The sequence below is a fragment of the Variovorax sp. AB1(2024) genome (assembly GCF_037482385.2).
Lineage (GTDB): Bacteria > Pseudomonadota > Gammaproteobacteria > Burkholderiales > Burkholderiaceae_C > Variovorax.
The window spans coordinates 2,824,724-2,876,561 of record NZ_JBBHKP020000001.1 but is presented as its reverse complement, the minus strand read 5'-3'; the positions used below and the strand labels follow the sequence as shown (position 1 = coordinate 2,876,561).

Annotated in this window: 63 protein-coding genes (1 of these 63 only partly in view); 29 read left to right on the top strand and 34 right to left on the bottom strand. The window is 68.2% G+C overall.

Features of this window, described 5'->3' with window-relative positions:
- Positions 1-41 precede the first annotated feature (41 nt).
- Positions 42-1,856, top strand: coding sequence for a glutamine--tRNA ligase/YqeY domain fusion protein (locus tag WIX39_RS13400; protein ID WP_409195195.1), 1,815 nt, complete (start codon positions 42-44; stop codon positions 1,854-1,856).
- A gap of 63 nt (positions 1,857-1,919) precedes the next feature.
- Here WIX39_RS13400 and WIX39_RS13395 read toward each other — a convergent pair whose 3' ends face one another.
- Positions 1,920-2,228, bottom strand: coding sequence for a hypothetical protein (locus WIX39_RS13395; RefSeq protein ID WP_172839978.1), 309 nt, complete (start codon positions 2,226-2,228; stop codon positions 1,920-1,922).
- Positions 2,229-2,314: 86 nt separating this feature from the next.
- Here WIX39_RS13395 and WIX39_RS13390 point away from each other — a divergent pair, with 86 nt between their 5' ends.
- The 4 genes from WIX39_RS13390 to WIX39_RS13375 are packed head-to-tail and all read left to right on the top strand — an operon-like array spanning position 2,315 to position 4,365.
- The gene (locus WIX39_RS13390; protein ID WP_237679635.1) at positions 2,315-2,866 is read left to right on the top strand and encodes a pseudouridine synthase; all 552 of its coding nucleotides are present in this window, start codon (positions 2,315-2,317) and stop codon (positions 2,864-2,866) included.
- 39 nt (positions 2,867-2,905) lie between these two features.
- Complete coding sequence (locus tag WIX39_RS13385; RefSeq protein ID WP_199851939.1) at positions 2,906-3,817, top strand: M23 family metallopeptidase; 912 nt, start codon at positions 2,906-2,908, stop codon at positions 3,815-3,817.
- Positions 3,818-3,856: 39 nt separating this feature from the next.
- Positions 3,857-4,147, top strand: a complete 291-nt coding sequence (locus WIX39_RS13380; RefSeq protein WP_409195194.1) for a nucleotidyltransferase family protein — start codon at positions 3,857-3,859, stop codon at positions 4,145-4,147.
- Complete coding sequence (locus WIX39_RS13375) at positions 4,144-4,365, top strand: HepT-like ribonuclease domain-containing protein (RefSeq protein WP_106935066.1); 222 nt, start codon at positions 4,144-4,146, stop codon at positions 4,363-4,365. Before WIX39_RS13380 ends, WIX39_RS13375 begins: the two co-directional genes overlap by 4 nt.
- On the opposite strand, the gene WIX39_RS13370 is transcribed toward WIX39_RS13375, so the two are convergent.
- The 4 genes from WIX39_RS13370 to WIX39_RS13355 form a co-directional block, all read right to left on the bottom strand.
- Positions 4,362-4,739 carry a DoxX family protein gene (locus tag WIX39_RS13370; protein ID WP_409195193.1) on the bottom strand — a complete coding sequence of 126 codons (378 nt, stop codon included), beginning with the start codon at positions 4,737-4,739 and terminating at the stop codon, positions 4,362-4,364. The two genes, WIX39_RS13375 and WIX39_RS13370, sit on opposite strands and share 4 nt — an antisense overlap.
- A gap of 31 nt (positions 4,740-4,770) precedes the next feature.
- The gene (locus WIX39_RS13365; RefSeq protein WP_409195192.1) at positions 4,771-5,706 is read right to left on the bottom strand and encodes a succinylglutamate desuccinylase/aspartoacylase domain-containing protein; all 936 of its coding nucleotides are present in this window, start codon (positions 5,704-5,706) and stop codon (positions 4,771-4,773) included.
- 80 nt (positions 5,707-5,786) lie between these two features.
- Positions 5,787-6,989 carry an ammonium transporter gene (locus WIX39_RS13360; protein ID WP_409195191.1) on the bottom strand — a complete coding sequence of 401 codons (1,203 nt, stop codon included), beginning with the start codon at positions 6,987-6,989 and terminating at the stop codon, positions 5,787-5,789.
- A 152-nt stretch (positions 6,990-7,141) separates the two neighbouring features.
- Positions 7,142-8,044: a LytTR family DNA-binding domain-containing protein gene (locus WIX39_RS13355; protein WP_409195190.1), complete on the bottom strand. Its 903-nt coding sequence runs from the start codon at positions 8,042-8,044 to the stop codon at positions 7,142-7,144.
- A gap of 156 nt (positions 8,045-8,200) precedes the next feature.
- On the opposite strand from WIX39_RS13355, the gene WIX39_RS13350 reads away from it, so the two are divergent.
- On the top strand, positions 8,201-9,424 hold the full coding sequence (locus WIX39_RS13350; protein WP_409195189.1) for an acyltransferase family protein: 1,224 nt from the start codon (positions 8,201-8,203) through the stop codon (positions 9,422-9,424).
- On the opposite strand, the gene WIX39_RS13345 is transcribed toward WIX39_RS13350, so the two are convergent.
- A complete protein-coding gene (locus WIX39_RS13345) occupies positions 9,354-9,779 on the bottom strand; it encodes a PaaI family thioesterase (RefSeq protein ID WP_106937503.1) in 426 nt (141 codons plus the stop codon). The genes WIX39_RS13350 and WIX39_RS13345 overlap by 71 nt on opposite strands.
- A 199-nt stretch (positions 9,780-9,978) precedes the next feature.
- Between WIX39_RS13345 and WIX39_RS13340 the strand changes: the two genes are divergently transcribed.
- Both WIX39_RS13340 and WIX39_RS13335 read left to right on the top strand, forming a co-directional pair.
- Positions 9,979-11,622, top strand: coding sequence for a DUF4139 domain-containing protein (locus WIX39_RS13340; RefSeq protein WP_409195188.1), 1,644 nt, complete (start codon positions 9,979-9,981; stop codon positions 11,620-11,622).
- 120 nt (positions 11,623-11,742) lie between these two features.
- Entirely contained in the window at positions 11,743-12,582 is an 840-nt protein-coding gene (locus tag WIX39_RS13335) for a hypothetical protein (RefSeq protein ID WP_409195187.1), read from the top strand.
- Between the two features lie 6 nt (positions 12,583-12,588).
- On the opposite strand, the gene ylqF is transcribed toward WIX39_RS13335, so the two are convergent.
- Positions 12,589-13,551, bottom strand: a complete 963-nt coding sequence (ylqF, locus tag WIX39_RS13330; protein WP_409195186.1) for a ribosome biogenesis GTPase YlqF — start codon at positions 13,549-13,551, stop codon at positions 12,589-12,591.
- A gap of 330 nt (positions 13,552-13,881) precedes the next feature.
- Between ylqF and WIX39_RS13325 the strand changes: the two genes are divergently transcribed.
- Both WIX39_RS13325 and WIX39_RS13320 read left to right on the top strand, forming a co-directional pair.
- Positions 13,882-14,310: a CBS domain-containing protein gene (locus tag WIX39_RS13325; protein WP_081271529.1), complete on the top strand. Its 429-nt coding sequence runs from the start codon at positions 13,882-13,884 to the stop codon at positions 14,308-14,310.
- A gap of 116 nt (positions 14,311-14,426) precedes the next feature.
- On the top strand, positions 14,427-14,786 hold the full coding sequence (locus tag WIX39_RS13320; protein WP_081271528.1) for an HPF/RaiA family ribosome-associated protein: 360 nt from the start codon (positions 14,427-14,429) through the stop codon (positions 14,784-14,786).
- Here the strand turns inward: WIX39_RS13320 and WIX39_RS13315 are convergent.
- The 7 genes from WIX39_RS13315 to WIX39_RS13285 all read right to left on the bottom strand — a co-directional run bounded on the left by WIX39_RS13315 (position 14,773) and on the right by WIX39_RS13285 (position 20,185).
- On the bottom strand, positions 14,773-15,261 hold the full coding sequence (locus WIX39_RS13315; protein WP_409195185.1) for a MerR family transcriptional regulator: 489 nt from the start codon (positions 15,259-15,261) through the stop codon (positions 14,773-14,775). The two genes, WIX39_RS13320 and WIX39_RS13315, sit on opposite strands and share 14 nt — an antisense overlap.
- Positions 15,251-15,673, bottom strand: a complete 423-nt coding sequence (locus tag WIX39_RS13310) for a nuclear transport factor 2 family protein (protein WP_409195184.1) — start codon at positions 15,671-15,673, stop codon at positions 15,251-15,253. Before WIX39_RS13310 ends, WIX39_RS13315 begins: the two co-directional genes overlap by 11 nt.
- Before the next feature lie 127 nt (positions 15,674-15,800).
- Positions 15,801-16,730 (bottom strand): SDR family NAD(P)-dependent oxidoreductase, encoded by a 930-nt coding sequence (locus WIX39_RS13305; RefSeq protein WP_409195183.1) that lies wholly within the window; start codon positions 16,728-16,730, stop codon positions 15,801-15,803.
- A 142-nt stretch (positions 16,731-16,872) separates the two neighbouring features.
- The gene (locus tag WIX39_RS13300) at positions 16,873-17,253 is read right to left on the bottom strand and encodes a response regulator (protein ID WP_081271524.1); all 381 of its coding nucleotides are present in this window, start codon (positions 17,251-17,253) and stop codon (positions 16,873-16,875) included.
- Positions 17,254-17,450: 197 nt separating this feature from the next.
- A complete protein-coding gene (gshA, locus tag WIX39_RS13295; protein ID WP_106935075.1) occupies positions 17,451-19,016 on the bottom strand; it encodes a glutamate--cysteine ligase in 1,566 nt (521 codons plus the stop codon).
- Positions 19,017-19,191: 175 nt separating this feature from the next.
- Entirely contained in the window at positions 19,192-19,509 is a 318-nt protein-coding gene (locus WIX39_RS13290) for a putative quinol monooxygenase (protein ID WP_409195182.1), read from the bottom strand.
- A 13-nt stretch (positions 19,510-19,522) separates the two neighbouring features.
- On the bottom strand, positions 19,523-20,185 hold the full coding sequence (locus WIX39_RS13285; protein WP_081271521.1) for an alpha/beta hydrolase: 663 nt from the start codon (positions 20,183-20,185) through the stop codon (positions 19,523-19,525).
- 145 nt (positions 20,186-20,330) lie between these two features.
- On the opposite strand from WIX39_RS13285, the gene WIX39_RS13280 reads away from it, so the two are divergent.
- Positions 20,331-20,639: a hypothetical protein gene (locus WIX39_RS13280; protein WP_159053632.1), complete on the top strand. Its 309-nt coding sequence runs from the start codon at positions 20,331-20,333 to the stop codon at positions 20,637-20,639.
- Positions 20,640-20,651: 12 nt separating this feature from the next.
- Here the strand turns inward: WIX39_RS13280 and WIX39_RS13275 are convergent, their stop codons facing one another.
- Positions 20,652-21,641 (bottom strand): Bug family tripartite tricarboxylate transporter substrate binding protein, encoded by a 990-nt coding sequence (locus WIX39_RS13275; RefSeq protein WP_285413045.1) that lies wholly within the window; start codon positions 21,639-21,641, stop codon positions 20,652-20,654.
- Positions 21,642-21,809: 168 nt separating this feature from the next.
- On the opposite strand from WIX39_RS13275, the gene WIX39_RS13270 reads away from it, so the two are divergent.
- Positions 21,810-22,298: a Fur family transcriptional regulator gene (locus tag WIX39_RS13270; protein ID WP_409195181.1), complete on the top strand. Its 489-nt coding sequence runs from the start codon at positions 21,810-21,812 to the stop codon at positions 22,296-22,298.
- Positions 22,299-22,308: 10 nt separating this feature from the next.
- Here the strand turns inward: WIX39_RS13270 and zigA are convergent, their stop codons facing one another.
- The 4 genes from zigA to WIX39_RS13250 form a co-directional block, all read right to left on the bottom strand.
- Complete coding sequence (zigA, locus tag WIX39_RS13265) at positions 22,309-23,502, bottom strand: zinc metallochaperone GTPase ZigA (protein WP_081271517.1); 1,194 nt, start codon at positions 23,500-23,502, stop codon at positions 22,309-22,311.
- 69 nt (positions 23,503-23,571) lie between these two features.
- A complete protein-coding gene (locus WIX39_RS13260) occupies positions 23,572-24,285 on the bottom strand; it encodes a DUF899 family protein (RefSeq protein ID WP_409195180.1) in 714 nt (237 codons plus the stop codon).
- A gap of 128 nt (positions 24,286-24,413) precedes the next feature.
- Positions 24,414-25,313: an SDR family oxidoreductase gene (locus WIX39_RS13255; protein ID WP_409195179.1), complete on the bottom strand. Its 900-nt coding sequence runs from the start codon at positions 25,311-25,313 to the stop codon at positions 24,414-24,416.
- A 43-nt stretch (positions 25,314-25,356) separates the two neighbouring features.
- Complete coding sequence (locus WIX39_RS13250) at positions 25,357-26,226, bottom strand: helix-turn-helix domain-containing protein (RefSeq protein ID WP_409195178.1); 870 nt, start codon at positions 26,224-26,226, stop codon at positions 25,357-25,359.
- A gap of 80 nt (positions 26,227-26,306) precedes the next feature.
- On the opposite strand from WIX39_RS13250, the gene WIX39_RS13245 reads away from it, so the two are divergent.
- Positions 26,307-26,954 (top strand): glutathione S-transferase, encoded by a 648-nt coding sequence (locus WIX39_RS13245; protein WP_409195177.1) that lies wholly within the window; start codon positions 26,307-26,309, stop codon positions 26,952-26,954.
- On the opposite strand, the gene WIX39_RS13240 is transcribed toward WIX39_RS13245, so the two are convergent.
- The gene (locus WIX39_RS13240) at positions 26,951-27,853 is read right to left on the bottom strand and encodes a LysR family transcriptional regulator (RefSeq protein WP_081271512.1); all 903 of its coding nucleotides are present in this window, start codon (positions 27,851-27,853) and stop codon (positions 26,951-26,953) included. The genes WIX39_RS13245 and WIX39_RS13240 overlap by 4 nt on opposite strands.
- A gap of 134 nt (positions 27,854-27,987) precedes the next feature.
- Here WIX39_RS13240 and WIX39_RS13235 point away from each other — a divergent pair, with 134 nt between their 5' ends.
- On the top strand, positions 27,988-29,310 hold the full coding sequence (locus WIX39_RS13235; protein ID WP_409195176.1) for an MFS transporter: 1,323 nt from the start codon (positions 27,988-27,990) through the stop codon (positions 29,308-29,310).
- Between the two features lie 41 nt (positions 29,311-29,351).
- A complete protein-coding gene (locus WIX39_RS13230; protein WP_409195175.1) occupies positions 29,352-30,455 on the top strand; it encodes a M14 family metallopeptidase in 1,104 nt (367 codons plus the stop codon).
- Between the two features lie 4 nt (positions 30,456-30,459).
- On the opposite strand, the gene WIX39_RS13225 is transcribed toward WIX39_RS13230, so the two are convergent.
- From WIX39_RS13225 to WIX39_RS13215, 3 genes are all read right to left on the bottom strand, one after another.
- Positions 30,460-31,257: an enoyl-CoA hydratase/isomerase family protein gene (locus WIX39_RS13225; protein WP_409195174.1), complete on the bottom strand. Its 798-nt coding sequence runs from the start codon at positions 31,255-31,257 to the stop codon at positions 30,460-30,462.
- A gap of 16 nt (positions 31,258-31,273) precedes the next feature.
- Positions 31,274-31,654, bottom strand: a complete 381-nt coding sequence (locus WIX39_RS13220; RefSeq protein WP_409195173.1) for a hypothetical protein — start codon at positions 31,652-31,654, stop codon at positions 31,274-31,276.
- 111 nt (positions 31,655-31,765) lie between these two features.
- Positions 31,766-32,038: a DUF2164 domain-containing protein gene (locus WIX39_RS13215; protein ID WP_081271507.1), complete on the bottom strand. Its 273-nt coding sequence runs from the start codon at positions 32,036-32,038 to the stop codon at positions 31,766-31,768.
- A 107-nt stretch (positions 32,039-32,145) separates the two neighbouring features.
- On the opposite strand from WIX39_RS13215, the gene WIX39_RS13210 reads away from it, so the two are divergent.
- Positions 32,146-33,342 (top strand): beta-propeller fold lactonase family protein, encoded by a 1,197-nt coding sequence (locus WIX39_RS13210; protein WP_409195172.1) that lies wholly within the window; start codon positions 32,146-32,148, stop codon positions 33,340-33,342.
- A gap of 29 nt (positions 33,343-33,371) precedes the next feature.
- Complete coding sequence (locus tag WIX39_RS13205) at positions 33,372-33,584, top strand: hypothetical protein (RefSeq protein WP_409195171.1); 213 nt, start codon at positions 33,372-33,374, stop codon at positions 33,582-33,584.
- A gap of 23 nt (positions 33,585-33,607) precedes the next feature.
- Here the strand turns inward: WIX39_RS13205 and WIX39_RS13200 are convergent, their stop codons facing one another.
- The 3 genes from WIX39_RS13200 to WIX39_RS13190 form a co-directional block, all read right to left on the bottom strand.
- Positions 33,608-34,516: a DUF808 domain-containing protein gene (locus tag WIX39_RS13200; RefSeq protein WP_081271504.1), complete on the bottom strand. Its 909-nt coding sequence runs from the start codon at positions 34,514-34,516 to the stop codon at positions 33,608-33,610.
- Between the two features lie 80 nt (positions 34,517-34,596).
- Complete coding sequence (locus WIX39_RS13195) at positions 34,597-35,280, bottom strand: PepSY-associated TM helix domain-containing protein (protein ID WP_106935090.1); 684 nt, start codon at positions 35,278-35,280, stop codon at positions 34,597-34,599.
- An 11-nt stretch (positions 35,281-35,291) separates the two neighbouring features.
- Positions 35,292-35,810, bottom strand: a complete 519-nt coding sequence (locus WIX39_RS13190; RefSeq protein ID WP_081271502.1) for a GNAT family N-acetyltransferase — start codon at positions 35,808-35,810, stop codon at positions 35,292-35,294.
- Between the two features lie 87 nt (positions 35,811-35,897).
- Here WIX39_RS13190 and WIX39_RS13185 point away from each other — a divergent pair, with 87 nt between their 5' ends.
- Genes WIX39_RS13185 through WIX39_RS13175 form a run of 3 tightly spaced genes read left to right on the top strand, consistent with a single transcriptional unit; the run spans position 35,898 to position 36,641 of the window.
- On the top strand, positions 35,898-36,047 hold the full coding sequence (locus WIX39_RS13185) for a hypothetical protein (RefSeq protein ID WP_172839976.1): 150 nt from the start codon (positions 35,898-35,900) through the stop codon (positions 36,045-36,047).
- Complete coding sequence (locus WIX39_RS13180) at positions 36,044-36,343, top strand: VF530 family DNA-binding protein (protein WP_409195170.1); 300 nt, start codon at positions 36,044-36,046, stop codon at positions 36,341-36,343. The genes WIX39_RS13185 and WIX39_RS13180 overlap by 4 nt, the downstream gene beginning before the upstream one ends.
- Before the next feature lie 10 nt (positions 36,344-36,353).
- The gene (locus tag WIX39_RS13175) at positions 36,354-36,641 is read left to right on the top strand and encodes a 2Fe-2S iron-sulfur cluster-binding protein (protein WP_081271500.1); all 288 of its coding nucleotides are present in this window, start codon (positions 36,354-36,356) and stop codon (positions 36,639-36,641) included.
- A 14-nt stretch (positions 36,642-36,655) separates the two neighbouring features.
- Here the strand turns inward: WIX39_RS13175 and WIX39_RS13170 are convergent, their stop codons facing one another.
- Complete coding sequence (locus WIX39_RS13170) at positions 36,656-37,861, bottom strand: MFS transporter (protein WP_081271499.1); 1,206 nt, start codon at positions 37,859-37,861, stop codon at positions 36,656-36,658.
- A 206-nt stretch (positions 37,862-38,067) separates the two neighbouring features.
- On the opposite strand from WIX39_RS13170, the gene WIX39_RS13165 reads away from it, so the two are divergent.
- Positions 38,068-38,739 carry an RluA family pseudouridine synthase gene (locus tag WIX39_RS13165; RefSeq protein ID WP_106935092.1) on the top strand — a complete coding sequence of 224 codons (672 nt, stop codon included), beginning with the start codon at positions 38,068-38,070 and terminating at the stop codon, positions 38,737-38,739.
- Positions 38,740-38,747: 8 nt separating this feature from the next.
- On the opposite strand, the gene WIX39_RS13160 is transcribed toward WIX39_RS13165, so the two are convergent.
- The 5 genes from WIX39_RS13160 to egtB form a co-directional block, all read right to left on the bottom strand.
- Entirely contained in the window at positions 38,748-39,188 is a 441-nt protein-coding gene (locus WIX39_RS13160; protein ID WP_007833935.1) for a universal stress protein, read from the bottom strand.
- Positions 39,189-39,329: 141 nt separating this feature from the next.
- Positions 39,330-40,085, bottom strand: a complete 756-nt coding sequence (locus WIX39_RS13155) for a 2OG-Fe dioxygenase family protein (protein ID WP_106935093.1) — start codon at positions 40,083-40,085, stop codon at positions 39,330-39,332.
- Positions 40,082-40,366 carry a DUF427 domain-containing protein gene (locus tag WIX39_RS13150; protein ID WP_081271497.1) on the bottom strand — a complete coding sequence of 95 codons (285 nt, stop codon included), beginning with the start codon at positions 40,364-40,366 and terminating at the stop codon, positions 40,082-40,084. Before WIX39_RS13150 ends, WIX39_RS13155 begins: the two co-directional genes overlap by 4 nt.
- A gap of 667 nt (positions 40,367-41,033) precedes the next feature.
- Positions 41,034-42,038, bottom strand: a complete 1,005-nt coding sequence (egtD, locus tag WIX39_RS13145; RefSeq protein ID WP_081271496.1) for an L-histidine N(alpha)-methyltransferase — start codon at positions 42,036-42,038, stop codon at positions 41,034-41,036.
- A gap of 2 nt (positions 42,039-42,040) precedes the next feature.
- On the bottom strand, positions 42,041-43,300 hold the full coding sequence (gene egtB, locus WIX39_RS13140; RefSeq protein WP_106935095.1) for an ergothioneine biosynthesis protein EgtB: 1,260 nt from the start codon (positions 43,298-43,300) through the stop codon (positions 42,041-42,043).
- A 156-nt stretch (positions 43,301-43,456) separates the two neighbouring features.
- Between egtB and WIX39_RS13135 the strand changes: the two genes are divergently transcribed.
- Positions 43,457-44,812: an NAD(P)/FAD-dependent oxidoreductase gene (locus WIX39_RS13135; protein WP_106935096.1), complete on the top strand. Its 1,356-nt coding sequence runs from the start codon at positions 43,457-43,459 to the stop codon at positions 44,810-44,812.
- Positions 44,813-44,873: 61 nt separating this feature from the next.
- Here the strand turns inward: WIX39_RS13135 and WIX39_RS13130 are convergent, their stop codons facing one another.
- Entirely contained in the window at positions 44,874-45,398 is a 525-nt protein-coding gene (locus tag WIX39_RS13130) for a thermonuclease family protein (protein ID WP_106935097.1), read from the bottom strand.
- A 118-nt stretch (positions 45,399-45,516) separates the two neighbouring features.
- Between WIX39_RS13130 and WIX39_RS13125 the strand changes: the two genes are divergently transcribed.
- Positions 45,517-45,999, top strand: a complete 483-nt coding sequence (locus WIX39_RS13125; RefSeq protein WP_081271492.1) for a tetratricopeptide repeat protein — start codon at positions 45,517-45,519, stop codon at positions 45,997-45,999.
- A gap of 12 nt (positions 46,000-46,011) precedes the next feature.
- Here WIX39_RS13125 and WIX39_RS13120 read toward each other — a convergent pair whose 3' ends face one another.
- Positions 46,012-47,709 (bottom strand): long-chain fatty acid--CoA ligase, encoded by a 1,698-nt coding sequence (locus tag WIX39_RS13120; RefSeq protein ID WP_081271491.1) that lies wholly within the window; start codon positions 47,707-47,709, stop codon positions 46,012-46,014.
- 228 nt (positions 47,710-47,937) lie between these two features.
- On the opposite strand from WIX39_RS13120, the gene WIX39_RS13115 reads away from it, so the two are divergent.
- The 6 genes from WIX39_RS13115 to WIX39_RS13090 form a co-directional block, all read left to right on the top strand.
- Positions 47,938-48,378, top strand: a complete 441-nt coding sequence (locus WIX39_RS13115) for an OsmC family protein (protein WP_081271490.1) — start codon at positions 47,938-47,940, stop codon at positions 48,376-48,378.
- Positions 48,379-48,419: 41 nt separating this feature from the next.
- Positions 48,420-49,385: a Bug family tripartite tricarboxylate transporter substrate binding protein gene (locus tag WIX39_RS13110; protein ID WP_285411875.1), complete on the top strand. Its 966-nt coding sequence runs from the start codon at positions 48,420-48,422 to the stop codon at positions 49,383-49,385.
- Between the two features lie 96 nt (positions 49,386-49,481).
- Positions 49,482-50,273, top strand: coding sequence for a GntR family transcriptional regulator (locus tag WIX39_RS13105; protein ID WP_409195169.1), 792 nt, complete (start codon positions 49,482-49,484; stop codon positions 50,271-50,273).
- On the top strand, positions 50,270-51,073 hold the full coding sequence (locus tag WIX39_RS13100; RefSeq protein WP_409195168.1) for a transporter substrate-binding domain-containing protein: 804 nt from the start codon (positions 50,270-50,272) through the stop codon (positions 51,071-51,073). Before WIX39_RS13105 ends, WIX39_RS13100 begins: the two co-directional genes overlap by 4 nt.
- Before the next feature lie 15 nt (positions 51,074-51,088).
- A complete protein-coding gene (locus WIX39_RS13095; RefSeq protein ID WP_081271487.1) occupies positions 51,089-51,751 on the top strand; it encodes an amino acid ABC transporter permease in 663 nt (220 codons plus the stop codon).
- A gap of 21 nt (positions 51,752-51,772) precedes the next feature.
- Positions 51,773-51,838 carry the 5' portion of an amino acid ABC transporter permease gene (locus WIX39_RS13090; protein WP_409195167.1) on the top strand. It continues 588 nt past the right edge of the window, so 66 of the gene's 654 nt are visible here — the first part of the coding sequence; its start codon is at positions 51,773-51,775; its stop codon lies beyond the right edge, outside the window.

Below are 51,838 nucleotides of genomic sequence, written 5' to 3'. Positions count from 1 at the left end.
GCCAAAGGTAACGCCCAAAGGGCGCCCTCTAGAATGCCGCAATGACCTCCCCGACCGACAAAAACGGCGCCAAAACGACCGCTGCACCGAGCAATTTCCTGCGCCACGTGATCGAGAACGACCTCGCACAGGGCGCCTACGCAGGCCGCAAGTGGGGCGGATCGCCCGGCAGCGCCGCCCACCACGCCCAAGGCATGGCCGATCCGGCCAAGGTGCGCATGCGCTTCCCGCCCGAACCCAACGGCTACCTGCACATCGGCCACGCCAAGAGCATCTGGCTCAACTTCGAGCTGGCCAAGGAATACGGCGGCGTGTGCCACCTGCGCTTCGACGACACCAACCCCGAGAAGGAAGACCAGGAATACGTCGACTCCATCCGCGACGCGGTGAAATGGCTCGGCTACGAAACCTACCTGGCCGACCGCCCCAGCGCGCCCGGCACGCTGCAGGAGCACGAGTACTTCGCGAGCAACTACTTCGACTTCATGTACGAGGCCGCCGAATACCTCATCGGCGCCGGCCTCGCCTACGTGGACGAGCAGACCGCCGACGAAGTGCGCGCGAACCGCGGCGACTTCAACACGCCCGGCACCGACAGCCCCTTCCGCACCCGCACGCCCGAGGAAAACCTGGCGCGCTTCCGTGCCATGCGCGACGGCCAGGTCGCCGACGGCGCCGCCATCCTGCGCGCCAAGATCGACATGGCCAGCACCAACATCAACATGCGCGACCCCGCGCTGTACCGCGTGCGCCGTGCCCACCACCACAACACCGGCGACAAGTGGTGCATCTACCCGATGTACACCTACGCGCACCCCATCGAAGACGCGCTGGAGCAGATCACCCACAGCATCTGCACGCTCGAGTTCGAAGACCAGCGCCCCTTCTACGACTGGCTGCTCGACCGCCTCGCCGAAGGCGGCCTCGTCGCCAGCCCGCACCCGCGCCAATATGAATTCGCGCGCCTCAACGTCACCCACGTGATGACCAGCAAGCGCAAGCTGCGCCAGCTGGTCGAGGAGAAATACGTCGACGGCTGGGACGACCCGCGCATGCCCACCATCGCCGGCCTGCGCCGCCGCGGCTACACGCCCGAAGCGCTGCGCCTGTTCTGCGAACGCAGCGGCACCACCAAGTCGGGCGGCTGGATCGACTACGCCAGCCTCGAGGCCGCGCTGCGCGACACCCTCGACCCCGTCGCTCCACGGGCCATGGCCGTGCTCGACCCGGTAAAGCTCGTCATCACCAACTGGGGCGAGCTGATGGGCGGCGACGACTCGCTCGACGACTGCTCGGCCCCCGTGCATCCGCACCACCCCGAAATGGGCAAGCGCGAATTCAAGCTAGGCCGCGAAGTGTGGATCGAGCGCACCGACTACGAAGAAGTGCAGCCCAAGGGCTTCTTCCGCCTGTTCCCCGGCAACAAGGTGCGGCTGAAGTACGGCCACGTCATCGAATGCACCGGCGGCACCAAGGACGCCGACGGCAAGCTCGTCGAAGTGCAGGCCACGCTGGTGCCCGACACCAAGAGCGGCACGCCCGGCGCGGACGCGATCAAGGTGAAGGGCAACATCACCTGGGTGGCCGCCGCCGATGCGGTGCAGGCCGAAGTGCGGCTGTACGAACGGCTCTTCGCGGAAGCCAACCCCGGCAGCGGCGAGCTGCTGGACGAACTGAACAAGACCAGCCTGGAAGTGTGCTCGGCGTTCGTCGAGCCCTCGCTGGCAAAGGGCGAGCCGGGCGTCGGCATCCAGTTCGAGCGGCACGGGTACTTCGTGCGCGATTCGAAGGGCGACGCCGACGGCAAGCTGGTGTTCAACCGCGCAGCGGGCATGCGGGACAGCTGGGGCAAGTAGGGCGGCCCGCGTCCCTCCAAGGCGAAAGCCGGGGCCTCGATGGCTCCGGCTTTTTTGTTTTTGTCAGTACGCGCCCGGCCGCTTGTAGACCACGCCCAGCACCGCGCTGTTCTCGTCCGTGGTGCAAACGGCGGGCCGCGCTTGCGGCCCGACCTTCAGGTTGATCGTGTAGACCCCGTCGCGCGGCGTCGAACCGCTGTCCACCACGATGCTGGCCGGTGGCACCCGCAATTCACGCGCGGCGGCGGCAACGCAATTCTTGACGCTCGCCTCCGGCGCGCCGCCGACGCGCAGGGACGTGCTGCTGCAGGCCGCCATCAGAAAACCCGCCGCCGCCACGCAAGCGAGATGAATAGAGCTTCGCATCGTCATTTCCGGGTTCTCCTTGGTGATGAACCCATTGGAGCCACCCACCGCAGCGAATGTTGCAGGACAGACCCGGGCTATCCTGTCGGCTCATGAACCTTCCGAGCCCTTCTTCCCGCCTGATCCGCTTCAACAAGCCCTATGGCGTCCTCAGCCAGTTCACGCCCGAGGGCCGCTGGCGCGGCTTGAAAGATTTCATCGACATCCCCGGCGTCTACGTGGCCGGCCGGCTCGACGCCGACAGCGAAGGCCTGCTGCTGCTCACCGACGACGGCAAGCTGCAGGCGCGCATCGCCGATCCGCGCTTCAAGATGGAAAAGATCTACTGGGTGCAGGTGGAAGGCACGCCGACCGAAGAGGCGCTGGCAGCCTTGCGCGCGGGCGTACAGCTCAACGACGGCCCCACGCGCCCCGCCAGGGCGCGCCTGCTCGACCCGCCGCCGCAGGTGTGGGAGCGCCAGCCGCCGATCCGGGAACGCAAGAGCATCCCCACCGCGTGGCTGGAACTGGCGATACGCGAAGGCCGCAACCGCCAGGTGCGACGCATGACGGCGGCCGTCGGGCTGCCGACGCTGCGGCTGATCCGCGCGGCCATCGGGCCGCACACGCTCGAAGGGCTGGCGCCGGGGAGCTGGCTCGGCTGACCCTGTCCCGCATCGAAGAACCTCCAACGACATCTATTCATGCCAATCAATTTCGACTTTTCCGACCGTGCGTCTTCCATGCTGAATCGCCGCTCTGCCCTGCTCGGCGGCCTCGGCCTGCTCGCGATGCCTGCTTCACAGCTGGCCAACGCCGCCTCGCCAAAGAAAGCGCAGCAACCCGCGCACGCCGATGTCTGGCCTCACGCATCCCAGGTGCCGGGCGGCGTGGCCCGCCTGTCGCTCGGGCCGGCTGCAAAGCGGCCTGCTGCCTTTGCAGGCGACATACCTCTGCTCGTGCTGGGCGACGCCATCGAATGGACCGCTCTGGTCGGCATTCCCCTCGCCGCCGAGCCGGGCGAAGCCAGCATCACAGTGCGCCCCGAAGGCCGCCCGGAAAGGCAGATCACCTACACCGTCGCCCCCAAGCAATACCGCGAGCAACGCCTGACGGTCGCCCCGCGCACCGTCGACCTGGCCCCCGAAGACCAGGCCCGCTACGAGCGCGAACGCGAACACCTGAGCGCCGTGATGGCCACGCTCACCGACATGCGCCCCGACGCAGCGCTGCAGATGCGCGTGCCCGTGCCGGGCCGCCGCTCCAGCTCGTTCGGCCTGCGCCGGGTGTTCAACGGCCAGTCGCGCAATCCGCACAGCGGCATGGACATCGCGGCGGGCACCGGCACGCCCGTGCTGGCGCCGCTGCCCGGCAAGGTGATCGACACGGGCGACTATTTCTTCAACGGCGGCACCGTGTGGCTGGACCACGGCGGCGGACTGCTCACGATGTACTGCCACCTGAGCCGGGTCGACGTGAAGGTCGGCGACGTGCTGAAGACCGGCGAGAAACTGGCCGCGGTGGGCGCGACCGGGCGGGTGACCGGGCCGCACCTGCACTGGTCGGTGATGCTCAACCGGGCGATGGTGGATCCGGCGTTGTTCGTTGCGGCTTGAGGCGTTCGAGGCATTGCCGCACAGCACTACACTGCGACCATGCGCCCTTCGGAAGCCTTGTCCCTGCATCGCGCTCGCATTCGCGAGATCGCGCTGAGTCACCATGTCAGCGGAGTTCGGGTGTTCGGCTCCGTATCGCGCGGCGAGGACGGTGCAGACAGCGACCTGGATCTGCTGGTGGACCCCACCGAGCAAACTACGCTCATGGACATTGGCGCCATTCGCTACGAACTGAAAGCCCTGCTTGGCATCGAGGTGGATGTACTCACCCCTGCCGGCCTGCCTCCCAAGTTCCGTGATCGTGTTCTGCGCGAAGCGGTGCCTCTATGAGTCGCAGCGATCCGCGGCGAGTCGTGGACTATCTGGGCCATATTCATCCGGAGTTTTCGTCGATGCACCCTGAAATTCCCTGGCGCATCGCATACGAAATGCGAAACGCGCTCTCGCATGGCTATTTCACTGTCGATCACACCATCGTCTGGCAGACAGTGCAGAACGATTTGCGGCCGCTTCGCGTGCAGATAGCAAAGTCGACCCCGCTCGCCTAAGTCGCCTTCGGCCGCGCCGTACTCCACGCAATCACCGCCAGCAACACCACCTGCAAAGGCAGCCGCGCCACCAGCGCCCAGTAAGGCACGTTCGCGAACAAGTCCGCCCGCTGCAGCATGTAGACATTCGCGGGCGTTACCGCAAGAGTCAGCAGGAACAGCCCGACTCCCGCAGCCCGGCGCGTCGGCCGCCACAGCAAACCGGCCGCGCCCAGCAGTTCGAAGACGGCGCTCACCCACACGGTCTCGCGCGGCCACGGAATCCACGGCGGCACGATTCGCATCTCGGCTTCGGTCGCCACGAAATGCGCGACGCCGCCGATGGCGAACCACAGGAAGACGAACACCAGCCCCGCCACGCGCCAGCGACTCATGGCGGGGATCGTGGTCATCGAACAGCCGGCCTCACAGCGGCTTGGTCAGGTACACGGCTTCGCGCCCGACGATCGTGCGCTGCGCGGGCATGAAGATCGTGCAGTCGTCGCACAGCGCGCGAATCTCTTCGTCGCCGTTGGTGGCGATCAACTCGCCCTTGGCAAAGGTCTCGAAGCCGATCAGCGGGCGCACGAACGCGAAGTCTTCCGACTTGATGACGTAGGTCTGCAGCAGCTGGAAGCGGCGTTGCGCCTCGGGCGGCGGCGTGGCCGGGTCCTTGTCGACGAGGCCGAAATACGCGAGGAAATCGTAGGTGACGGCGGTCGCGAGCTCCGACGCGGAGCGCAGGAAGTGCTGGCCGCACTCGACCACCATCGCCACGCCCTTGCCGTCCGGGCCGCCATGGCTGCCGTACTGGATCAGCGGCGTGCCCGAGCCCAGGCCGTCGGGCATCACCAGGTGCACCGACGGGCGTCCGATGGCCAGCGCGACCTTGGCGTTGCGCTCGAACGCCGGGTACACCCAGAACGGCACCACGGGCTGGCTGGTCGAATGGATGTCGAGGATGTGGTCGGCCGCCTCCACCACCGGGCGCAGGATGCGCGCGCGGCGCAGTTCGGGGCTGTCTTCCGTGCCGTCGAGCCACTCGGGCGACCAGATGCGGTTCAGGTTGTGCACGATCTGGCGGCTGTCGAAGGGCGCCTCTTCCTTGAACGACTCGTAGGCCTCGATGTTGGAGAAGGCCACGGTGAGCGTGCCGATCTTCGGGCGCACGTTGTTGTCGAGCAGGTGCGTGGCGGCGGTCATGCCGCAGATCTCGTTGCCGTGCGTGAGCGCGTTGATCAGCACGTGCGGGCCGGGCTTGCCCGACTCGAAGCGGTGCACGTAGTCGATGCCGACGTTGCCCTTGCGATAGGCGGAGAGGTCGCGGGGGAGGACTTCGAGGGCGGGAGGCAGTTGGGTCATGGGGCTGTGGGGAGTGAGCGAAGCAGCCGGCAAGTTTGCTACAGATGGCCGTTTCGCGCCTCGCACGCCGCCAGGGCCCATTACCAGTTCACTTCACGCTCCGGCGTCGCCGAAATATGGTGGATCGACAGGTCCGCCCCGTCGTATTCCTCTTCCTGCGTCAGCCGCAGCCCGACCGCCTTCTTCAGCGCGCCGTACACCGCCCACCCTGCCAGGCCGGCCCAGACGACGCCCATCAGCGTGCCGATCAGCTGCGCCCACACGTTCACCCCGCCCATGCCGCCCAGCGCCTGCGTGCCGAAGATGCCCGCGGCGATGCCGCCCCAGGTGCCGCACAGGCCGTGCAGCGGCCACACGCCGAGCACGTCGTCGATCTTCCATCTGTTCTGCACCAGCGTGAACATCTTGACGAAGATCGCGCCGGCCACGCCGCCCACCACCAGCGCGCCCAGCGGGTGCATCAGGTCGGAGCCGGCGCAGATGGCCACCAGCCCCGCGAGCGGGCCGTTGTAGACGAAGCCGGGGTCGTTCTTGCCCATGGCCAGCGCGACCAGCGTGCCGCCGACCATCGCCATCAGCGAGTTGACGGCGACGAGGCCGGAGATCTTGTCGATGCTCTGCGCGCTCATCACGTTGAAGCCGAACCAGCCCACGCACAGCACCCATGCGCCGAGCGCCAGGAACGGAATGTTCGACGGCGGGTGCGCGCTGAGCGAGCCGTCGCCCCGGTAGCGGTTGCGCCGCGCGCCCAGCAGCAGCACGGCCGGCAGCGCGAGCCAGCCGCCCACGGCATGCACCACCACCGAACCCGCGAAGTCATGGAATTCGTGGCCGGTGAGCGACGCTATCCAGCCCTGGATGCCGAAGTGCTTGTTCCACGCGATGCCTTCGTACAGCGGATAGACGAAGCCGACGATCACCGCCGTGGCGATGAGCTGCGGCCAGAACTTGGCGCGCTCCGCGATGCCGCCCGAGATGATGGCCGGAATGGCCGCCGCAAAGGTCAGCAGGAAGAAGAACTTCACCAGCTCGTAGCCGCTTCTTGCCGACAGTTCAGTGGCGCTCACGAAGAAATGCGTGCCGTAGGCCACGCCGTAGCCCACCAGGAAGTACACGATGGTCGACACCGAGAAGTCGACCAGGATCTTCACCAGCGCATTGACCTGGTTCTTCTTTCGGACGGTGCCGAGCTCCAGAAAGGCAAAACCGGCATGCATGGCCAACACCATGATCGCGCCGAGAAGGATGAACAGCGCGTCAGCGCCCTGTTTGAGTGCGTCCATTGAAGCTTCTTGCAGTTTTTTGGTTTGATTTGGTGCAACGCACCCGAATTGCTCGGAGCGGCGCCATAAGCAAGCAAAAAAGGTGCCTGAAAGCTCTTTGATGGTGCAGAACGAACCAATAACGGGCTTGCCCAGCCCGTTCGCGCACCGGATCAGCCCGCGCCGGCGCGCAGTGCGTCCCGGTAGCGGCGGCTGCAGGGCACCGTGGTGCCGTCGTGCATGTGCAGGCGGGCGTCGCCGCCGTCCAGCGGCTCGATTTCCTTGACGCGACCCAGGTTCACCGCGTGGCTGCGGTGCACGCGCGCGAAGCGGTCGGGGTCGAGCTGGGTCAGGAAGTCGGTGAGCGTGGCGCGCAGCAGGTAATCGTGGCCGTTGACGTGCAGGCCGACATAGTTGCCCTCGGCCTGCAGCCAGTCGATGTCGGTGGCGGCGATGAGGAATTCGCGGCGCAGCTTTCGCACGAGGAATCGTTCGGGGCGCGGGGGCGGTGGTGGGGGTGCTTGCGGCATGGAGGGCGCCGCCTCTGTCACCCCCTCCTCCGGCGCATCGAGCACCCGGGCTTCTCCCTGCAGCCGCAGCAGGAACCGCCGGTAGACCCAGATGCCGAAAATCATGCTGGCGTATACCCGCACGTCCTTCAGGTACTCATAGCCCCACTGGGCGGTCCAGCTGGAAAAGCCGTAGTGCTCGCCGGCCATCGAATAGACCAGCGAGCGCAGCCCGAACATGCCGGCCACATGGACCACGCTGACCGCCACGCTGGCTGCCAGGTGCCAGGCCAGGAAGCGGACCCAGTGCCTGCTCGCCAGCGGCGCCAGCCAGCGTTCGATGGCCACCAGCGCCGGCACCAGCGGCAACAGCACGAAGTGGCTCGACACCTCCCAGGTGACGACTTCCCAGCGGGCATGCGGCACCGCGCGATTGCCGACATCGGCGATCGCGACCAGGGTGCTGAACGCGGCCTGCAGCGTCATCAGCACGATCCAGAAGCCCACCTCGACATAGCGGCGGATCGGCTCGTAGCGTTCGTAGAGGTTCTTGCGTGGATCGCCCATGCCCGGAATTCTCGCGAAATCGCCCCCTGGGGCCGGCGAATTTCGTCCCTGGGGGCCACCGCTCGTCACAAAGCGGGGGCAATCCGTCCCGGCGGCGCGCCGCCGCGGGGCCGTGCGGCCGAACATCGCAGCCTTCCAGATTCGAGGCCCCCCAAGATGCACACCGCCGCCTACATCCCGCCAGACCATCGCCGCCACGACATCGACGCCCTGCGCGCGCTGGCATTCCTGTTCGTCATCCTCTATCACGTGGGCATGTACTACGTGGCCGGCTGGCACTGGCACCTCAAGAGCCCTCACGAGGCCGAATGGCTGCGCTGGCCGATGGCCATGCTCAACCTCTGGCGCATGGACCTGGTGTTCCTCATCTCCGGCGTGTCGCTGGGCTTCCTGAGCCGCGGCCAGGGCACCTGGGCGCTGCTGCGCAGCCGGGGCCTGCGGCTGATGCTGCCGCTGGCCTTCGGCATGGCGGTGATCGTGCCCTACCAGGCCTACGCGCAGGGCGTGGCCAACGGGATGGTGGCGCCGGGCTTCGGCGCCTTCCTGCTGCGCTACTTGTCGATGAGTGCGCCGTGGCCGAAGCAGGCCTTCGATGGCGCGGATTTCGGCATCACCTGGAACCACCTCTGGTACCTGCCCTACCTGTTCACCTACACGGCACTGGTGGCGCTGACACTGCCGCTGTGGAAGTCCGCCGCCGGCCAGCGGGTGCGGCGCGGCTTCAACGGACTGCGCGGCTGGAAGCTGCTGTTGCTGCCGGCTGTGCCGCTGCTGCTGTGGACGATGCTGCTGGCCTCGCGCTTTCCGGCCACCCACAACTTGGTGCGCGACTTCCATCTGCACAGCATCTATTTCACGATGTTCCTCTATGGCTACTGGATGGGCGTGGACACCGGCGTCTGGAAGGAACTGGAGCGGCTGCGCCGGGTGTCCCTTGCGCTGGCGCTCGCGGTGATCGCCACTTTCTTCGCGCTGCGCGCCGTCACCAGCGGGCCGCCCTCGGGGCTGTCGATGGACGTGCTGCGCGTGCTCTACCTGTGGCTGACGGTCTCGGCCATCCTGGGCTACGGGCACCGGTACCTGAACCGGCCCTGGCCCTGGCTGCGTTGGGCCAACGAGTCGGTGTACCCGTGGTACGTGCTGCACCAGACGCTGATCATCATCGGTGCGGTGCTGCTGGCCCCGCTCGCGCTCGGGCCGGTGGTAGAGCCCGCGCTGCTGGTGGCTTTGACCATCTTCGGCTGCTGGGCGCTGACCGACGGGCTGGTCCGCCGCGTCAACTTCCTGCGGCCGCTGTTCGGGCTGAAGCTCAGGCGGCCGGCTTCGCGGCAGCCTCTTCCACCGGAACCAGAATGGCGTTCCCCGTCGCCACGAGCTTGAGGGCATCGCCCTCGCCCTGCGCATAGAGCTCGGCCGCCGCGAACACCTGCTTGCGCCCGGCCTTCACCACCCGGCCCCGCGCCACGAAGGCGCTGCCCACGGCGGGCGCGATGCAGTTCACCGAGAAATGCGACGCCAGCACGCGGCCCGCCACGCTGGCGGCCGCGAAGCCGCTCACGGTGTCGAGCAGCGCGCCGATCATCCCCGCATGCAGGAAGCCGGCGTACTGGCCCATGTCTTCCTCGCGGAAGTCCATGCGCAGCTCGGCCTCGCCGTTGGCGGCGCTCGTGACTTCGAAGCCGGCCCAGCGGTTGAAGGCGGCGGTCTTGTTGATGGCCTGGATGGTGTCGAGCATGGCGTGCAGTCCGTTGAAAGCGATGCAGGCCACTCTACGAACCGCCCCCCGCATTCGTCGTCGCGCGCGTGACCGCCCACGCACCGGCGGTTGCCTTGGCGACAGCGGCCGAAAATTTTCTTGCGATGCCTTAACCCCTTTCGCGCGGCCCGTCCGTAGCAGTGGGGGTCTGTCCCACTTCTTTCTTCGAAGGCATCCCATGAAAGCAACGCCCCCCGTCTTCCTTCGCGCCACCGCCGGCGCCGCCGTCCTGCTGGTGCTGAGCTTCAGCGCGCAAGGGCAGGCCGCCACGCAGCCGGCAGCCATTTCCGGCTCGCGCATCACCCAGGTGAAGGTCTATCCCGGCAGCGCCACGGTCGATCGCGTGGCGCGGGTGGCGGCCGGAAGCCGCTCGGTCACCTTCGCCTGCCTGCCGGCAGGGCTGGACGTGCAGAGCCTGCAGGTGTCGGCCGACGCATCGGTGCGCGTGGGCGAGACCTCGGTGCTGAGCGAGGCGCGCGAGCTTTCCGCGCAGTGCGCGACCAGCGCGCTGGATGGCCGCATCCGCGAGCTGGAAGATCAGAAGGCCGCGCTGCAGGCCGAGAGCGATGCGCTCGGCATGGTCAACGGCTACCTCAAGGGCCTGGCCGGCAGCGGCGGCGACACGCCCCAGGGCGCCCGCGCGCCGGTGGATGCGCGCAACCTCGTCGCCATGACCGAGGCGATGCGCCGCACCGGGCAGGACTCGCTGCTCAAGCAGCACCAGATCCAGCGCCGGCAGACCGACATCGACCGCCAGCTCAACCCGCTGCTCGCCGAACGCACCCGCACCCAGGGCAGCGGCGAGCAGGTGATGGCCGTGACGGTCACGTTGGCGGCCAGCGCGGACGCCGACGTCAGGCTCAGCTACCAGGTCAACGGCCCCGGCTGGACGCCCAGCTACCGTGCGCTGCTCGACAGCGGCACCGGCAAGGTCCGCATCGAGCGCCAGGCGCTGGTGGCGCAAGCCACGGGCGAAGACTGGCGCGGCGTGAAGCTGGTGCTCTCCACCGGCCAGCCGCGCCGCGAAACCACCGGGCGGCTGCCATCGGCATGGCGCATCGGCGTGGAGCCGCCGCCGCCGCCGGCGCGCACGCGCAACGAAGAACTGGCGCCGATGCCCGCCGCGCCGATAGCCATGGCTCCCGAGAGCGCCAGGCAGTTGCGGGAGCGCCGTGCGCCGCTGTTCGACGTGAGCGTGTTCGACAGCAGCTTCGCCACCGAGTTTTCAGTGCCGCAAAGCATCGACGTGCCCTCCAACGGCCAGCGCGTGACCCTGGCGCTGGGCCAGCATGAAGACACCGCCAGGCTGGTCGCCCGCACCAGCCCGCGCGTGGATGCCAGCGCCTTCCTGGTCGCCGACATGGCGCAGCCCGACGGCGTCTGGCCGGCCGGCCCGATGCTGCTGTACCGCGACGGCGCCTTTGTCGGCAACGGCCGCTGGAGCCCGCCCACCGATGCCCGCCTGACGCTGTCCTTCGGCCGCGACGAACTGGTGCGGGTGCAGGCCGAGCCCGAGCGCGACAACCAGGGCACCGGCGGCTTCGCCGGCTCGCGCGCCGAGCGCAAGGTGCAGCGCGCCTACGTGGTCGAGAACCGCCACCGCACGCCGGTCACGGTGGAGGTACTGGAAGCCGCGCCGGTGTCTGTCGACGAGCAGGTGCGCGTGAGCTCGCAGTTCGCGCCCAGGCCCGACGACCTGTCGTGGAACAAGCAGCCCGGCCTCACGATGTGGCGCTTCGACCTGGACCCCGGCAAGTCCGCCCGCGTGGCGGCCGACTACACCATCGGCTACCCGAAGGACGCGCGGCTGCAGATGCGCTGAGCGCCCTCGCCCGCGGACCGAGCGCGCATGAACCTCGGGCTTGCGGGCCGCTCCTCAGATCCGAGTCAGGCCGGCGTGGCATCCTCATGGACCCAATCGCTTATCCATGGGAGAAAAAACGTGAGAAGGATTCATCGGCGAGGCGCGCTGGCCTTGTCGGCCGCGTGCGCGGCGTCCGCCCTGCTCGCCGTCTCGGGCTGCGAACGGAAAAGCGCGCCCGCAGCTGCCGCCGCCGCGCCGCCGGAACCCGTCCTGCCGGCCACCGCCATCGGCAGCGTGGAAATCACGCAGGAAGACATCGACTGGTTCCGCCGCAGCAAGGCCGAGTGGATCGACTGCGAATCCGGCGCACCCGGCATCGTGCCGCCCGACCTGACGCTCGAGCAGTTCGGCGAAGCGCTCGACGGCGCTTCCTCTGCGGCGGTCGAGCGCTTCACCAACGTGGCCTCGGCCTTCTTCCTGCACGCGAGCTTCGCGCAGGGGCACTACGCCTTCCAGCCGCCCTTCGGCCAGCGCGATGCCTTCGACGTGACCGACGAGCACATCCGCCTGCTGCAGCGCGCGAACTGGCGCACCTTCATGATCGACTGCAAGCGCCCGTACGGCGACTTCACCCACTTCGAGATCGACATGGCCGACATCCTCGGCCTGCCGCTGAAGAAGGACGCCAAGGGCCGCGCGCAGATCGGCAAGGACGCCGAGCAGCGCATGGATGCGCTGCACGCCGACATGCTCTATGCGCTGCAGGCGTACATCCGCTTCGCGCGGCTCAACCCGGGGCGCTACGTGGTGCCGGGGCGCAGCTTCTCGCGCTTCGTGAGCCGCCCGCTGTGCCGCCCGGTCTCGGCCACGCGCGTCGCGCTCTACCAGCGCGCGCTGAAGGCCGCCGGCCCGCACCCGGATTCGCGCCGCACGGTGGCGCTCAACGAGGCGGCGGCGGCGTTGTTCGCGCTGGACTGAGGGCGCTCAGGCGTCCTGCCCGGGCGCCGTCTCTGGCTTCGGCTTGCCCTTCTGCTTGCGCGCGGCCTTCTTCGCGGCCCGCTCGGCGTCGCGGCGCTGCCCATCGGCCAGCCATTCGGCAAACTCTTCCGGTGTTTCGAGCGTGATGCGCCCGAGGTTGCCGGCGCGGAATTCGTGCATGACGATTTCCGCCGCCTTCTGCAGGTTGACGCGCCCCTTGCCCAGCAGCGCACCGCGCTTGCGGCCGATGGTGTCGAGCAGCGCCTCGTCCTTCATCTCGGCCATGGTGGCGGCGTCGAGCTCCACCAGCTTGAAGCGCGCGGCCACGCCGGCGCCGTAGTGAACCTTGAGGTAGTTGAGCAGCTCGAGCGCCACCTCTTCCTCGTCGAAGGCGTTGCGCCCCACGGCACCGCTGGCCGCCAGGTTGTAGCCGCTCTTGGGCACGATGATGCGCGGCCACAGCATGCCGGGCGTGTCCCACAGGTAGAAGTCGTCGGCCAGCGTGATGCGCTGTTCGAGCTTGGTGATGCCGGCCTCGTCGCCGGTCTTGGCCTTGCGCCCGCCGGTCAGCGTGTTGATGAGCGTCGACTTGCCCACGTTGGGAATGCCGCAGATCAGCACGCGCATCGGCTTGGCCATGCCGCCGCGGTTGGGCGAGAGCTGGTGGCAGGCCTTCACCAGTTGCTGCGCGGGCGTGGTCTGGCTCGCGTCCAGGCCGATGGCGCGGGTGTCGGGCAGCGCGTTGTAGTGCGCGAGCCACTGCACGGTGCGCTCGGGGTCGGCCAGGTCCTGCTTGTTGAGCACCTTGAGGCTGGGCCGCCCGGCCGTGAGCTCCGCCAGCATGGGGTTGGCGCTGGAACCGGGCAAGCGTGCGTCAAGCAGTTCTATGACCACGTCGATGTCTTTCACCCGCTCGGTGATGGCCTTCTGGGTCGCATACATGTGACCGGGGAACCACTGGATCGCCATCGGTAGGCTCTTTCTTTTCGCGCTGACTGGAATTCGGGGAAACGGACCGGCCTTCGGGCCGGGGTGCGAATTGTGAACCGGGAACCTGAACGCTAGCTGCGCGCTACGTTTTCGATAGCTGCGCTCGGCGATTCTGCCTACCCCGCCGAGCCGCGTGTTCGCGTCGGCGCCGGCACAGCCTTGATTTTTGGCGCATTGCGCGCGGGTTGCACACACGCGCAATCCCCTAGTGGGTTTTGCGACGCCCGAGGCGCGTCCGCCCCTATCATTTGAACGAGCGCGGCGCATGAGCGTCGGTCGAGTCGAAAACTTTTTTATGGAGTTACCGCGATGAAACCCGTCTCCGAACTGCTCAAGCGTCACGATTCCGCGGCCTGGCGCACCTCTCCCAACGCCACCGTGTTCGATGCGCTGGCCACCCTCGCGCGCTTCGAGGTGGGCGCGCTGATGGTGATGGAGGGCGAGAAGCTGGTCGGTTTTCTTTCAGAGCGCGACTACACCCGCAAGGTGGCGCTGCAGGGCAAGAACTCGAAGGAAGTGCGCGTTTCGGAGATCATGACGCCCGACGTGATGACCGTCACCCCGCAAACCCGCACGCGCGCCTGCATGACGCTCATGAGCCAGCGCAAGTTCCGCCACCTGCCGGTGGTCGACGGCGAGAAGGTGGTCGGCATGATCTCGATCCAGGACCTGATGGACGACATCATCTCGGACCACGAGGCCACCATCGAGCAGCTGACCACATACATCCAGAGCTGAGAAACCGCCGCATTGCGGACCCTGCCCGGCGCGTGGGTAGGGAATAGACCTACGCACGATGCGTCGCATCCGGGCGCACAGTGAGGCTTCGTTCATCCATCCAGCAGGGAGATTGCATGCAGATTCAGGTCAACACGAGCAACGGCATCACCAACAAGGACGCGCTGGAGCGCTGGGCCGACACCGAGATCAAGCAGCACCTGAGCCGTTTCGTCGACGACGTGACACGCGTCGAAGTACACCTGAGCGACGAGAACCACGACAAGACCGGCGGCGCCGACAAGTGCTGCGTGATGGAGGCGCGACTGGCTCACCACCAGCCGCTGGCGGTGAAGCAGCACGCCGCCACCCTCGACGAAGCCTTCCGCGGCGCGGCCGACAAGCTCAAGCGGCTGCTCGACAGCACGCTGGGCCGCCTTCACAACCACCGGGACCGCGGCTCGATCCGCACCGACCCCAGCTTCATTGCGGAGTAGGCGGCGCGGCGGCGGCTTTGCGCCTGCGTGCGCGGGGCCGCGCGGCCGTTGCCGTGCCGCCCGACTCGGCCGGAATCGGCGGCGGCCGGTGGCCGCTGGCCATCCACTCGTCATAGAAGCCGATCTTGCTTTCGACCAGCGTGAGCGCCCTCTTCCATTCGGCGATGGTGCCTGTCACGCGTTCGCGGTGCGCTGCCAGCATGTCGCGCCGCTGGCGCAGCGTGGACTTGCCCTGCACCGCCAGCGCCGTGTACTCGCGCATCTCGGCAATCGACATGCCGGTGCGGCGCAGCCTTTCCATCAGGTCGAGCCAGCCGACGTGCGGCTCGCCGTAGAGGCGCCGTCCGCCCTCGTCGCGCGCCACGCCGGGCACGAGCCCCTGTGTCTCGTACCAGCGGATGGCGTGCACCGTGCGGCCGGTGCGGGCCGCCAGCTCGCCGATATGAAAGGGCGTGCCCCTGCTGTCAGCCGGCATGGGCTGGGGCGGGAGGCGGCTGCAGCGCCTCCTGCACGAGCGCTGTGTCGAAGTATTCGGTCAGCTCTTTCACCTTGCCTCCTTCGAGTCGGTAGACGTAGCAATAGCGGTTGTTGTAGCGCTTGCCGGCCTTGGTGGGCACGTCGCCGCTGAACAGCACCACCACGCGGTCGCCTTCGGCGATGACGCGCTCCGTCCTGCTGCGGTAGGGCGCCGCGAACTGCGCGAAGAGCGGGTCCAGCAATTCCTCGCGGATCGCCTTCTTGCCCTGGTAGGTGCGCGACCATGCGGTGCTGCCTTCGAGCTTCCAGCTCGCGTCGTCGGCGAGGCTGTCGACGAAGGCCTGGCCGTTGCCCTTGTCCAGCTCGTCGTGGATGTGCCGGACGAGGGCCTTGTTGTCGATCGTGTTCATGGCTTGATTTCCTTGCGTTGAATGAATGAACCGAGCGCCCAGGAGGCGCCCGGAGAATTCATTGGAAATGCTCGAGTGCACTCGAGGTCAAGCGCGCCATGAACAGAACAGGCGGCGGGCGGTGCCGTCAGCCCCGCTTCGCGTTGGCCATGCCCTTGGCCACTTCGTTGGAGCCCTGCGCCGCGCCGCTCTGCGGCACGATCTCGCCCTCCCGCTCGGTCACCTCCGACAGGCGCGCGGCCAGCTGCTCCGGCGTGTCGGCCTCGATGCCCAGCCAGGCGCCTTGCGTCAGCGTGATGTGCGCTGCCTCGAAGGTGCCGGCGCCGGCACAGAGGATGGTGCGGTTCGGCGCGTCCTGCGCGGCCAGCACCAGCATGGCGGGCACCACGGCCTCGGGGCGGAAGGCCTCGAGCATTTCCTTGGGGAACAGGTCCTCGGTCATGCGGGTGGCGGCGGTGGGGGCCAGGCAGTTCACGCGGATGTCGTTCTTCGCGCCTTCGATGCTCAGCGTCTGCATCAGGCCCACCAGCGCCAGCTTGGCAGCGCCGTAGTTGCTCTGGCCGAAGTTGCCGTACAGGCCGGACGACGACGTGGTCATCACGATGCGGCCGTACTTCTGCTCGTTCATGAGCGCCCAGACGGCCTTGGTGCAATTCACGGCGCCCATCAGGTGCACGTCGACCACCAGCTTGAAGTCGGCCAGTTCCATCTTCGCGAAGCTCTTGTCGCGCAGGATGCCGGCGTTGTTGACGAGGATGTCGACGCGGCCCCAGGCGTCGACCGCTTCCTTGACCATGGCCTGCACCGCCTCGAAGTCGGTCACCGAGGCGCCGTTGGCAATGGCTTCGCCGCCGGCCGCCTTGATCTCATCGACCACCGCCTGCGCGGCGCTCACCGAACCGCCGGAACCGTCGCGCGCGCCGCCCAGGTCGTTCACCACCACCTTGGCGCCGCGCGAAGCCAGCGCCAGCGCATGCTGGCGGCCCAGCCCGCCGCCCGCGCCGGTCACGATGGCCACGCGGCCCTTGAAGTCGATGCTGCTGTTGCTGCTGCTCATGTCTCTTTGTCGCTTTCCTAGGGAGTTGCTTGCCGTTGTTCGTCGTTGCCGCCCGGAAGGCGGCAGCGTGGCGTTTTACCCCAGAAAGGCGCCGGTGCGCAGTCTTGCGCGCGTCAGCCGGCCGGCCCCGGTTCAACCGTGTTCAACCGTGGGCGGAGCGCACCTGCTCGCAGTACGCCACCAGCTGGTCGAGCTCGGCGGACTTGTCGAAGAAGGCATCGGCGCCCAGTTGCTCCGAGCGCTGGCGCATGTCGGTGGTGGCGTAGTTGCTGAGCACCACCACCTTCTGGTGCGGCGCGCGGTTGCGGCAGGCCTGGATCACGCCGAGGCCGTTGCCGCGCTTGAGGAACAGGTCGACGATGGTCAGGTCCCAGTCTTCGCTGTGCAGGCGCAGCCAGGTCACGGCCTCGTCTTCTGTGCTGGCGGAGGCCACGACCTCGGCATCGGCCACGTCCTGCAGGAAACCGACGAGGTTTTCGCGGATCACGGGGCTGTCTTCGACGAGGTAGGCCCTGAAGCTCATGGCGACAGCGCCGGCTCGGCGGCTGGCCGGCAAGTACTGGATGACGAAGGTGGTCGGTGCATGCCCACATCGTCGCAACCCGCGCGACGCCCACGGTGAGCCATGCGGGCCAATGCCTGTAGGCCATCGGCCAGCACGCCTGTCGGCATGCGAGGCGCGGGGCCGCTCAGGTGCCCGGCCGCATCGGGGCCAAAAGCCTAGGCCGCCAGCGCCACCACGCGGCCGCGCGTCATGCCCAGCCGCGAGGGCGACACGTACTGCTCGCGGTAGATCTCGAAGGGCATGGTGTCGGCCGCCTCGATGCGCTTCTGCTCCTGGATCGACTCGGCAGTCATCCGCTCGAACGCGGCCTGCTGCTCCGCCGAGAACGGCATCGCCAGCAGCGCGGCGCGGGTCTGCTCCGACTGGGCGCGCACGAAGCCGACGAAGGAATTGCCGTGCTGCTGCTCGATGGCCGCCAGCACGCGGGCCGAAGGCAGGCTGTCGGGGTCCTGCAGCGCGGCCAGCGCGGCACGCACGGCATCGACATGCTGCGTGCCGCCGCCGCCGTGCGCCGCGTCGAGCGCAGCGGCAATCGGCAGGCACTGCTCGGCCAGCTCCACGCCCCAGTCGGCCAGCGTCACTTCGCTGCCGCCGCGCGCAAGACGCAGGCCCGGCTCGCGCCCGCGCGCGGCGGTGAGGTGCTGGTTGCGCGCGAGGTCGGCAATTTCCTGCGGCGTGTCGTCGGGGCTGTCGCTCAGCAGGCAGTGCAGCAGGAACACGTCGATGAAGCGCATGGTCTGCGCGTTGATGCCGACGGTCTCGAAGGGGTCGAGGTCCATCAGGCGCACTTCGACGTACTCCACGCCTCGCTCGCGCAGCGCATGCAGCGGGCGCTCGCCGGGGTTGATGACGCGCTTGGGGCGGATGGTGCCGTAGAACTCGTTCTCGATCTGCAGCAGGCTGGTGGCAAGCTGGTTGTAGTCGCCGCCCAGGTTGCGGATGCCGATGGCCTCGTAGGCCGGCCACGGGCGCGTGAGCGCATCCTGCAGCGAGGCGCCATAGCCCTCGAGGCTGTTGTAGCTCACGGCCAGCGAAGCCTGCGCGTCGCTCTGGTAGCCGAGCCGGCCCATGCGCAGCGAGGTGCCGTGCGGCATGAACATGCTGCCGTCGCCCAGCGGCTGCAGCTCGTGCGGGCGGCCCGCCACGAAGCTCGAACACAGCGCCGGCGAGGCGCCGAACAGGTACAGCAGCAAAAAGGCGTGGCGGCGGAAGTTGCGGATCAGCGCGAAGTACTGTTCGCTGGACACCTCGGGCAGCGACCAGTTGTAGTGGATGCCCGAAATGGTCTGCATGCGCCGGCCGTAGCGGTGGCTCAGGCCCATGCGGTAGACGCTCTTGGCGCGGCCCACGTTCGACGAGCCATAGCGGCCGATCGGAATGGTCTCGTCGGTCGGCAGGCCGCAGGGCATGCTCGACACCCACAGGCGCTCGTCGCCCAGCGTGTCGAGCACGCGGTAGGTGAACTGGTGCACCCGCGTGAGCTCTTCCAGTGCCGACTCGACGCCGCCGTGCACGCCCGTGATGAGTTCGAGCTGCGATTCGCTGAAGTCGGTCGTGATGTGCGGATGCGTGAGCGCGGAGCCCAGCGCCAGCGGATGCGGCGTGAGCGCGAGCTTGCCGTCCGGCAGCGCCCGCAGGCTTTCCTTCTCGATTCCGCGTCGCATGCCTTTCAGTCGTGTCGCTGAAAGAGCACCCAACCTCTCCTGCAATCTGTTGCTCATATTGTTATGACCCATCAATCTTCTGAGGGGCTGGAAGGTAGCACGGGCGCGCGCGCGTTGCTTGTGCAGGGAATCCCGCATTCGGCTAGCCTGCCGGGCGCTATTTTTTTTATAGCTTCACGCATAGCTGCCACGCGGGTTGAACGGCTCGACCGTTGCTCGATGCGGGCCGGAATCAGGCCTTGGCGCGGCCCGCCGAGAGGTCGATCTCGTCGGACTGGTAGACATGCATCTCCGGCGTGCCGTCGGCCATGGCCGCCAGCGCCTTGGCGAAGGCGCGCGAGGCGTCCACCCGGAAGTGCGCCTGCAGCGCGGCCATGTCGCTCCAGCGCTCCACGAAAGTCAGGCGCAGCGGCTGCAGCGCGTCGGTCGTCACTTCATGCGAGATGCAGCCCGGCTCGGCGCGCGAGCGCTGCACGTGCTCGGTGCTGATGGCCAGCATCGCCTGCAGGGTGTCGGGCTTTGCCAGCGCGTGTCCGATGACCAGGATCATGGGGTCGTCTCCTTCAGCCGAGCACCCGCAGCAGAAAGCGGTTCAGGTCGGCAATTTCTTCCATGCACACCGAATGCGCCATCGCGTATTCGTGCCACTCCACGGTGTAGCCCAGGGCGGTGAGCGCGTCGCGCGAGCGCACGGCCGCGGCCAGCGGCACCACCGGGTCCTGCCGGCCGTGCGCCAGGAACACCGGCGTTTCGTGGTTGGCGGCGTGGCGCTCGGCCGCGGTGGTGGCCGCGATCGGCAGGTAGCCCGAGAGGCCGACGATGCCCGCCAGCCGCTCGGTGTGGCGAAGGCCCGTCATGAGGGCCATGGCGCAGCCTTGCGAGAAGCCCGCCACCACGATGCGGCCGGCGGCGATGCCACGGGCCTTCTCGCTGGCGATGAGCGCCTCGATGGTGGCCTGCGAGCGGCGCAGGCCGGCCTCGTCTTCGCGCGCCGCGAGATCGGCCACGGCAATGTCGTACCAGGCCGGCATCTGATAGCCGCCGTTGATGGTCACGGGAATGACGGGCGCGTTGGGGAACACGAAGCGCACGGGGCCCACGGCCGCCAGGTCGAGTTCATTGGCGATCGGCACGAAGTCGTTGCCGTCGGCGCCAAGGCCGTGCATCACGATCACCGTGGCGGTGGGGTTGGGGGCGGTTTCTATCTCGATGGGGGGACGGGACATGGTCGGGCAAAGGTATTCAGGAACGCGAATGACAGGACCTTAGCGCATTCGGGGCCTGCCAGAGGCATGGAAACGGCCGGTTGGCTGACTTGCACACGGTTGCGCCGTGCCCAACATGGCCTGAAAAGACATCAAGGAAACCCGCGTGAGCCATTCCCCTCCCCTGGTAGAGACCAAGCTGGCCGGCGTCGTGCTGGTCTGCGGCGACTGCGAAGAACGCAAGGACGGCCCCACGAAGCTGAGGGCCAAGCAGGTCCGCAAGGAACTGAAGCACGGCCTCTCGCACCTGCCGGTGCGGCTGCGCGTGGTGCAGTGCAGCTGCCTCGGCCTGTGCCCGAAGAAGGCCGTCGCGCTTGCCGCCGTGGCGCAGGGCCATGCCCCGCTGGCGGCCGAGGCGTGCACCGAGCAGGACGTGGACGCCTTCGCCAAGGCGCTGGCCCGGTCCGTCAAGTGAACGGGCGAGGCGCTATTCGGCCTTGATGCCGACTGCCTTCACGATCTGCGCATAGCGCTCGTACTCGCTCGACACCTGCGCCTGGAACTGGCGCTGCGGATGGCCGGTGGCTTCGATGCCCTGTGCCGCGAGTTCGGCGCGGGCGGCCGGTGTCTGCACGATGCGCCCGGCCTCGGCCGCGATGGCGTCGACCACGGGCTGCGGCGTGCGGGCCGGCGCGAACAGCCCGAACCAGGTGCCAGAGCGGTAGCCCGCGTAAGTCTCGCCCACCGTGGGCACCTCGGGCAGCAGCGCATGGCGCTTCTCGCCGCTGGTGCCCAGCGCCACCAGCCGGCCGCTGCGGATCTGCGGCAGCGCCGGGCCCACGGCGATGAACATCACGTCGACCTGCCCCGCGATCACGTCCTGCATGCCCAGCGGGCCGCCGCGGTACGGAATGTGGGTGACGTAGATGCCCGTCTTCTGCTTGAGCAGTTCCATGCTGAGCTGCTGCGGACTGCCGTTGCCGGCCGAGGCGTAGTTGATGCGGCCCGGATGGGCCTTGGCCGCGCGCACGAAGTCGGCCACCGTGCGAAAGCCCGTCTTCGGGTTGGCCACCAGCACGAAGTCGATCTGCCCGAGCGACACCACCGGCACGAGGTCGCGCCGCGCGTCGTAGGGCAGGCCGGCCTGGATGTTGGGGAGGATGGTGATCGGCCCGTCGGCCCCCACCAGCAGCGAATAGCCATCCGGCTGGGCCTTGGCCAGTCCGTCGGCCGCCAGGATGCCCGCCGCGCCGGCGCGGTTGTCGATCACCACCGGCTGCTTCCATTGCTCCGACAGCCGCTGCCCCAGAAAGCGCGCCAGCACGTCGGGCGAGCTGCCGGGGGTGTTGGCGACCGTGATGTGCACGGGCTTCGACGGATAGGCAGGCTGCTGCGCCTGCGCGGCCAGGGGAAGCGACAGGCCGGCCCACAACGCGCCCAGGGCGAACATCGGAGTCAGCAGGAAACGGGCGCGCATGGTGAACTTTCGTTGGCGGAAGACAAAGCGCGCGATTCTGGAGCGCTTACGCACGCAGGCAAACGACCCATTTGTCAGATGCTTAGCTGCGTTCGGGCATATGCCCCGGCTTGCCGGCGCCCCCTATGGGGACGCGGGCACCCCGGATGCAACACAATGGCGTTTCGCATGAAGACCACCACCCCGCAACCGAAGCCCCCTCTTGCCGCCAGCGCCGCCGCGGCGCCGTTCGACAGCGAACGGCTGCTGCGCGACAGCGGCCTGCGCGTGACGCGCGCCGCGCAGACCGTGCTCGAACTGCTCGAACGCAGCTCCCAGCCGCTGACCCACGAGGAAGTGGCCGCCGCCTACACGGCCGCCACCGGCGAGGCGCCCGACCGCGTCACGGTCTACCGCGTGCTCGACCGGCTGGTCGAGGCCGGCCTGTGCGACCGCCGCGTGGGCGCCGACCGGGTCAACCGCTTCTCGCGCCATGTCGAGGCCGCCTCGGGCAACACCTTCGAATGCGACCAGTGCCACAAGGTGCTGGCCCTCCCGTCCGACCCGGAACTGCCGAAGGTGATGGGCCGGCTGGGCAAGGCGTTGCGCAAGCAGGGCATCGACACCCGCAACACCGCCCTCACGCTGCACGGCACCTGCGGAGAGTGCGCAAGGTAGCTTCAGCCCTTCACGCGTTCCAGGACGGGAAGGGATCGGGAAAGTTCTGCCACCACGAGGCGCCGAAGCGCATCTCGTTTTCCGTCAGCAGGCAGGCGTCGAGCCGCGCGCGCAGCGCGTCTTCATCCATGCCGATGCCGATCAGCACCAGCTCCTGCCGCGCGTCGCCCGTGGCCGGGTCCCAGTTCCTGCGGATCAGCTCCAGCGCCTCCGGGTCGGTCGGCCAGTGCTCGCGCGGCACCGCCGCCCACCAGAAGCCCGCTGCACCGTAGCGGCAGGCGCCGCCGGCCTGCGACCACGAGCCCGCGCGGGTGGCGCGGCTCGCGAGCCAGAAGAAGCCCTTGGAGCGCACCACGCCCTCCCACTCGCTCTGCACCAGCTTCCAGAAGCGCATCGGGTGGAACGGCAGGCGCGAACGGTAGACGAAGCTGCGGATGCCGTATTCCTCGGTCTCGGGCACGTGTTCGCCGCGCAACTCGGCCAGCCAGCCGGGCGCCTGCTCGGCCTCGTCGAAGTCGAACAGGCCGGTGTCCAGCACCCGGTCGAGCGCCACGCGGCCGAACTCCGACACCTCGATGCGGGCGCGCGGATTCAGGCTGCGCAGGATCGCCATCAGCCGCTCCCGTTCCTCGACGCTGACGAGGTCGATCTTGTTGACCACCAGCACGTCGCAGAACTCGATCTGCTCGATCAGCAGGTCGACCACGGTGCGCGTGTCCTCGTCGCCCAGCGACTGTCCGCGACTGCCGAGGCTGTCGGCCGAGCTGTAGTCGCGCAGGAAGTTGAAGGCGTCGACCACCGTCACCATGGTGTCGAGCCGCGCCACGTCGGCCAGGCTCTTGCCGTCTTCACCGGCGAAGGTGAAGGTCTCCGCCACGGGCAGCGGCTCGGAGATGCCGGTGGACTCGATCACCAGCTGGTCGAAGCGGCCCTCCTTCGCGAGCCGGCCCACCTCCACCAGCAGGTCTTCGCGCAGGGTGCAGCAGATGCAGCCGTTGCTCATCTCGACCAGCTTCTCGTCGGTGCGCGACAGCTGCGCGCCGCCGTCGCGCACCAGCGCGGCGTCGATGTTGACATCGCTCATGTCGTTGACGATGACCGCCACGCGGCGGCCTTCGCGGTTGTGGAGGATGTGGTTCAGCAGCGTGGTCTTGCCGGCACCGAGAAAGCCGGAGAGCACGGTGACGGGGAGGCGATCGGCCATGGGGGCAGCTTCCATATATGCAACAGAATTGCATTATATGGATCAACGCAACTTGGTTGCGTTTGCCGCTCAGTATTGGAGTTGGGGATACCAGTCCTTGCCCCGCCCTTCGGGCGTCATGTCCAGCAGGTTCCAGATCGGCATGGCGTCGGGCGCGCCGCGCGGGTCCTGCCCCGGGTCGGCAGTGCCGGGGCTCATCTCGGCCGCCCAGAAATGGCGGATGGTCTCGCCGTCGCGCCGGAACACGTTGAACGCCGGGTTGTCGCCGCCGTCGGGCTTCTCTCCGGCGTAGTCGCGGTTGAAATCGTTGCCGCCCGACGAGTACAGCGGCAGGTGGCGCCAGCCGCGTTCCCGTGCAAAGGCCGCCATGCGGTCGATGGGCGAGGTGGCGATCACCGCGAACGCCACGCGCTGCAGGATGTCGGGCATTTCGCCGTCGTAGGCGCTGAGCAGCGAGGTGCACATGGGGCATGGCCGCTCCCGCTTCGGGCCGAACATCCAGTTGTAGGTGATGAGGGTGCCGTGCTTTCCGAAAAGCTCGGAGAATTTCACCGGGCCGTCGGTGCCCTGGAACAGGTAGTCCTGCGGCACGAAGCCGCCCGGCGGCAGCGCGCGGCGCATCTCCGCCACGCGCTCGATGCGGCGGCGCAGATCGATTTCTTCGGCGAGCAGTTCGGTGCGCGCCTTGCGGTACTCGGCGCTTTCGCCGGGAAAGCGGACGGGGTTGGACCTTGCGAGCTGGCTGGCCGAAGCAAGGCCCAAGGACTCTGCACTGGAAGACATGGCGGATCACCTCCTGAAGCCCGAAAGATGGACATTGACGTCGATCGCCGCGCCATATTGGCCCCGAACATTGCGCCGCGCCAGTACGCGCTTTTCCCCTGCCGGACCTGGAGTTGTCCTACGCCGCCCTACATTTCGAACGCCTCGACCTGCCGCCCGTCGATGTCGGTGAAGCCGTAGGCACGCGCCAGGTCGGCCACGCGCAGCACTTCGCCGGTCTTGTCCATCACCGCGGGGTCGGCAGCCAGCGCGGCCACCGCCCGGCCCAGATAGCGCGGCGATTCGGTGCGCGCGAGTTCGGGCTTCTCCTGCCAGTGCGCCTCGTCGGTCTTGTGCCCGGCCAGCACGAATTCCGTGCGCATCCAGCCCGGCGACACCGCGACGGACGCCACGCCGTGCGGCTTCAGTTCATGCGCCATGCCGAAGGCCAGCCGCGTCATCGACGCCTTGGCCAGGTCGTAGAACAGGCTGCCGCGCAGGTAGCGGCCCCGGTCCCAGAAGGTGGTGGTGACGATCAGCCCCTTCTTCTGCCGCACCAGCATTGGCGCGGCGCAGCGGCTGGCCACCAGATGGTTGCGCACGCCGCGGTCGAACATCGTGTCCCAGTTCGATAGCGGATGTTCCCAGAACGGCGCCTCGAACACGCCGTTGAAACTCTCGTGGCCGCCCCAGGCGTTGTTGACGAGCAGGTCGAGGCGGCCCTGCTCGCGGTCCACGCGATCGAACAGCGCGGCCACTTCGTCTTCACGGGTGTGGTCGCATTGCACGGCGATGCCCCGGCCACCCTGGCGCGTGACCTCCTCGGCCGTGTCGTCGATGCTGCCGGGCAGCGCCTTCAGGTCCGACAGGGCCAGCAATTGGCCGTAGCTGGAGGCAGGCTGGTCTCGCGTGCTGCGTCCGGTGACGTACACGGTGGCGCCGGCCGCGCCCAGTTCGACCGCGATGCCGCGCCCTGCGCCCCGGCTCGCGCCCGTGACCACAGCCACGCAGTCCTTCAACGGACGGTCGGTGCTTTCTTCTTTCTGCATCTTTTCGGTTCCTTGCTTGAGAGCGCATGAAGATAGGCCGCGCTCAGCCGCCCGTCTTGGAAGAAACCGAAACCGTTCGCCCGAGGAACTCGGTCGGCGTGACGCCGCACAGCGCGCGGAACTCGTTGACGAGATGCGACTGGTCGTAGAAGCCGCCTTCCAGCGCAAGGTCGGCCCAATCCGGCGCCGGCCGCTGCCGCAGCGTGCGCAGGCAGCCGTGCATCCGCGCGAGCCGGCTCCAGGCGCGCGGCGACAGGCCGACGTGTGCATGAAAAAGCTGCTGCAGCCGACGTTCGCCGACACCGACCGCCGCCGCCACATCGCGCAACGGCAGCCGGCCGTCGGACGCAGCGATCAACCGCGCCGCATGCGTGGCGATGTCGTTGCCCGCGATGCGGCTGCCGCGCAGGCGATACAGCAGCGCGGCATGCAACAGCGCGACACGCTGGGCGTCGCCGGGCGCTTCGGCCATGCGCTCGAGCAGCGCCGAACCCTCCCCTCGCCACAGCGCATCGAGATGGACCGCGCCGCCGCCGATCTCACCGGCCGGCAGCCCGAGCAAGCAGGCAGCGGCGCCAGGGCGCAGGGTGACGGAGAGCCCCTCGACCTTGCCCCGCATGCGCACCACGGCCGGTGCGGCCGAGGCGCCGATGGCCTCCACCGCCAGCCCGTCGCACCCGCCAGCAGACGGCGCGTCGCCGAAGTTGAAGACCAGCCGCACCGCGCCGTCGGGCAGCACGCGCTCGCGCATCTCGTGGCCGTCGGCGAAAGTTTCGCGGTACAGCATGAGGTGCGACACATGCCCGCGCAACGCGGCACTCACCGCCAACGCGCGCAGCGTGCCGGCGGGCACGGCCGATTCCGGCCCGTGCAGGGGGTCGTCTTCGAGCCGGAGGAAAAGGCGTTCGCCCATGGGTGCCGATTGTGTTGAAAAAGAGGCCACCTCAGGTCGCTGAAAATCGGCCTCTCCACTTTTTCGGTACCGTCCGCCGCATGCCCGCCACCGCCCTGCCCGTTATCTACTCGTTCCGCCGCTGCCCGTACGCCATGCGCGCGCGGCTCGCACTGGCGGCCGCGGAGCAAGCCTGCGAGCTGCGCGAGGTGGCGCTGAAGAACAAGCCCCCGGAAATGCTCGCCGCCTCGCCCAAGGGCACGGTGCCGGTGCTGCTGCCCGGCGACGGCACGGTGCTGGAGCAGAGCCTGGACGTGATGCTCTGGGCGCTGCGCCGCAACGACCCGCTGCGCTGGCTGCAGCCCGATGCCGGCACGCTCGCTGACATGCTCACGCTGGTCGCCGAATGCGACGACCGCTTCAAGCCCCTGCTGGACCGCTACAAGTACCCCGACCGCCATGCGGACGGCGGCGCGCCGGCCCGCGAACAGGGCGCGCTGTTCCTGCGCGGCCTCGAAGACCGGCTCTCGGCCTCGCCGCAGCTCGCCGGCGGCCACGCCACCCTGGCCGACGCCGCGCTGATGCCGTTCGTGCGGCAGTTCGCGATGGTCGATGCCGCATGGTTCGCCGCGCAGCCGTGGCCCCGCCTGCTGGCCTGGCTCGACGGCTGGACCGGCTCCGGACTGTTCGAACGCGTCATGCACAAGTACGCGCCGTGGAAGGCGGGCGAGGCCGGCGTCCGGTTCTAGCCGGACATGACCGCCGCGGAAGCGCGCTGGATGCACTCGATGAAGTGCTGCGCCGCCGGCGTCGACAACTGTCCCCTGCGCCGCAGCACGCACACATTGAGCATGGGCAGTGCCTCGTCCACGTCGACCCGGCGGATGCCGTGGCGCTTGAAAGTCAGCTTGACCAGAGGCTCGACGAACAGGCCGATCAAATCCATGTTTCCCACCAGCCCCAGCGCCACCGTCACCGATTGCCCCTGGATGATGCGCGAGGGCGGCGGCAGCCCCAACGGCGTGAACAGCGGCGCCACCGACTCGCGCCCCCGATGGTCGTCGCCCGGCAATATCCATTCGGCCGGGTAGAGGTCGAGCAGCGAGCGCGCACCGCGCAGCGGATGGCGGTTGCGCATGCCCACCACCAGCTGCACCGGAAACAGCTCCAGCGCCTCGAACTGCGGATCGAGCGTGCCCGGCACCACGTGCGCCACCGCGAAGTCGAGGTAGCCGTCGCGCAGACGCGCCAGCATCCACGGCAGCACCGCTTCGCTGAACTGCACGTCGACGGCGGGCAGGCGGGTGTGGAAATCCTTGAACGCGGGCGGCAGCACGGTGAGCGCGAACGATGCGCTCACGGCCATCGACACCGTGCCGGTGGCGCCGTCGCGGATCTGCGCAATTTCGTCCCGCGCGCGCTGCATGTCGGCCAGCAGCAGCCGCGCGCGCGGCGCAAAGGCCTGGCCGAACTCGGTGAGCCGCACGCCCTTGACGCTGCGCTCCACCAGCGGCGCGCCGACCTCGCGCTCCAGCTCGCGCACGATCTTCGTCACCGCGGGCTGCGACAGTCCCAGCACCCGGGCCGCGGCGCGGATGCTCATCTGCTCGACCACCGCCACGAAGGCGTGCAACTGATTGGGTTTCATGACAACCAAAAGTTATCGTTATGGCCCAATTATTGTCTTTTCATGACAGCGGCGAGTCTCTAGCATCCGGCGCGGCCAGGGGCATACATACCTTCGGCAGACATCCATACAAAGCAAGCACACACTGGAGAGACATGAGCATCCCAAGCAACCCGCCGGCTTCGAGCCCCGCGCGCCGGCGCCAGACCATCGTTGCCACCACCATCGGCAACGGCCTGGAGTTCTTCGACTTCACCGTCTACGGCTTCCTGGCGCTCGTGATCGGCAAGCTCTTCTTTCCGACCTTCAATTCCTACGGGCAACTGCTGCTGACGGTGGCGAGCTTCGGCGTGGGCTTCATCATGCGGCCGCTGGGCGGCATCGTCATCGGCGCCTACGCGGACCGCGCGGGCCGCAAGAAGGCCATGACGCTCACCATCTTCCTGATGGCGCTGGGCTGCGCGCTGATCGCGTTCACGCCCACCTACGCGAGCATCGGCGTCGCGGCGCCGATCGTCATCGTGCTGGCGCGGCTCATCCAGGGTTTCTCGGCCGGCGGCGAGGTGGGCGCATCGACCACGCTGCTGGTGGAACACGCCACGCCGGCCAACCGCGGCTACATGGCGAGCTGGCAGTTCGCCAGCCAGGGCCTGGGCGTGCTGATGGGCGCCGTGGTGGTGGGCGTGCTCACGACCACGCTCTCGGCCGAATCCATGCAGAGCTGGGGCTGGCGCGTGCCCTTCGTGATCGGCATGCTGATCGCGCCGGTGGGCATGTACATACGCCGCCACCTCGAAGAGTCGCTGCACATCTCGCCGGCCGAAGCCGCCGCGCCGCGCGAAAGCAGCCTGAAGATCGTCTGCACGCAGCACGGCAAGACGGTGCTGGCCGCCATCCTCACGCTGGTGGGCGGCACCACGGCGGCCTACGTGGTCACGTTCTACATGCCGACTTATGCGGTGCGCGAGCTCGGGTTCACGCCCTCGGTGGCGCTGTTCGGCGCGGCGCTCACCGGCCTCATCTCTTTCGCTTTCGCGCCCTTCGTGGGCAAGCTGTCCGACGTGGTGGGCCGCAAGCCGCTGATCCTGTGGAGCCGCATCGCGCTGGCCGTGCTCATCTACCCGGGCTTCCTGTGGCTCAACGCCTCGCCCACGCCCACGGTTCTTTTCGTGGTGCTCGGCGTCTTCAGCTTCGGCCTGGTGGTGCAGACGGTGCCCGGCATCACGATGCTGCCGGAGATGTTTCCGAAGGCGGTGCGCGCGAGCGGCATGTCGCTGGTGTACAGCGTGGGCGTGGCTCTCTTCGGCGGCTTCGCGCCCTTCATCAGCACCTGGCTGCTGAACGCCACGGGCAGCAAGCTGGCGCCGGCCTGGTACCTGGTGGCGATGACGGTCGTCTCGCTGCTCGGCCTGCTCTGGCTGCGCGACCATACGGGCCGCGACATCGACGCTGCGGGCGCCCACGCGGCCTCGGCCTGAACAATCCCTCCCGACATTCCAAGCACAGGAGTCCCCGCCTCATGACAACACAACGCTCCGCCGCCACGCGGCATTTCTCGGGCACGTATGCCGAAGCCCGCGCCAAGTTCCTCGACGCCGCCGCACAGCGCGGCGCGGCCGTCGAGTCGTTCGTGCTCGATGCGCACCGCGGCGCGCTCGGCGAAGAGCTCGCCACCGACGTTGCGCTCATCGGCGCCATCGACGCGAAGAAGCTGCTGCTCGTGACCTCGGGCACGCACGGCCCCGAAGGCTTCAGCGGCTCGGGCGCGCAGATCGCCACGCTGAACGACGCCGACCTGCTCTCTCGCCTGGAGCAGGCCGGCGTGGCGCTGCTGCTGGTGCATGCCGTCAATCCGCATGGCTTTTCGCACCTGCACCGCACCAACGAAGACAACATCGACCTGAACCGCAACCACATCGACTTCAATGCGCCGCTGCCGGTGAACGCCGCGTACGCCGAAGTCGAGCCGCTGGTGCTGCCCGCCAGCTGGCCGCCCACGCCCGCCGACGAGGCCGCCGTGGGCGCCTATATCCAGAAGCACGGCATGACCGCTTTCCGCGCGGCCGTGACCAAGGGCCAGTACACCTCGCCCGACGGCCTGTTCTACGGCGGCACCGCGCCGTCGTGGAGCAACGGGACCATCCGCAAGATCCTGCGCAAGTACGCGGCCTCGGCCACGCACCTGGGCTGGATCGACGTGCACACCGGCCTGGGCCCCTACGGCCACGGCGAGAAGATCTACCCGGGCCGCAACACGCCCGAAGACCTGGCGCTGGCCCACGCCTGGTGGGGCGCCGACGTGTTCGCGCCGTTCGCGGGCGACTCGGCCTCGGCCGACGTGTCGGGCCCGGTCATCTCGACCGCCTACGACGAATGCCCGAACGCGCGCATCGCGCCCATGGGCCTGGAGTTCGGCACCCTGCCCGACCTGGAGGTGCTGAACCGCCTGCGCGCCGACACCTGGCTGCGCCGCCACCCAGAGGCGCCCGAATCGCAGAAGCGCGAGATCCGCCAGCAGCTGCGCGACGCCTTCTACTGCGACAACGAGGAATGGAAGGGCATGGTGCTGGGTCAGACCCGCGTCGTTCTACTGCAGACGCTGCAGGGCCTGCGCAAAGCCTGATCGCTCAGTCGAATTTGGGCGCGCGCCGTTCGCGCAGCGAGGCAACGCCCTCGCGCACGTCGGCGCCCGCGAAGCCCATGAACTCGAGCGCCAGCGACGCGTCGAAGGTCGGCCCGGCCTGGCGCAGCCAGTTGTTGAGCGCGTACTTGGTGAGGCGAATCGCGCTCTGGCTGCCGGCCGCGAGCCGGTCGGCCACCTCGTAGGCGCGCGGCAGCAGGTCGGCTTCGTCCACCGCGAGCGACACGAGGCCGATGCGCTCGGCCTCCTCGCCGCTCACCGGCTCGCACAGCAGCAGGTGGTACTTGGCCTTGGCCATGCCGCACAGCAGCGGCCACACGATGGCCGCATGGTCGCCCGCCGCCACGCCAAGTCGCGTATGGCCGTCGACGATCTTCGCGTTTTTGGTGGCAATGGAAATGTCGGCCAGCAGGCCCGCCACCAGCCCCGCGCCCACGGCCGGGCCGTGCATGGCGCTGACGATGGGCTTGTCGCAGTTGATGATGTTGTAGACCAGGTCGCGCGCCTCGCGCCACACGCGCTGGCGCACCGCGTCGTCGGTGGTCATGTCCTGCACCATCGCCAGGTCGCCACCGCCCGAGAAGCCCTGGCCCTCGCCCCGCAGCACCGCGCAGCGCACCGTGTCGTCGGCCGACACGTCGCGCCATATCTCGGCGAGTTCGCGGTGGCCGTCGTGGCCGGCCGTCGGCAGCTTGCCGTTGGCCGCGCGCATCTGGATGTCGAGCACCGCGCCGTTCGCGCCCCGGCGCGTGATGACAAGGGTCTGATAGCGGGTGTAGTCCATGGCGGCTCCGTCTTTCCTATTTCTTGGCGGCGATCTCGCGGCAGCGCCGAACGTTGCCGTCGAAGCGCGCCGCAAGGCCAGGCTCGCACGCATCGTCGCCGGGGGTGAGCTTGCACATGCCGACCACCACGTAGTCCATGACCGCCGACGTGCACATCGGGTAGGCCGCGAGCTCGGGGTTGGCCTTGACCTTGAAGCCCCAGCGGTCCGAGAACTCCACCGTGCGCGCCATCGCGTCGTGGAAGAAGCCGCGGTCCTTCGCGGCGATGGCGGCTTCCATGCGCGGCAGTTCCTCGTTCAGGTAGCCGACCGCATCGAGCGGGAAGTCGGCGGGATTCTGCTGCGCCGTGGCCATGGATGCGGCCAGCACCAGGGGCAAGGCAGCAAAGATGCGCAAGGCCGGAGCGAGCGCGGAACGAAGGGACGGGCTTTGAGGGTGCATGGCCGTGAATTCTGCAACGTTTTGAAGCACTTTTGAATGAGCGGCGATGCGCGGGCGCGACGGCGCCTACTTTCCCTTCTTCTGCTTGTCGTACTTGCGCCAGTACTGGAACTCGTCCTCGTGCACTTCCAGGTCGATCTCCGAAATGCGCATCTGCAGCCGTTCCTGCACCTCGGCCACGGCCTTGTTGTAGACCAGCGGGCCGACTTCCTCGAGGAAGAAGCCGAGCAGCGCGCCGGCGCCGATGTTGCCGATCGGCTCTTCCATGTTCTCGCGGAAATAGCGCTCGATGGAGGTGATGGCCTGCTGGCGCGCTTCCTTCGAAATCTCGATGGTCATGGGTGTGTGTCTGTCAGGGATGGAGTCGATCGATTGTGCCGGGCGCGGCCGCGTCCCGCCGTTCGCTACCATGCGCTCACAACAACACACAACCGGAGACAGACACCATGAAGATCCACCCCGCCGCGCTCGCGGCCCTTGCCCTGGCCGCCCTCGCCTCGCTTTCCGGCTGCACCTCCATGACGCCCACCGTGGCGCAGCGCCAGCTGATGCTGGTGGCCAACGACGAGAAGCAGTCCTGGAACGACGCCGGCGCCGTCATCCTCGGCCCCATGGGGCGCGACACCGTGCAGGTGCTCGACATCGGCACCGACCCGCTCGCGCCCAAGGTGCTGGGCACGCTGCAGCTCGACAACACCATCGCCGGCCCGCCGACCAACCTGGCCATCACGCCCGGCGAAACGCTCGCGCTGGTCGCCAACTCGCTCAACGTGGTCGAGGAGAACGGCGTGCGCAAGCAGGTGCCCGACAACCGGCTGTTCGTGATCGACCTGACCACCACCCCGCCCAGGCTGCTGGACACGCTGCAGGTCGGCAAGCAGCCCTCGGGTCTGTCGATCAACCGCGCGGGCAACCTGGCGCTGGTGGCCAACCGCGCCGACAACTCGGTGAGCGTGCTGCGCATCGCGGGCAAGAAGGTCACGCTGATCGACACCGTGGCCATGGGCGATTCCGTGGCGCACGTGCGCTTCACGCCCGACGGCAGGCGCGCGCTGGCGGCCAAGTTCCCGAGCCACAAGATCGCGCTGCTCGACGTGGACGGCGAGAAGGTCAGCTACAACAAGCTCGACCTGGCGGCGGGCCTGTGGCCCTACAACGTCGACGTGACGCCCGACGGCAAGCTCGCGCTCACGGCCGACAACGGCAACTCGGGCGCGTCCGACGGCCAGGTAGACACGGTGAGCGTGATCGACATGGAAGCCGCGCCGCCGCGCGTGGTCGACAAGGTGGTGGTCGGCGACGGGCCCGAGGGCCTGGCCGTGAGCCCGACCGGAAGGCATGCGGTGGCGGTGATCCTGCGCGGCAGCAACGCGGCGAAGAACGCCTACTTCTACAACCGCAATGGCTCGGTGGTGCTGCTGAAGATCGACGGCAAGAAGGTCACGCGCGCCAACGAGGTGGTGGTGCGCGGCCTGCCCGAAGGCGCGGTGTGGAGCGCCGACGGCAAGTACCTCTACGTGGGCAACTTCATCGACAAGGACATCACCATCCTGCGGCTGGACGGCGACACGCTGGTGCCGACGGGCAAGTCGTTCGTGCTGGAAGGCCATCCGGCCGCGATGCGCGGGACAATGACGCACTGAATCCACTTTTCCCGAACGAAGAAGAAGCCATGGCGCAAACCAAACGACAACTCCGCACGCTCGAACGCGGCATCCTCTGCCTCGTGATCGGTGCAGCCGTTCTGCTGGCGCCGCGCTTCCTTCAGGGCACGCGCTGGTTCGAGATGGTGGCGGGGGCCTATGTCGTGGGCTGGTTCGCGCTGGTGCTGGGCGCGGTGCTGGTGGTGGTCGAGCTGCTCAAGCGCGGCAAGCCGCGCCAGTAGCGCAGGCTGGCCCCGATCGCCTGTCAGGCCTTCTTGCCGCGCAGCTTGCCGACCAGTTCCACCACGGCCAGCACGATGGCGCCGGCCACCACGCCCACGCCGGCGTTCACGCCCATGGAGCCCAGCGTGCCGAACACGCCGCCGGTGGCCTTGGCCCAGTCTTCGACCGCATGGCCCAGTGCCGGCACGCCGTGCACCAGGATGCCGCCACCCACGAGGAACATGGCCGCGGTGCCGGCCACCGACAGCGCCTTCATGAGCCAGGGTGCCGCCACCAGGATGCCGCGGCCCAGGGCCTGCGCACCCGCGCTGGCGCGCCGGCTCAGGTAGAGGCCCGCGTCGTCGAGCTTCACGATGCCGGCCACCAGGCCGTACACGCCGACGGTCATGATGAGCGCAATGCCCGCCAGCACGGTGAGCTGCGTGGTGAACGGCTGGCCCTGCACGGTGCCCAGCGTGATGGCGATGATTTCGGCCGAAAGGATGAAGTCGGTGCGCACCGCGCCCTTGATCTTGTCCTTCTCGACCGCGACCACGTCGACCGAAGCGTCGGCCACGGCCTGTTCATGGCGCCCGGTGTCTTCGGCGTGTTCCTTCTTGTGCAGGAACTTGTGGGCGAGCTTCTCGGCGCCCTCGAAGCAGAGGAATGCGCCGCCGACCATAAGCAGCGGCGTCACCAGCCACGGCAGCCAGGTGCCGATGGCCAGGGCGGCCGGCACCAGGATCGCCTTGTTGATGAACGAGCCCTTGCACACGGCCCACACCACGGGAATCTCCCGTTCGGCCCTGACGCCGGACACCTGCTGCGCATTGAGCGCAAGGTCGTCGCCCAGCACGCCGGCCGTTTTCTTGGCGGCCACTTTGGTAAGAACAGACACGTCGTCCAGGACGGTCGCGATGTCGTCGAGCAGCAGGAGCAGGCTGGAGGCCATGGGCAGGTCGGGAAGAAAAGAGAAGCGGCGAGCTTAGCCGTTGCCCTGGACCCGCCCCTCAATACCCATATGGGGCCGGTTCAGAGCGCGCTCAGCGCCAGTGCCAGCACCGCCACCAGCGAGGCGCCGAACACCGCCAGGCCCACGCGGCGGCGGCGGTGCGTGAGCATCCACAGCGCCACGCCAGACACCGACAGGAAGATCAGGCTGCCGGCCAGTGTGTCGACCAGCAGGATCCACGGCAGCGGCATGCCGCCGCCCTTGTGCATGTTGGTGAGCGTGGCAACGAAGCCGTTGTGCATGGTGGCCACCCCCACGGAGCGATTGCCTTGCCAGTACTCGGCCTGCACCATTTCGTTCGGCCCGCCGAAATTGAAGACCCAGTGCGCCGGCTGCGTGAGCGTCGGTGCCCCGCGGTCATTCTTGTCGGCCCATGCCACGGGTTTGGCGGGCTCGATACGGGTGGAGTTGGGCGGCCCGCTCATGCGCAGTGCCTCCTGCAGCCATCGGCTCATGGCCTCGGGAGTCTCGGGCGCGGGCTCGGGCAGCGCCAGCTGAGCGCGGGTGCGTTCCTGCGCCTGCGGCAGCTTCAGCACGTTGCGGTGGTTCAGCCAGATGCCGCTGAAACCGAACAGCAGCCCCAGCACCGCGCCCCAGAGGCCGATCCAGCCGTGCATGCGGCGGATCCACTGCACGGCGGCCGTGCGGCGCTGGTGGGAGCGCACGCGCGCGGCGTGGCCCAGGGTGCTGCTGTCGTGGTCCATGGCAGCGGGTATCAGGAAACGTCGCGCTTGAGCCGGATTTCCTCGACACGCACGGTGCCGAAGGCGGTGGTCTTGGCGGTCTTCATCTCGCGCTTGAAGCCGGCGAGTTCGTGGAAGCGCATGGCGCGGTCGTTGCGAATGGGCACCCAGATCGTGACCGTGGTGCAGCCCTCTTCTTCCAGGCCTTCGCGCGCGGCGTCCCACAGGGCCACGCCTGCGCCCTTGCCCCAGTGCTCGGGCTTGACGTAGATGGCCCAGATTTCGCCGGTGGTGGGCGGGGTCTTGGGGTCGCGCGAGCGGTCGAAGCCGACGAAGCCGACGATCTGGCCGCCGTGCGTGACCACGTGCACCTGGGGTTCGCTGTATTCGATGGCTTCGCGCCACTTGGCTTCCCGCGACGCCGGGGCCAGGGTGCGCAGCTCTTCTTCGGGGAGGATGCCTTCGTAGGCAGCCTTGGCGGCCAGGGCGTGGACTTCGGCGACGGCCTTGGCGTCGCGCAGGGTGGCGGGGCGAACTTCGTAATCTGACATGAATGCGGGGAAATCAATGGAACCGCGTATTGTCGCCGCACCGCTAAACTGCCCGCTGCATCCGTCGTAACAACAGGAGAAATCGACATGGCCAAGGGTCAGCAACGCAGCACCAAGGAAGCGAAGAAACCGAAGAAGGACACCTCGCCGCCCAAGCCCGTCGGCACCGGCGGCATCGAACCGGTCCGCACGGTCACCACCGCAGTGATCCCGCGCGGCAAGCTCAAGAACAAGTGACCGACGCAGCACCGGCCCCGGCCAGGCCCGCGCAGCCGCGCAATCCGCTGCACGGGCTCACGCTGGAAGCCATCGTGACGGCACTGGCCGGCCACTATGGATGGGAACAGCTCTCGGAGCTGGTTCCCATCCGCTGTTTCGCGATCGACCCGAGCGTGAGCTCCAGCCTCAAGTTCCTGCGCAAGACGCCCTGGGCGCGCGAGAAGGTCGAGAGCCTGTACCTCTTCATGCTGCGCGAGCAACGCCGCGAACAGCAGCAGCAGCAGCAGCAGCAGCAGAATCCAAACACTCCCTGATCCCGCAACGATGAAGGTTCGACTCGAACCGTCGGGCCTCGGCTTCGAGGCCGACGCCGGCACCACGCTGCTGCAGGCCGCCGAGGCCGCGGGCATCGAGCTGCCCAGCTCATGCCGCAACGGCACCTGCCGCACCTGCATCTGCCGGCGGCTGTCGGGCGAGACCCGCCACACCATCGAGTGGCCGGGCCTGAGCATCGACGAAAAAGAAGAAGGCTGGATCCTGCCCTGCGTGGCGCAGGCGCTGGGCGACCTCACGCTCGACGTGCCGGGCGCGCGCGCCCTCTTCCCGGACTGAGTTCGCCGGCCAGGCTACGAAGACACGGGCCTGGCAGCGGCAGGCGCCGCCACCGTCAGCCGGTCGCGCTGCGCCAGCGAGGGGAACAGCTTGAACCAGGTGAGCGCCACCAGCATGGTGCCCACGCCGCCCACCACCACGGAGCCGACCGGCCCCAGCAGCGCCGCCGTGGCGCCCGACTCGAACTCGCCGAGCTGGTTGCTGGCGCCGATGAAGATCGAATTCACGGCGCTCACGCGCCCGCGCATGGCGTCGGGCGTTTCCAGCTGCACCAGCGTCTGGCGGATCACCACGTTGACCATGTCGGCCCCGCCAGACACCGCCAGCGCGATCAGCGACACGACGAAGCTCTTGGAGATGCCGAACACCACCATGCACAGGCCGAACAGCGCGATGGCCATCAGCAGGGTGCGCCCCACGTGGCGCTCGACCGGCCGGCGCGTGAGCGCGATCGACATCACCAGCGCGCCCACGGCGGGCGCGCCGCGCAGCAGGCCCAGCCCCCAGGGGCCGGTGTGCAGGATGTCCTTGGCGTAGATGGGCAGCAGCGCCACCGCGCCGCCCAGCAGCACCGCGAACAGGTCGAGCGAGACCGCGCCGAGCACCGGCTTGCGCTTCCAGATGAAGTCGACGCCCGCGAACACCGTGGCCAGCGTGACCGGCTCGCGCGCGGCCGGCGTGTAGGCATAGCGCAGGCGCAGCACCAGCGCGCAGGCCAGCGCAAAGCACACCACGCTGGCGCCGTAGACCACCGCCATGCCGGCCACGAACAGCAGCCCGCCCAGCGCGGGCCCGCCGATGATCGCGCCCTGCATGCCGGCCGAGCTGAAGGCCATCGCGCGCGCCAGCATGGTCGGCGGCACCAGCAGCGGCGTCAGCGCCTGCTGCGCCGGCATCTGGAAGGCACGCACCGCGCCCAGCACCAGCGACAGGCCCAGCAGCAGCCCGCGCGTGTCGTGCTTGCCCATCACCGCCAGCAGCAGCACCAGCGCGACCAGCCCCTGCACCGCGAAGCAGGCCGCGACGATGCGCCCCCGGTGATGGCGGTCGACGATGTGGCCCGCCAGCAGCGCCAGCAGCAGCGCGGGCACGAACTGGTAGAGGCCGACCAGGCCCAGGTCCCAGGCGCTGCCGGTGAGGTCGTACATGTGCCAGCCGATGGCCACCAGCAGCATCTGCGAGGCGGCGGTGCCGAAGAGCCGCGCCGTCCACATCTGCATGAAGGGACGTTCGCGGGTCAGGTCGGAAAAGCTGGGGGAGGAAGCCGCGCCGGCCGGAACGGCGGAGGCTGCGGGGGGCAAGGAAGCGGGAGCGGGGTCGGGGCCGGACATCCGCTCAAGGATAGCCGAGGCTTCATGAGCGGGCCGTGAGGCGAGGCGACCGTCCCTCCACCTCCGTGGGCCCGCTCTCTAAACTCGGTGCCTCCATGACCCTGCCCGCCCCCCTGCACCCCGTTCACGAAGACGACCACCTCCTGGTGTTCGACAAGCCCGCCGGCCTTCTCTGCGTGCCCGGCCGCGGCGAGGACAAGCAGGACTGCCTGAGCGCGCGCGCCATTCGCCAATGGCCCGACGCGCTGATCGTGCACCGGCTCGACATGGGCACCAGCGGCCTGGTGGTGATGGCCCGCGGCATCGAGATGCAGCGCGCCCTGAGCGCCGCATTTGCCGAGCGCCGCGTGCACAAGCGCTACGAAGCCGTGGTCGACGGCGCGATGCCGCTGCGCGAGGAGTGGTCGGTGATCGACGCCCCATTGATGGCCGACTGGCCGCGCCGGCCGCTGCAGAAGGTCGACCCGGCGGGCAAGCCGAGCGTCACACGCTGGAAGGCGATTTCAGCCTGGCCCGGCGAACCGGCTGCTGCTGCCGCCACGCATGTGCTGCTGGAGCCGCTGACCGGCAGATCGCACCAGCTGCGCGTGCACCTGCTGTCGATCGGCCATCCGATATTGGGAGATGCGCTCTATGGCGATGCAGCCTTGCAGGCACGTGCGCCGCGCCTGCTGCTGCATGCGAGCGAGCTGGGCTTCGTGCATCCGGTGACGCGGCAGGAGCTCCGCTTCAGTCGGCCGCCGGATTTCGTTGCCTCGCGTGGCTGAAGAAGAACTCAGCCGCCCTTGACGACCAGCACCGGCATGTTCGCGTCCTGCAGCACGCGCTGCGTGACGCTGCCGAGCAGCAGTTTCTCGATGCCGCTGCGGCCGTGCGACCCCATCACGATGAGGTCGGCCGCGATGGCGATGGCCGTGTCGACGATGCCTTCATGCACCACGTGGCCGTCGATCACGCGCTGGTCGCTGTGCAGGCCTTCGGCCGCCAGCGCCGCCACGCCGCGCGCGAGTGCCGCGTTGGCGCTTGCAGTTGCGGCAGCGAGGTATTCGTTCTGGCCGAGCGCATAGTCCGCGCCCACGCCGATGAAGGGATAGTTGTCGATCACGTGTATCAACGTGATGCGGCTTCCGAAGGCCAGCGCGAGGCCGCTGGCCTTGCTGACGGCGAGCATGGAAGTTTCGGAGCCGTCGATCGGAACCAGGATGTGATTGAACATGGCGGGACCTCGCTTTCGTTCGCAGACAGACCCGGCTCACAAAGAGCCGGGGCTCGAATTTAACCGCTGTTCGGGTGGCCGGACTGTAGGACTCGTACCAGCGGCGGCGCAACGCGCTCTCGCACGCCGCGCCGCGCGGGCTCAGTCGCCCTGAAAACCCTTGGCCCGGCAGGTGATCACGAGCGTGTCGCGCCAGCCTTCGCCGCCCTCTTCGAGCGGCTGGATGGGCGTGGACTCGTGGATCACGCGCGCGTCGTCGAGCAGCAGCAGGGTCCACGGCTCGGTCATGGTGAAGCGTTCGCCGCGCCGGCCGTTGGCCTCGAACACCCGCGTCTCGCCGCCCTTGATGCCCTGGCGGCCGATGAGGGCGACAGCCACCAGGTCGACGCCGTCGCGGTGCGCGCCCTCGGGCGTCGGTCGGCCGATGCCGCCGGCGGTGTCGATGCGGAACTGGTGCGCTTCCACGAACCAGCGCTGCGGTGCGCCGCGCATGTCGCTGCTGGTCTTGCCCAGTTGCTGCAGCAGGCGCTGCCACACAGGCTGCGCCACGGTGGCGTCGAGCATCGGAGCGAACCAGCGCTGCATGCCGCCGTGCAACGCGTTGTATTCGACCGGCTGCCAGTGCGCGCGATGCGGCACCCGCGCCAGCGTGGCGTGGTCGTCGGCCTCGACGGTGAAGCAGGCATGGCGCCGCGTGCGGTAGCGGCCACCGTCCTTCAGGTATTCATCGGGCGGGAGTTCGTTCCAGTCAGCGTGCAGCGCCTCGAGCTGCGACAGAGGTGCGCCGAGCCATTCGCTGACGCCCTGGGGGCTCAGCACCGCATAGCCCTGGCCGCGCAGTGCGTCCGGCAGGTCGGCGGGGGCGATGAACGGAGGTGTGAAAGCAGCCGCGGTCACTGCGCGCTGACCTTCACGTCCTTCCAGAACGCGACGCGGTCGCGAACCTCTTCTGCTTCGGGCTTCGGGTCGGCGTAGTACCAGGCGGCGTCGGTGTTGAGCTCGCCGTTGACCAGCAGCGAGTAGTAGCTTGCGGTGCCCTTCCAGGGGCAGGTGGTCTTGTGGTTGCTGAAGGTGACGACGTCGCGGTTGAGCGAACTCATCGGGAAATAGTGGTTGCCTTCGACGAGCACGGTGTCGTCGCTTTCGGCGATGGTGACGCCGTTCCAGGTTGCTTTCATGTCTTGGTCTCCAAGGGGAGGGGTTGCGGGCGCTGGCCGTTGCGCTGCCGCACGGGGCGAGGGGTATTGTGCCGCTGCTGCGGCTTGAGCTTTCTTCGCTGGCTTTATCTACCCTGTTTGGGGCTTTGTTTCCCGGGGCCGGGTCTCGGCCCGGCGGCCGACCTACTTTTCTTTGCTTCGCCAAAGAAAAGTAGGCAAAAGAAAGGCGACCCTGCTGTCTGCGTCCCTCCGCTTCGCTGCGGGCAACCTGCGGTGCTCGACTCCGGCGGGGGTCCGCAGAACTCGCTTCGCTCAAACAGCTGCGGCCCTGATCCCGCCTACGTCTGCGCTCCTCGGCGCAGCCAGAAGGGAGTTGGAAACCGAACGCGCCATCGCTGCGCTCGGCGTGGGCCTGCTGCAGCATTGGCCGAGCGAAGCGAAGGCCCGGATGGCTTCCCCTCCCCTCTGGCTGCGCCGAGGAGCGGAGCGTTTCGCGGATAAGGGCTCGCAGCTGTTTGAGCGAAGCGAGTTCTGCGAGACCCCGCGAAACGCGAGCACCGCAGGTTGCCCCGTAGCGCAGCGAAGGGGTCGCAGACAGCGGGGTCGCCTTTTCTTTGCTTACTTTCTTTTGGCGAAGCAAAAGAAAGTGAGTCGCCCGCCGGGGCGAGTCCCGGCCCCGAAACCAAACCTAGGCAGCCAACCAATGCACGCTAAAGAGCCTCTCAGGATCCGTCCAGACAGCCCCCGGACGAAACCCCGCCCGAACAGCCAAAGCCCGCAACCCTTCAACGGTGAACTTGTGCGAGTACTCCGTATGAATAGTCTCGCCCTCCTCGAACCCGAACCGTTCACCATTCAAGCAAACGCTCTGGGCCCGCCGGCTCACCAGATGCATCTCGATCCGCCGCCGAGGCGCGTTGTAGAACGCCGCGTGCGAGAACCCGTCCAGATCGAAGTCGGCATTCAGCTCCGAATTGGCACGACGCAGCAGGTTGAGATTGAACTCCCCCGTCACTCCTTGCGCATCGTTGTATGCCGCATGCAGCCGCGCCGGGTCTTTCACCAGGTCGACACCGATCAGCAGCCCTCCGCCGCGCAACATGCGCGCAGCCAGCTGCAGGAAGGCCAGCGCCTCGTCGGGCTCGAAATTTCCGATCGTCGACCCCGGGAAGAAGCCGACTCGCCGCCCCGCCCCGGGCATGGGCGCGGGCAGCACCATCGGCATCGTGTAGTCAGCCGCAATGGGCTGCACCACGAGCTCCGGATAGTCCGCCCTCAACCGTGCCGCGGCCGCTTCCAGGTGCTCGCCGGAAATGTCGATGGGCAGATAGCGCTTGGGCGTCTCCAGCGCATCGAGCAGCAGCCGCACTTTCGTGAGCGACCCAGCCCCAAACTCGACGATCTCCGCATTCGGGCCGACCTGCTGCGCGATCTCTGCCGCGCATTCGCCAAGAATGCGCAGTTCGGTGCGCGTCGGGTAGTACTCGGGCAGATCGCAGATCCGGTCGAACAGCTGCGACCCCGCCACGTCGTAGAAGAACTTCGGCGAAATGCTGCGCGGCGAGCGCGCAAGCCCCGCCTGCATCTCGCGCCCGAACTCCGACAGCGGCGCTGCGGATTCGGATGCAGTGGCAGCGGCGCGCGCCTTGGCGGGCGCGAACGACAGGGAGGAAGAGGAAGTCGGATTTCGCATGATCAGATGTCTTTCGCGAGCCGCAGCCCCGAGAACTGCCAGCGCGCTGCCGGCGGAAAGAAATTGCGGTAGCTGGGCCGCGTGTGCCCGGCCGGCGTGGCCACGCTGCCGCCGCGCAGCACCAGTTGCCCCACCATGAACTTGCCGTTGTATTCCGCCGCGATGCCGGGCATCGGCCGGAAGCCGGGGTATGGGTCGTACGACGAACGCGTCCATTGCCAGACGTGGCCGGTCATCTGGGTGATGCCGGGGGCGTCGTATGCGGCCTCCCATTCGAACTCGGTCGGCAGCCGCGCGCCGGCCCATTCGGCGTACGCGGCGGCTTCGTAGAAACTGAGCTGCGACACCGGCGCATCGGCCTCCAGCGGGCGCGCGCCGTGCAGGCCGAACACATGCCAGCCGGCGGAAGGCCCTTGCGGCGGCTGCAGGCCGAAGCCCAGCCGCGGATCGTCGGGCGCGAGCCAGTAGGCCGGGTGGCGCCAGCCGTTCGCCTGCACCGCCGCCCATCCGTCGGACAGCCACAGCTCGGGCCGCTGGTAGCCGCCGTCGGCAATGAACTGGGCGAAGTCGCCGCAGTTCACCAGCCGGTCGGCAATGGCATGCGGCTGCACCAGCGCCTGGTGGCGCGGTGTCTCGTTGTCGAAAGAAAACTCGCTGCCGCCAAAGCCCACCTCGACCAGCCCCCCGCGCTGCTCGATCCAGCGCATGGCGGGCGGCACGGCGGCCAGCCTCAGCGCCGGCCCGCTCGCGGGCTTGTAGGCGGGCAGCATCGGGTTGCACGACAGCGCATGCAGGATGTCGGTGAGCAGCAGCTCCTGGTGCTGCTGCTCGTGGTTGAGCCCCAGCGTGACGATGGGTTCGATGGCCGCCCAGTCGCCGCCGCCCGCTTCGAGCAGCGCGACCACTGCCTCGTCGACATGCCTGCGGTACGCATGCACCTCGTCCACCGACGGCCGCGTGAGCAGCCCGCGCTGCGGGCGCGGATGGCGCGGGCCGAGCGCTTCGTAGTACGAGTTGAAGAGGTAGTGAAAGCGTTTGTCGAAGGGCAGGTAGCCCGTGGCATGCGGCTGCAGGAGCACCGTCTCGAAGAACCACGTGGTGTGCGCCAGGTGCCACTTGGTCGGGCTCGCGTCGGGCATCGACTGGACGCACTGGTCTTCGGCGGAAAGCGGGGCGGCAAGCGCCAGGCTGGTGGCGCGCACATCGCGGAACTTGTCGCGCAGTGCGCTAGCCGCCTGTGTGATCGGCCGGGAAAGCGTCATGGGGTCTCCAGTCGGGTCAGCCGCACTTTGTAGCCCATTCGCGTGAAGAAGGCGCGTAGGACAAAACGCCGCGGGCTCGCAGCCGAAAAATCGGCGGACAGGCACTGTGGCACAAGACGCGCGGGCTTGCATGGCGGGCTGCGTATCATCCATCGGATGCAAACGACCAACCCATCGGGCACATCGGGCAGGCCGCGAATCGTCATCGTCGGCTGCGGTTTCGGCGGACTGGAAGCGGCGCGCAAGCTCCAGCACGCGGACGTCGACGTGACGGTGATCGACAAGACCAACCATCACCTGTTCCAGCCCCTGCTCTACCAGGTGGCGACCGCCGGGCTCGCGGCACCGTCGATCGCAGCGCCGGTGCGCGCGCTCTTCCGCAAGCAGCCGCGCATCACCACGCTGCTGGGCGAGGTCACGGGCATCGACCCCGCCGCGCGCACGGTGCGGCTGGCCAACGGCGACAGCGTGCCCTACGACCACCTGATCGTCGCGGCCGGCGCCACGCACAGCTACTTCGGCAACGACCAGTGGGCGCCGATCGCTCCCGGTCTGAAGACGCTGGCCGATGCCTTCGAGATCCGCCGCCGCGTGCTGCTGTCGTTCGAGACGGCCGAGATCACCACCGACCCCGACCGCCGCCGCGCGCTGCTCACCTTCGTGGTGATCGGCGCCGGGCCGACCGGCGTCGAGATGGCCGGCACGCTGGCCGAGATCGCCAAGCACACGCTGTCGGGTGAGTTCCGCCACATCGACCCGGCCAGCGCGCAGGTGCTGCTGGTCGAAGGCGGCCCGCGCGTGCTGCAGGCCATGCCCGAGTCGTTGAGCCAGAAAGCGCTGGAGCAGTTGGAGAAGCTGGGCGTCGAGGTGCGGCTGAACGCCCGCGTCACCGCCATCGACCCCACCGGCCTCGAAGTGCAGACCGGTGGCGGCGCTGACGGCGCGCCCGCAGCCAGCTACCGAATCGATAGCAGTTGCGTGGTGTGGGCCGCCGGCGTGGCGGCCTCGCCGCTGGGGCGCATGCTCGGCGCCGCCACCGGCGTCGAATGCGACCGCGCGGGCCGCATCAAGGTCGAGCCCGACCTGAGCCTGGCGGGTTATTCATCGATCAGCGTGGTGGGCGACCTCGCCGCCGCCATGAGCCATGCGCCCGGCAAGCCGCCGAAGCCGGTGCCCGGCGTGTCGCCCGGCGCCAAGCAGATGGGGCGCGCGGCGGCGGCCAACATCCTGCGCCGCATTTCAGGCCAGCCGACGGTGCCGTTCCGCTACGCCGACTACGGCAACCTGGCCACCATCGGCCGCAACTCGGCCGTGGTCGACCTGGGCACGCCCTTCGGCCCGCTGCGCTTCAGCGGCCGCCTCGCGTGGCTGTTCTGGCTGTTCGCGCACGCGTACTTCCTGATCGGCTTTCGCAACCGCATCGTCGTGATGATGGACTGGGCCGGTGCCTACTGGAGCTTCCAGCGCAATGCGCGCGTGGTGGCCGACGTGCAGGGCAAGGGCGAATCCTGAAGATCCGGGCGCCGATGTGCAGCCGGCGCTGCGCTGCCAGGGCTGCGGCGCCCGCTCAGGTTCAGAAGAAAAAGAAACCGTGGTGCCGCGAGTCGCGCTCGCTGCGGCGCCACTCCCAAGGCGGCGTCGGCCTCGGGTCGGCCCACAGCCCCAGGCGCTTGCCCCGGGCCCTGGCCTCCAGCTTGAAGAGCCCGCCGCCGCGCCTGGTGGCGAGCTTGTTGTAGTCGTAGACCCAGGCCCAGCCGTCGGACACCATGCGGCTGCCGACGTCCTCGCCGTTGCAGCTGACGTCGGCTACCGTGCGGCCGTAGCGGTCGGTGTCGATCTCGGTGATGAGCGCGGTTTCGCTGAAGCACAGGCTACCGAGCGCCTGCCGGCTGCGCTGGCCGTAGGGCTGCGCCTTCTCGGGGGCGTCGATGGCCGCGATGCGCACCTTCACGCGTTCGTAGGCGCCGATGCGCCCGCAGCGCGCGGTGAGCGTGTCGCCGTCGCTGATGCCCACGACGAGGCAGGAACGCGGGGCGGCTTGGGTCAGGAGGGGAAAGAAGGCAAGAAGGCAGGAAAGCAGCAGCGCGCGCGAATGCATGAAGAAGCGGGAGATAGGCAGAATGCGGGACCGATCGAGGCTAAGTGATCCACCCGCCGGAACCGGCCGGTACACAGACTTTTTCTTTTGAACCACGTTTCGAAGGAGAGCACGCACCATGCAAGAACCCACCCAGGACGACTGGTTCCTCGCGGCCAACGACGCATGGGACGCCGGCGCGCACAAGAAGGCCCTCTCGCTGTTCCTCAAGGCCGCGGCGGCGGGCGAGACCCACGCGCTGAACAGCGTCGGCTATTTCCTCGACCACGGCATCGGCGTGAAGAAGAATCCCGAGGCGGCGCGCGACTGGTATCGCAAAGCGGCCAAGGCAGGCGACGTGGCGGGCTGCGCCAACCTTGCCATCTGCTATCGCGACGAAGGCAACTTCCGCTGGGCGCGCTTCTGGTTCGAGAAGGCCTATGCGCAGGGCGACGGCGACGCGGCGCTGGAACTGGGCCGGCTCTTCCTGTGGGAAGGTCCGAACCAGAACCGGCACAAGGTGGTGGACTACCTGGGCAAGGCGGTGGCCTCGCAGTCCATCACGCCGAACGGACGCACCGAGGCAGGGGCGCTGCTGAAGTCGCTGGGCCTCACGAAGTAAAGCCCGCCCTGCTCAGTTCGCGCGGCTCTCGTCTTCCTGCAGCAGCCGCCACATCACCTTGCCGCTGCCGCTCTTGGGCAGCGCATCCACGAACTGCACCTTGCGCGGGATCTTGTAGACCGCCATGTTCTCGCGGCACCAGTCGATGATCTGCTGCTCGGTGGTGTCCTTGTGCGTGGCGCGCAGCACCACCACCGCCTTGACCGATTCGCCGCGGTAGTCGTCCTTGGTCGAGATGACGCAGGCCTCCTGGATGGCGGGGTGGCGGAACATCAGCAGCTCGACCTCGGCCGGCCACACTTTGAAGCCGCTGGCGTTGATCATCCGCTTGAGGCGGTCGGTGATGAAGAAGTAGCCGTCCTCGTCCATGCGACCCATGTCGCCCGAGCGGAAGAAGCGCTTGCCCTCGAACTCGACGAAGGCAGCCGCGGTGGCATCGGGCCGTTTCCAATAGCCCTGGAACACCTCCGGGCCGTGGATGATGATCTCGCCCGATTCGCCGATGGGCATTTCGGCCAGGGTGTCGGGGTCGACCACCCGCGCGTCGGTGCTCATGAACGGAATGCCCAGGCACTGCTGCTTGGGGTGGTCCGACGGGTTGGTGTGCGACGGCGCGGCGGTCTCGGTCAGGCCGTAGCCTTCCTGGTACTTCAGCCCGTACTGCTCGAACAGGCGCTGCGCCACGGCCTGCGGCATGGCCGCGCCGCCGCCGCCGATGTAGGTCATGCTCGACAGGTCGTAGCTCGCGAAGTTGGGGCTGGCCATGAGGTCGATGACCATGGTCGGGATGTTGGTCCAGGCCGTGACCTTCCAGCGCGAGATGAGCCGGCCGGCCACGTCGCGGTCCCAGCGCGGCATGATGATCAGCGTGGCCGCCGCCAGGATGGCGGTGTGCATCATGCTGACCACGCCGGTGATGTGGAACATGGGCACCACCGCCAGCACCACCGTCTCGGAGGTCGAACAGCCCCAGAGCTGCCCGGCCATCGCGTTGTGCATCAGGCTCGAATGGTGGTGCACGCAGCCCTTGGGCAGGCCGGTGGTGCCGCTGGTGTAGGGCAGCAGCGCCATGTCGTCGGCGCCCACCACGTGCGCGGGCGGCGGATGGCCGGCGGCCAGCACGTCGGTCCAGGCCAGCGCCTCGCCGCCGGCCAGCGCGGGCAGCGGATGGCGGGTGGTGAGCCATTCCTTCCAGGCCGGTGCCGGGGCGTCCTCGCCGGAGATGTCGGCGTCGAAGGCGTCGGTGAACTGCGTCACGATCATGTGCGACAGCCGCTGCTCGGGCGGCAGTGCGTTGCTGGCCTTGGCAAGCTCGGGCGCGAGGTCGCCGGTGATGATCGCCACCTTGGCGTCGGGGTCGGTGATGTAGTGCTTGAGCTCCTCGGCCCGGTTCATCGGGTTGACCGGCACCACCACCGCGTTGGCGCGCAGGATCGCGAAATGCGCAATCACCAGCTGCGGGCAGTTCTGCATGTCCAGGATCACGCGGTCGCCGCGCTGCACGCCCAGCGCATGCAGCGCCCCGGCCAGGCGCTCGGCCTGTTCGGCGAATTCGCGATAGCTGAGCACACGGCCGAAGAACACGAGCGCCGGCTTGTCCGGGTAGCGGGCGGCCGAGGTGGCCAGGTTGTGCCAGAGCGAGGTGGCGGGGACGGTGATCGAATGCGGAAGGCGTTTGGGCCAGAACTTGTAATGCGGGCGTTGTTGCATGGTGAGAACAGGCGGGGAAAGCAGAGGGGAGAGACAAAAAAGCGGCTGCACGCAGCCTAAGCCGCCAATCACGCCGCTCCCATCGGGGAAGCCCGTGGAGCGTCGCCTAGGTGACGCCAATTTTTCTGACACCGCCGAAACACACGCTTGCGCCATGCGACTACAGACAACGGGCGGCCCATCGGCGATACCTGCCCTTCCCCCCACCCACCGCACCAAGGAGTCGACATGGCAGCAGACAAGCACGCAAGCGTTCACTGGGAAGGCGCCGGCAAGACCGGCAAGGGCCTGGTCAGCACCGAGACCGGCGCCCTCAAGGACTACCCCTACGGCTTCGCCAGCCGCTTCGAGGACGACAAGCGCGGCACCAACCCCGAGGAAATCGTCGGCGCGGCCCACGCGGCCTGCCTCACGATGGCCTTTGCCTTCGCGCTCGAGAAGGAAGGCTTCACCGCCACCCGCATCGACACGCGTGCCGCCGTGCGGCTGGCCAAGGATGGCGAGGGCTTCAAGATCGACCGCATCGCGCTCGAACTCGACGCCGCCGTGCCGAAGCTCGACGAAGCGAAGTTCCAGCAGATCGCCGCCGCCGCCAAGGCCGGCTGCCCGCTGTCGAAGGCGCTGGCGAGCGTGCCCGAAATCACCCTGAAAGCCACGCTGGCCGGCTGACCGGGCTGCTTATGATCGTCTCCACAACAAGGAGACGGATCATGAACAAGCCCATCCGGACCGCCCTGGCGGTCCTTTCTTTCAGCCTCGGCACCGCCGCGCTGGCCGCCTACCCCGACAAGCCGATCAAGCTCGTCATCGGCTTTCCGGCCGGCGGCCCGCTCGACCAGCATGCGCGCCTGCTGACCGACAAGCTGCAGGCCGTGCTCGGCCAGCCGATCATCATCGACTACAAGCCCGGCGCCGGCGGCTCCGTGGGAGCCGACGCGGTCGCCAAGAGCCCCGCCGACGGCTACACGCTGATGCTCGCCAACACCGGCGTGGCGGTGATCAACGGCGCGCTCTACAGCAAGCTGCCCTACAACACGCAGCGCGACTTCGTGCCCATCGCCCGCACCGCCATGCAGCCGCTGGCGCTGCTGGTCACGCCCAAGCTGCCGGTGCAGAACCTCAAGCAGTTCGTCGACTACGCCAAGGCGCGGCCGGGCCAGGTCAACTACGGCTCGGCCGGCAACGGCGGCATCAGCCACCTGGTGCCCGAGATGTTCAAGACCGCCACCGGCATCTTCATGGTGCACATCCCTTATCGCGGCAGCGCGCCGGCCTTCACAGACCTGATGGGCGGGCAGGTGCAGTTCATGGCCGAATCGATTCCGCAGGCGGCCAACTATCACAAGCAGGGCAAGGTGCGCGCGCTGGCCGTGACCAGCCGCGAACGCAACCCCGCCCTGCCCGAGGTGCCGACCGTGATCGAGTCGGGCGTCAAGGGCTTCGAGGTGGTGGGCTTCTACGGCTTCCTCGCCCCGAAGGACACGCCGAAAGACGTGGTCGCCAGGCTCGGCGACGCCTTCAGGCAGGTGCTGAACAACCCCGAAGTGCGCGACCGCATGGTGAGCCAGGGCGCCGACCCGGCCTACCTGGGCAGCGAGGACTTCGCTCGCTTCCTGGCAACGGAAACGCCGCGCTGGGAGAAGGCGGTGAAGGCGTCCGGCGCGCGGATGGACTGAGGGTTCCGTTCAAGGCCTCCGCACCGGGCCTGCGCTCCATTCAGGTGCACACAGCTTGCATACCAGTTGGCACAGAAGCTGCTGGTATGCAGGCATATGGCCATTTCCGCATCCGAAATCAGTGCACGCATCGTCGAAGCGGTGATGGCGCAGAAGCTCGCGCCGGGTTCGCGCCTGGGCGAGCAGCAACTGGCGATGCTGTTCGACTGCAGCCGCACCATCGTGCGCGAGGCGCTCACCCGGCTGGCGGCGCGCGGCATCGTCACGGTGAGCGCGCGGCGCGGCTGGTTCGTCATCGAGCCTTCGCAGGACGAGGCGCGCGAAGCCTTCGAGGCGCGGCGCGTCATCGAGCTGGGGCTCATTCGGAGCGCAGGCAGCGCGGGCCGCACCGGGAAGATCGAGAAAGCCGCCCTGCGCCAATTGAAGGCGCACCTGCAGCGTGAAAAAGCCGCACTGAAAGAGAGCGATGTCGGCAACCGCAGCTTCCTGCTCGGCGATTTCCACGTGTGCCTGGCCGAATGCCTGGGCAACACGCTGCTGGCCGACACGCTGCGCGACTACACCGCGCGCACCACGCTGATCGCGATGCTCTACCAGTCCACGCACGATGCGGTGCAGTCGTGCGAAGACCATGTGCAGATCGTTGCGGCGCTGGAGCGCGGCGACCACGCCGCCGCCGAGGCGCTGATGGCAGAGCACATCGGCACGGTGCAGTCGGCCCTGCGCGTGCAGGCGCCCACCGACCCGCTCGCGCAGCTGCGCGACGCGCTGGCGCCGCTGCAGAACACCCAGGCCGCCGCGGCTGCGGCGCCAAAGGCCAAGCGCCGCAAGCCGGGCGCCACGCCACCCGATTCCGATTCTTCGACTTACCTAGGAGCCTTGCTATGACCTTCTCTTTCCTGTCCAAACGCCAGTTCGCGCTCGCCATGGTGTCCGCGGCCATGCTGTCCGCCACCGGCGCGGCGCAGGCCCAGAACGCACTCGACAACGTGCTCAAGGCCAAGACCATCAAGATCGCCGTGCCGACCGACTACCCGCCCTACGGCTCGGTCGACAAGAACATGAAGCCGCAGGGCCTCGACGTGGAAATGGCCGAGCTCATCGCCGCCAAGCTGGGCGTGAAGGTCGAGCTGGTGCCCGTGACCAGCGCCAACCGCATTCCCTACCTGCAGACCCGCAAGGCAGACCTGGTAATTTCCACGCTCGGCAAGAACCCCGAGCGCGAGAAGGTGATCGACTTCTCTTCCGCCTACGCGCCCTTCTTCCAGGCCGTGTACGCAGCCAAGAGCATGAAGCTCACCAGCTTCGCCGACATGGCGGGCAAGACCGTGGCCGTGACGCGCGGCGCGATGGAAGACCAGGAGCTGAACAAGGTGGCGCCGCCGAACGTCGACTACCGCCGCTTCGAGGACAACAACGCGACCATCGCCGCCTTCGTGGCCGGCCAGACGCAGACCATCGCGACCAGCGCGGCGGTCGCCGGCGACATGCTCGCCAAGAACCCCAAGGTGAGCGCCGAGTTCAAGCTGCTGCTGAAAGACAGCCCCTGCTTCGTCGGCGTCGCCAAGGGCGAGACCGCGCTGAAGACCAAGGTGAACGAGATCATTGCCGCCGCCAAGAAGGACGGCACGCTCGACGCCATGTCGAAAAAATGGCTCGGCAAGGCCGCAGGCGACCTGCCCGTCTGATCGAGCCACGCGGCCATGAACATCGAATTCGACTTCGGGGCGGTTCTGTCGGAATGGCCGCTGCTGCTTCGCGGCGTGGCGTGGACCATCGGCCTCACGGCTGTGGGCACCGTGCTGGGCATGATCGTCGGCACTTTCTGCGCATGGGCGCGCGCGAACGGGGCGGCATGGCTGCGCATCGTGGTGGGCACGTATGTGGAGCTGATCCGCAACACGCCCTTCATCGTGCAGCTGTTCTTCATCTTCTTCGGGCTGCCGGCGGCGGGCGTCAAGCTCTCGCCGGAGGTGGCTTCGGTGATCGCGATGGTGATGAACCTCGGCGCCTATTCCACCGAGATCATCCGCGCCGGCATCGAGGCCACGCCCAAGGGGCAGATCGAAGCCGCGGTGAGCCTGGCGCTGAGCAAGTCGCAGGTGTTCCTGCGGGTGGTGCTGCCGCCGGCGCTGAAGAAGGTATGGCCCGCGATGGTGAGCCAGATCGTCATCGTGATGCTGGGCTCCGCCGTTTGCGGGCAGATCTCCACCGAGGAGCTGAGCTACGCGGCCAACCTCATCCAGAGCCGCAACTTCCGCGCCTTCGAAGCCTTCATCGTCGCCACGCTCATCTATCTCGCGCTGTCGGTCGCGTTGCGCCGGCTGCTCGACTGGGCGGGGCCGAAGTTCTTCTTCGGCCGCTGACCGAACACGGGCCCTTTCACCATGGTCGATTTTTCTCTCTGGGACATCCTGCGCAACCTGCTGATGGCGTTGCGCTGGACCGTCGTG

Coding starts and splice junctions, on each gene's coding strand:
- WIX39_RS13170 (WP_081271499.1), bottom strand. CDS start 37,861: ATGCAGATGTGGACGGCGCGGCTCTTCGGCACCGCCGCCTCGCAGATG.
- WIX39_RS13365 (WP_409195192.1), bottom strand. CDS start 5,706: ATGACCCAACTGCCTCCCGCCCTCGAAGTCCTCCCCCGCGACCTCTCC.
- ylqF (WP_409195186.1), bottom strand. CDS start 13,551: ATGGCGATCCAGTGGTTCCCCGGTCACATGTATGCGACCCAGAAGGCC.
- WIX39_RS13190 (WP_081271502.1), bottom strand. CDS start 35,810: ATGTCAGATTACGAAGTTCGCCCCGCCACCCTGCGCGACGCCAAGGCC.
- WIX39_RS13175 (WP_081271500.1), top strand. CDS start 36,354: ATGAAGGTTCGACTCGAACCGTCGGGCCTCGGCTTCGAGGCCGACGCC.
- WIX39_RS13275 (WP_285413045.1), bottom strand. CDS start 21,641: ATGCGCGCCCGTTTCCTGCTGACTCCGATGTTCGCCCTGGGCGCGTTG.
- WIX39_RS13395 (WP_172839978.1), bottom strand. CDS start 2,228: ATGACGATGCGAAGCTCTATTCATCTCGCTTGCGTGGCGGCGGCGGGT.
- WIX39_RS13305 (WP_409195183.1), bottom strand. CDS start 16,730: ATGAGCAGCAGCAACAGCAGCATCGACTTCAAGGGCCGCGTGGCCATC.
- WIX39_RS13340 (WP_409195188.1), top strand. CDS start 9,979: ATGAAAGCAACGCCCCCCGTCTTCCTTCGCGCCACCGCCGGCGCCGCC.
- WIX39_RS13355 (WP_409195190.1), bottom strand. CDS start 8,044: ATGGGCGATCCACGCAAGAACCTCTACGAACGCTACGAGCCGATCCGC.
- WIX39_RS13325 (WP_081271529.1), top strand. CDS start 13,882: ATGAAACCCGTCTCCGAACTGCTCAAGCGTCACGATTCCGCGGCCTGG.
- WIX39_RS13225 (WP_409195174.1), bottom strand. CDS start 31,257: ATGGACTACACCCGCTATCAGACCCTTGTCATCACGCGCCGGGGCGCG.
- WIX39_RS13135 (WP_106935096.1), top strand. CDS start 43,457: ATGCAAACGACCAACCCATCGGGCACATCGGGCAGGCCGCGAATCGTC.
- WIX39_RS13250 (WP_409195178.1), bottom strand. CDS start 26,226: ATGGGCGAACGCCTTTTCCTCCGGCTCGAAGACGACCCCCTGCACGGG.
- WIX39_RS13300 (WP_081271524.1), bottom strand. CDS start 17,253: ATGAGCTTCAGGGCCTACCTCGTCGAAGACAGCCCCGTGATCCGCGAA.
- WIX39_RS13235 (WP_409195176.1), top strand. CDS start 27,988: ATGAGCATCCCAAGCAACCCGCCGGCTTCGAGCCCCGCGCGCCGGCGC.
- WIX39_RS13245 (WP_409195177.1), top strand. CDS start 26,307: ATGCCCGCCACCGCCCTGCCCGTTATCTACTCGTTCCGCCGCTGCCCG.
- gshA (WP_106935075.1), bottom strand. CDS start 19,016: ATGAGCAACAGATTGCAGGAGAGGTTGGGTGCTCTTTCAGCGACACGA.
- WIX39_RS13100 (WP_409195168.1), top strand. CDS start 50,270: ATGACCTTCTCTTTCCTGTCCAAACGCCAGTTCGCGCTCGCCATGGTG.
- WIX39_RS13255 (WP_409195179.1), bottom strand. CDS start 25,313: ATGCAGAAAGAAGAAAGCACCGACCGTCCGTTGAAGGACTGCGTGGCT.
- WIX39_RS13150 (WP_081271497.1), bottom strand. CDS start 40,366: ATGAAAGCAACCTGGAACGGCGTCACCATCGCCGAAAGCGACGACACC.
- WIX39_RS13215 (WP_081271507.1), bottom strand. CDS start 32,038: ATGACCATCGAGATTTCGAAGGAAGCGCGCCAGCAGGCCATCACCTCC.
- WIX39_RS13320 (WP_081271528.1), top strand. CDS start 14,427: ATGCAGATTCAGGTCAACACGAGCAACGGCATCACCAACAAGGACGCG.
- egtD (WP_081271496.1), bottom strand. CDS start 42,038: ATGCGAAATCCGACTTCCTCTTCCTCCCTGTCGTTCGCGCCCGCCAAG.
- WIX39_RS13210 (WP_409195172.1), top strand. CDS start 32,146: ATGAAGATCCACCCCGCCGCGCTCGCGGCCCTTGCCCTGGCCGCCCTC.
- WIX39_RS13130 (WP_106935097.1), bottom strand. CDS start 45,398: ATGCATTCGCGCGCGCTGCTGCTTTCCTGCCTTCTTGCCTTCTTTCCC.
- WIX39_RS13260 (WP_409195180.1), bottom strand. CDS start 24,285: ATGTCTTCCAGTGCAGAGTCCTTGGGCCTTGCTTCGGCCAGCCAGCTC.
- egtB (WP_106935095.1), bottom strand. CDS start 43,300: ATGACGCTTTCCCGGCCGATCACACAGGCGGCTAGCGCACTGCGCGAC.
- WIX39_RS13205 (WP_409195171.1), top strand. CDS start 33,372: ATGGCGCAAACCAAACGACAACTCCGCACGCTCGAACGCGGCATCCTC.
- WIX39_RS13380 (WP_409195194.1), top strand. CDS start 3,857: ATGCGCCCTTCGGAAGCCTTGTCCCTGCATCGCGCTCGCATTCGCGAG.
- WIX39_RS13115 (WP_081271490.1), top strand. CDS start 47,938: ATGGCAGCAGACAAGCACGCAAGCGTTCACTGGGAAGGCGCCGGCAAG.
- WIX39_RS13270 (WP_409195181.1), top strand. CDS start 21,810: ATGAAGACCACCACCCCGCAACCGAAGCCCCCTCTTGCCGCCAGCGCC.
- WIX39_RS13200 (WP_081271504.1), bottom strand. CDS start 34,516: ATGGCCTCCAGCCTGCTCCTGCTGCTCGACGACATCGCGACCGTCCTG.
- WIX39_RS13310 (WP_409195184.1), bottom strand. CDS start 15,673: ATGAACACGATCGACAACAAGGCCCTCGTCCGGCACATCCACGACGAG.
- WIX39_RS13160 (WP_007833935.1), bottom strand. CDS start 39,188: ATGTTCAATCACATCCTGGTTCCGATCGACGGCTCCGAAACTTCCATG.
- WIX39_RS13165 (WP_106935092.1), top strand. CDS start 38,068: ATGACCCTGCCCGCCCCCCTGCACCCCGTTCACGAAGACGACCACCTC.
- WIX39_RS13120 (WP_081271491.1), bottom strand. CDS start 47,709: ATGCAACAACGCCCGCATTACAAGTTCTGGCCCAAACGCCTTCCGCAT.
- zigA (WP_081271517.1), bottom strand. CDS start 23,502: ATGGCCGATCGCCTCCCCGTCACCGTGCTCTCCGGCTTTCTCGGTGCC.
- WIX39_RS13230 (WP_409195175.1), top strand. CDS start 29,352: ATGACAACACAACGCTCCGCCGCCACGCGGCATTTCTCGGGCACGTAT.
- WIX39_RS13240 (WP_081271512.1), bottom strand. CDS start 27,853: ATGAAACCCAATCAGTTGCACGCCTTCGTGGCGGTGGTCGAGCAGATG.
- WIX39_RS13350 (WP_409195189.1), top strand. CDS start 8,201: ATGCACACCGCCGCCTACATCCCGCCAGACCATCGCCGCCACGACATC.
- WIX39_RS13400 (WP_409195195.1), top strand. CDS start 42: ATGACCTCCCCGACCGACAAAAACGGCGCCAAAACGACCGCTGCACCG.
- WIX39_RS13105 (WP_409195169.1), top strand. CDS start 49,482: ATGGCCATTTCCGCATCCGAAATCAGTGCACGCATCGTCGAAGCGGTG.
- WIX39_RS13370 (WP_409195193.1), bottom strand. CDS start 4,739: ATGAGTCGCTGGCGCGTGGCGGGGCTGGTGTTCGTCTTCCTGTGGTTC.
- WIX39_RS13315 (WP_409195185.1), bottom strand. CDS start 15,261: ATGCCGGCTGACAGCAGGGGCACGCCCTTTCATATCGGCGAGCTGGCG.
- WIX39_RS13345 (WP_106937503.1), bottom strand. CDS start 9,779: ATGCTCGACACCATCCAGGCCATCAACAAGACCGCCGCCTTCAACCGC.
- WIX39_RS13185 (WP_172839976.1), top strand. CDS start 35,898: ATGGCCAAGGGTCAGCAACGCAGCACCAAGGAAGCGAAGAAACCGAAG.
- WIX39_RS13385 (WP_199851939.1), top strand. CDS start 2,906: ATGCCAATCAATTTCGACTTTTCCGACCGTGCGTCTTCCATGCTGAAT.
- WIX39_RS13125 (WP_081271492.1), top strand. CDS start 45,517: ATGCAAGAACCCACCCAGGACGACTGGTTCCTCGCGGCCAACGACGCA.
- WIX39_RS13290 (WP_409195182.1), bottom strand. CDS start 19,509: ATGATCCTGGTCATCGGACACGCGCTGGCAAAGCCCGACACCCTGCAG.
- WIX39_RS13375 (WP_106935066.1), top strand. CDS start 4,144: ATGAGTCGCAGCGATCCGCGGCGAGTCGTGGACTATCTGGGCCATATT.
- WIX39_RS13095 (WP_081271487.1), top strand. CDS start 51,089: ATGAACATCGAATTCGACTTCGGGGCGGTTCTGTCGGAATGGCCGCTG.
- WIX39_RS13285 (WP_081271521.1), bottom strand. CDS start 20,185: ATGTCCCGTCCCCCCATCGAGATAGAAACCGCCCCCAACCCCACCGCC.
- WIX39_RS13360 (WP_409195191.1), bottom strand. CDS start 6,989: ATGGACGCACTCAAACAGGGCGCTGACGCGCTGTTCATCCTTCTCGGC.
- WIX39_RS13390 (WP_237679635.1), top strand. CDS start 2,315: ATGAACCTTCCGAGCCCTTCTTCCCGCCTGATCCGCTTCAACAAGCCC.
- WIX39_RS13195 (WP_106935090.1), bottom strand. CDS start 35,280: ATGGACCACGACAGCAGCACCCTGGGCCACGCCGCGCGCGTGCGCTCC.
- WIX39_RS13110 (WP_285411875.1), top strand. CDS start 48,420: ATGAACAAGCCCATCCGGACCGCCCTGGCGGTCCTTTCTTTCAGCCTC.